36 protein-coding genes and 1 riboswitch are annotated in these 42053 nt (G+C 73.6%); of the genes, 24 read left to right on the top strand and 12 right to left on the bottom strand.

The features are described from left to right. On the bottom strand, window positions 1-457 hold a 457-nt coding region (locus ACFFIA_RS38900), incomplete at its 3' end, for a DUF1622 domain-containing protein (protein WP_377261398.1). Between the two features lie 82 nt (window positions 458-539). Between ACFFIA_RS38900 and ACFFIA_RS38905 the strand changes: the two genes are divergently transcribed. The 5 genes from ACFFIA_RS38905 to ACFFIA_RS38925 all read left to right on the top strand — a co-directional run bounded on the left by ACFFIA_RS38905 (window position 540) and on the right by ACFFIA_RS38925 (window position 7457). Next, a complete protein-coding gene (locus ACFFIA_RS38905) occupies window positions 540-1259 on the top strand; it encodes an ElyC/SanA/YdcF family protein (RefSeq protein ID WP_377261400.1) in 720 nt (239 codons plus the stop codon). Window positions 1260-1362: 103 nt separating this feature from the next. Then, window positions 1363-3450 carry an ArnT family glycosyltransferase gene (locus tag ACFFIA_RS38910; protein WP_377261402.1) on the top strand — a complete coding sequence of 696 codons (2088 nt, stop codon included), beginning with the start codon at window positions 1363-1365 and terminating at the stop codon, window positions 3448-3450. A 34-nt stretch (window positions 3451-3484) separates the two neighbouring features. Continuing rightward, window positions 3485-4534 carry an aldo/keto reductase gene (locus ACFFIA_RS38915; protein WP_377261405.1) on the top strand — a complete coding sequence of 350 codons (1050 nt, stop codon included), beginning with the start codon at window positions 3485-3487 and terminating at the stop codon, window positions 4532-4534. A 112-nt stretch (window positions 4535-4646) separates the two neighbouring features. Next, complete coding sequence (locus tag ACFFIA_RS38920) at window positions 4647-5072, top strand: PRC-barrel domain-containing protein (RefSeq protein ID WP_377261407.1); 426 nt, start codon at window positions 4647-4649, stop codon at window positions 5070-5072. Between the two features lie 90 nt (window positions 5073-5162). Further along, window positions 5163-7457, top strand: coding sequence for a terpene synthase family protein (locus tag ACFFIA_RS38925; RefSeq protein WP_377261409.1), 2295 nt, complete (start codon window positions 5163-5165; stop codon window positions 7455-7457). 62 nt (window positions 7458-7519) lie between these two features. Here ACFFIA_RS38925 and ACFFIA_RS38930 read toward each other — a convergent pair whose 3' ends face one another. Next, window positions 7520-8920 carry a cellulase family glycosylhydrolase gene (locus ACFFIA_RS38930; RefSeq protein WP_377261411.1) on the bottom strand — a complete coding sequence of 467 codons (1401 nt, stop codon included), beginning with the start codon at window positions 8918-8920 and terminating at the stop codon, window positions 7520-7522. 312 nt (window positions 8921-9232) lie between these two features. Between ACFFIA_RS38930 and clsA the strand changes: the two genes are divergently transcribed. From clsA to ACFFIA_RS38975, 9 genes are all read left to right on the top strand, one after another. Continuing rightward, window positions 9233-9820, top strand: a complete 588-nt coding sequence (clsA, locus tag ACFFIA_RS38935) for a cardiolipin synthase ClsA (protein WP_377261414.1) — start codon at window positions 9233-9235, stop codon at window positions 9818-9820. Further along, window positions 9817-10692, top strand: a complete 876-nt coding sequence (locus tag ACFFIA_RS38940; protein WP_377261416.1) for a DUF881 domain-containing protein — start codon at window positions 9817-9819, stop codon at window positions 10690-10692. The genes clsA and ACFFIA_RS38940 overlap by 4 nt, the downstream gene beginning before the upstream one ends. A 52-nt stretch (window positions 10693-10744) precedes the next feature. After that, window positions 10745-11077, top strand: coding sequence for a small basic family protein (locus tag ACFFIA_RS38945; protein ID WP_377261418.1), 333 nt, complete (start codon window positions 10745-10747; stop codon window positions 11075-11077). A gap of 64 nt (window positions 11078-11141) precedes the next feature. Continuing rightward, a complete protein-coding gene (locus ACFFIA_RS38950) occupies window positions 11142-12080 on the top strand; it encodes a DUF881 domain-containing protein (protein WP_377261421.1) in 939 nt (312 codons plus the stop codon). Window positions 12081-12095: 15 nt separating this feature from the next. Continuing rightward, window positions 12096-12476: a glycine cleavage system protein GcvH gene (gene gcvH / locus ACFFIA_RS38955; protein WP_377261424.1), complete on the top strand. Its 381-nt coding sequence runs from the start codon at window positions 12096-12098 to the stop codon at window positions 12474-12476. Window positions 12477-12595: 119 nt separating this feature from the next. Continuing rightward, entirely contained in the window at window positions 12596-13039 is a 444-nt protein-coding gene (odhI, locus tag ACFFIA_RS38960; protein WP_377261426.1) for an oxoglutarate dehydrogenase inhibitor Odhl, read from the top strand. 92 nt (window positions 13040-13131) lie between these two features. Next, on the top strand, window positions 13132-13776 hold the full coding sequence (gene ftsR, locus ACFFIA_RS38965) for a transcriptional regulator FtsR (RefSeq protein ID WP_377261481.1): 645 nt from the start codon (window positions 13132-13134) through the stop codon (window positions 13774-13776). Window positions 13777-13888: 112 nt separating this feature from the next. Beyond that, window positions 13889-14353, top strand: a complete 465-nt coding sequence (locus tag ACFFIA_RS38970; protein ID WP_377261429.1) for a bifunctional nuclease family protein — start codon at window positions 13889-13891, stop codon at window positions 14351-14353. Between the two features lie 142 nt (window positions 14354-14495). Further along, window positions 14496-15071: a MerR family transcriptional regulator gene (locus ACFFIA_RS38975; protein WP_377261432.1), complete on the top strand. Its 576-nt coding sequence runs from the start codon at window positions 14496-14498 to the stop codon at window positions 15069-15071. Window positions 15072-15082: 11 nt separating this feature from the next. Here ACFFIA_RS38975 and ACFFIA_RS38980 read toward each other — a convergent pair whose 3' ends face one another. Continuing rightward, a complete protein-coding gene (locus tag ACFFIA_RS38980) occupies window positions 15083-15331 on the bottom strand; it encodes a LuxR C-terminal-related transcriptional regulator (RefSeq protein WP_377261435.1) in 249 nt (82 codons plus the stop codon). Window positions 15332-15523: 192 nt separating this feature from the next. Further along, a riboswitch (glycine riboswitch) is annotated at window positions 15524-15619 on the top strand. 63 nt (window positions 15620-15682) lie between these two features. Between ACFFIA_RS38980 and gcvP the strand changes: the two genes are divergently transcribed. Further along, window positions 15683-18466, top strand: a complete 2784-nt coding sequence (gene gcvP, locus ACFFIA_RS38985; RefSeq protein WP_377261437.1) for an aminomethyl-transferring glycine dehydrogenase — start codon at window positions 15683-15685, stop codon at window positions 18464-18466. 305 nt (window positions 18467-18771) lie between these two features. Here the strand turns inward: gcvP and ACFFIA_RS38990 are convergent, their stop codons facing one another. After that, complete coding sequence (locus ACFFIA_RS38990) at window positions 18772-18972, bottom strand: DUF5999 family protein (RefSeq protein ID WP_377261483.1); 201 nt, start codon at window positions 18970-18972, stop codon at window positions 18772-18774. A gap of 123 nt (window positions 18973-19095) precedes the next feature. Here ACFFIA_RS38990 and ACFFIA_RS38995 point away from each other — a divergent pair, with 123 nt between their 5' ends. Together ACFFIA_RS38995 and def are read left to right on the top strand one after the other, a co-directional pair. Beyond that, complete coding sequence (locus ACFFIA_RS38995) at window positions 19096-20298, top strand: chorismate-binding protein (RefSeq protein ID WP_377261440.1); 1203 nt, start codon at window positions 19096-19098, stop codon at window positions 20296-20298. Window positions 20299-20479: 181 nt separating this feature from the next. Beyond that, a complete protein-coding gene (gene def, locus ACFFIA_RS39000; protein ID WP_377261442.1) occupies window positions 20480-20977 on the top strand; it encodes a peptide deformylase in 498 nt (165 codons plus the stop codon). A 48-nt stretch (window positions 20978-21025) separates the two neighbouring features. Here the strand turns inward: def and ACFFIA_RS39005 are convergent, their stop codons facing one another. The 4 genes from ACFFIA_RS39005 to ACFFIA_RS39020 form a co-directional block, all read right to left on the bottom strand. Then, on the bottom strand, window positions 21026-21685 hold the full coding sequence (locus tag ACFFIA_RS39005; RefSeq protein WP_377261445.1) for an HNH endonuclease family protein: 660 nt from the start codon (window positions 21683-21685) through the stop codon (window positions 21026-21028). Between the two features lie 49 nt (window positions 21686-21734). Then, window positions 21735-22874, bottom strand: a complete 1140-nt coding sequence (locus tag ACFFIA_RS39010; protein ID WP_377261447.1) for an alanine racemase — start codon at window positions 22872-22874, stop codon at window positions 21735-21737. Window positions 22875-22935: 61 nt separating this feature from the next. Further along, entirely contained in the window at window positions 22936-24549 is a 1614-nt protein-coding gene (locus ACFFIA_RS39015; RefSeq protein ID WP_377261449.1) for an IucA/IucC family protein, read from the bottom strand. Continuing rightward, complete coding sequence (locus ACFFIA_RS39020; RefSeq protein WP_377261450.1) at window positions 24550-26028, bottom strand: IucA/IucC family protein; 1479 nt, start codon at window positions 26026-26028, stop codon at window positions 24550-24552. Between the two features lie 171 nt (window positions 26029-26199). On the opposite strand from ACFFIA_RS39020, the gene ACFFIA_RS39025 reads away from it, so the two are divergent. From ACFFIA_RS39025 to ACFFIA_RS39040, 4 genes are all read left to right on the top strand, one after another. Then, window positions 26200-28953, top strand: a complete 2754-nt coding sequence (locus tag ACFFIA_RS39025) for an Hsp70 family protein (protein ID WP_377261453.1) — start codon at window positions 26200-26202, stop codon at window positions 28951-28953. 243 nt (window positions 28954-29196) lie between these two features. After that, on the top strand, window positions 29197-30069 hold the full coding sequence (locus tag ACFFIA_RS39030) for a phytanoyl-CoA dioxygenase family protein (protein ID WP_377261456.1): 873 nt from the start codon (window positions 29197-29199) through the stop codon (window positions 30067-30069). Between the two features lie 620 nt (window positions 30070-30689). Next, entirely contained in the window at window positions 30690-31406 is a 717-nt protein-coding gene (locus ACFFIA_RS39035) for a hypothetical protein (RefSeq protein WP_377261459.1), read from the top strand. A 204-nt stretch (window positions 31407-31610) separates the two neighbouring features. Next, window positions 31611-32093, top strand: a complete 483-nt coding sequence (locus ACFFIA_RS39040) for a pyridoxamine 5'-phosphate oxidase family protein (protein WP_377261462.1) — start codon at window positions 31611-31613, stop codon at window positions 32091-32093. A gap of 73 nt (window positions 32094-32166) precedes the next feature. On the opposite strand, the gene cydB is transcribed toward ACFFIA_RS39040, so the two are convergent. Continuing rightward, on the bottom strand, window positions 32167-33159 hold the full coding sequence (gene cydB / locus ACFFIA_RS39045) for a cytochrome d ubiquinol oxidase subunit II (protein ID WP_377261464.1): 993 nt from the start codon (window positions 33157-33159) through the stop codon (window positions 32167-32169). After that, window positions 33159-34562, bottom strand: coding sequence for a cytochrome ubiquinol oxidase subunit I (locus ACFFIA_RS39050; RefSeq protein ID WP_377261467.1), 1404 nt, complete (start codon window positions 34560-34562; stop codon window positions 33159-33161). Before ACFFIA_RS39050 ends, cydB begins: the two co-directional genes overlap by 1 nt. Window positions 34563-34607: 45 nt before the next feature. Here ACFFIA_RS39050 and ACFFIA_RS39055 point away from each other — a divergent pair, with 45 nt between their 5' ends. Next, entirely contained in the window at window positions 34608-35315 is a 708-nt protein-coding gene (locus ACFFIA_RS39055; RefSeq protein ID WP_377261486.1) for a lysophospholipid acyltransferase family protein, read from the top strand. A 22-nt stretch (window positions 35316-35337) separates the two neighbouring features. Here the strand turns inward: ACFFIA_RS39055 and ACFFIA_RS39060 are convergent, their stop codons facing one another. Continuing rightward, window positions 35338-35877, bottom strand: a complete 540-nt coding sequence (locus ACFFIA_RS39060; protein WP_377261469.1) for a LuxR family transcriptional regulator — start codon at window positions 35875-35877, stop codon at window positions 35338-35340. Further along, entirely contained in the window at window positions 35874-38324 is a 2451-nt protein-coding gene (locus ACFFIA_RS39065; RefSeq protein ID WP_377261472.1) for a helix-turn-helix transcriptional regulator, read from the bottom strand. Before ACFFIA_RS39065 ends, ACFFIA_RS39060 begins: the two co-directional genes overlap by 4 nt. 156 nt (window positions 38325-38480) lie before the next feature. Here ACFFIA_RS39065 and ACFFIA_RS39070 point away from each other — a divergent pair, with 156 nt between their 5' ends. Together ACFFIA_RS39070 and ACFFIA_RS39075 are read left to right on the top strand one after the other, a co-directional pair. After that, entirely contained in the window at window positions 38481-39983 is a 1503-nt protein-coding gene (locus tag ACFFIA_RS39070; RefSeq protein ID WP_377261474.1) for a dynamin family protein, read from the top strand. Between the two features lie 31 nt (window positions 39984-40014). Beyond that, window positions 40015-41868, top strand: coding sequence for a dynamin family protein (locus ACFFIA_RS39075; RefSeq protein ID WP_377261478.1), 1854 nt, complete (start codon window positions 40015-40017; stop codon window positions 41866-41868). Window positions 41869-42053: the final 185 nt, after the last annotated feature.

Genomic DNA, 42053 nt, shown 5'->3' on the forward strand with positions numbered 1-42053 from the left:
AGCCTGATCGCCTTCGACCACTGAACCAGCCGATAACTCCCCGCATCACTCGTCTAGGTGGCTCCGCGGCCGGGCGGGCGCGGGCGGCGGCCCGGGACATCACGGTCGCGCCGCTGGTCAGGGCGCGTCGCCAGGGCGGCACGCCGTCGATCTCGACCTGCAAGGAGAAGCTGAGGAACGTGCGGATCAGCACGATCAGCCCGAGCACGACCACGCCCTCCAGCGTCGGCTTGATCGCGACCGTGCGGATGAGGTCGGCGGCGACCAGCACCTCCAGCCCCAGCAGCAGCGCGCCGCCGAACAGCTCGCGCATGGACCGGTAGGCCCGCCGCCCGCCGTTGGAGCGCCACAGCCGGAGCGCGACGGCGACCGACCACAGGAGCCCGACCACCAGCACCGCGACGCCGATGACCTCGAAGCCCCGGGCGACCCGCTCGATCAGGTCCGCGAACCCCACGGCCGCACGCTACCAATGAAACGGCCCGGGCTCCGCTACTCTGTGTCATCGCACGAGCACGTCGAGTCGCGAGGATTCCCGCATGCGCATCACACCCGTCGCCGGTCTGCTGACCGCCAGCGAGGCCACCCGCTGTGCCGTCGTCGTCGAGCAGAAAGGGGACGATCCGGTCGAGTACCGCGAACGGGTCATGGCCGGCCTGGTCCTCCACCGGGCCATCGCCCGCGGCGGCCGTTCCTGCGATTTCGTGGTCGTCGGCGGTGCCGGCGGCGACGCGCCGCCGGAGGCGATTCGGGAGTGGTGCGCGGGCAGCGAGGCGGAGCCGGTGATCTGCCACGAGTCGCGCAACACGCGGGACAAGGCCGAGTCGATCGCGCGCTTCGCCACCGAGTGGCGCACCACCGCGGTCATCCAGGTCACCGCGCTGTACCACTCGCTGCGCGCCTACCTGACCACCACCGCGGCGCTGCGCGACACCGGCGCCGCCGTGCCGGTGCTCAACTACGTCAGCGACGCCGACGACGTGGCGAGCATCCACGCCTGCGTACTCGACGAGATGTTCCTGGCGAAGGAGCTCGACGACCGGCTGGGCTTCGTGCTCGAGCCGGACGCGTACGACGCCTATCGGCGCGCGACCCGGGAGATGCGGGCCACCGCCGGGCACCGCACCTACCTGGCCCGACGGCACGGAGAGGCGCGGCGGCTGGTCGCGTACTCCGAGATCGGCAAGGGTCATCTGGTCACCGACCTGCCCACCAAGGAGATCCTGAACAGCTACCTTCCGTGGACCATCGGGCGGTAGCCCGCGCGCGACGCGTCGAACATCGCCGTCCCCTTGGCGTTTCCGCAGATCGGCGCGCTTGATAGCTTGATGTCGTGCGGGCGAGGTATCGAGAGAGCGTGCGGTGACGACCCGTTCGGCCCGGTCGCTACCGCCGCTCGGCTGGATCTTCCTGGCGGTTCTGTACGTGGCGACGGTCTACGTGACGATCGTTACCCGGGTCCAGTGGGGCCCGGACACGGCGTTCCACCTGGCCTGGATCTTCCGGCTGCTGGGCGACACCGAGCCGGAGGCGGTGCGGCGCACGGTCGAGTTCCTCGCCGACAAGGACGGCATCGAGTGCGCCACCTCGAGCCTGCCGTGGTGCCATGCGGAAAACTACCGGATGTACTTCGCCGGCGACTACGCCGCGACCGTGGGCCCGCGGGTGATGACCCGGCTGCTCGCGGCGCCGTTCGTGGCGGTCTTCGGGCCGTGGTCGATGGTGGCGCTCTCCGTCGTCGCGTACGCGGCCGGCGTCGCCTGCCTCGCCGTCCTCGCGACCCGGATGTTCGGGGCGCGGTGGGGGCTGCTGGCCGGCACGCTCGCGATCACCCCGTGGCTCGCCGCCAACTGGGCGGTGCACGCCAACACCGAGGCGCTCGCGATGGCGTTCACCACCGCCGCGCTGCTCGCGCTGCCGCTGCGCCGGCGCACCACCTGGCGCGACGTGGTGTGGTTCGTGGTGCTGCTCGGGCTGGGGCTCTTCACCCGGCAGTTCGCGATCTCGGTCACCGCCGGCACCGCCCTCGCCTGGCTGCTCGTCGCCGTCCGCGACCGGCGGCTGAAAAACGCCTGGGCGCCGTTCGCCCTCGCTGGCGTGCTCGCCAGCGGCGTGATCGTCTGGGCGCAGGGGCAGATGACCGCCTCGTACGCGGGCAGCTTCTCCACGCTCGCCACCTACGAGACGAACACCGGCACGCACGGGCTCGCCGAGGTGGCCGCGTCGGTGCCGGCGACCGCGGGGCGCATCCTGGCCGGCGACTGGAACCACGTCCGCACCGACCTGGTCCTCACCACCGTGCTGCTGACCGTGCTCGTGAGCCTGGTGTGGCGCTTCCGCAGCGAGCTCTCCGCGCTGGTGGTGGGCATGGTCGCCACCACCCTCGCGCTCAACCTGATCGTCAACGACGACTCGATCTTCCGGTACCACACGCCGAACTACCCGACGTACCTGCTCGCCGCGTTGGCCCTCGTCGCCGACCTCGCGGCCGGCCGCCGCCCGGCGCTCGCCACCGAGTCGCCCTCCGCCGGCCCGCCGCCCCCGGCGCCGTCCCGCGTGCCGCCCGCCGCGTGGGTCGCGCTCGCCGCCGCGTACCTGCTGCTGGCCCTCGTGATCCGCGACGTCAACGTGCGCAAGGCGTCGGTCGGCAGCGGCCCCGCGCTGCCCGAGCCGACGGTGGCGACCTGGCCCGACAGCCTCACGCCGATCCTCGGGTACGGCGCCGCGATCGCGCTCGTCGCCTGGCTGGGCAGCCGCCTCTGGGGGCGCTGGGGCCTGGTCGGCGCCGCGCTCATGTTCGTGCCGACGGTGATGGTGCCGCTGGCCCGGCCGGAGTTCCTCGAGCCGTACGCCGCGCTGGCCGTCGCCGCCGGGCTCTGCGCGCTGCCGTGGCACGGCCGGGCGCCGCGCGGCGGGGCGTGGGGCTTCGCCGCGGGCGTACTGCTCGCCACGGCGATGGACCCGTTCGCCGGCGTGGTCGTCGCGGGCGCGGTCGCGGTCTGGGCGACCCGGGTCGACCGGGACGGGCCGCGCAACGCCTGGGCGCCCTACCCGCTCGCCGCGCTCGTCGCCGTCGCCGTCGCGCTGGGCACGCGCCTGGCCGCCGGCCGCGACATCGTCGGCACCGCCGCCGGCGACCCGGCGGTGACCGTCGGCTGGATACCGGTCGGCTCCGACTTCATGCTGGTCGCCATCGTGGCGCTGGTCGCCGTGGTCGGCGTACGGGCCTGGCGGGACGAGCCCGCCGTGCCGTTCGCGGCCGGCGCGGTCGCCGCCGCGCTGGTGCTCTCCGCGACCGTCGACGAGGTGGTCGGGCTGCGCCCGCTGACCGCGCTGATGCCGGTGCTCGCGCTGGCCGGGGCCGCCGCGGTGGCTCGCCCGCTCGTCCGCCGCCGGGCCGCCGCCGAGCAGGTGCCGCGGCCCGAGCCGCAGCCGACCGGCTCGGCTTGACTCCGAGTCCGCTCGAAGTCCTACGCTCGTGATCATGCGTTACCGCGTACTCGGGGGAACCGGTATCCAGGTCAGCGTCCACTGCCTGGGCACGATGATGTTCGGCGCGGTCGGCAACCCCGACCACGACGACTGCGCGCGGATCGTCCACGCCGCGCTCGACCAGGGGATCAACTTCGTGGACACCGCGGACATGTACTCCGCGGGCGAGTCCGAGGAGATCGTCGGCAAGGCGCTGCGAGGGCGGCGCGACGACGTCGTGCTCGCCACGAAGGTGCACTTCCCGATGGGCGAGGGGCCCAACCGGGGCGGCAACTCGCGGCGCTGGATCGTGCGTGAGGTGGAGGAGAGCCTGCGCCGCCTCGGCACCGACTGGATCGACCTGTACCAGATCCACCGCCCCGACCACACCACCGACGTCGAGGAGACGCTGAGCGCGCTCACCGACCTGGTCCGGGCCGGGAAGATCCGGGCGTTCGGCTGCTCCACCTTCCCGGCGGAGGAGATCGTCGAGGCGCACCAGGTGGCCGAGCGGCGCGGGCTGGGCCGCTTCCGCACCGAGCAGCCGCCGTACTCGATCCTGGCCCGGGGCGTGGAGTCGGCCGTGCTGCCGGTCGCCCGGCGGTACGGCATGGGCGTGCTGACCTGGAGCCCGCTCGCCTCCGGCTTCCTCTCCGGCAAGATCCGCAAGGACCGGCCGGTCGACCTGACCACCGGCCGGGCGCGCCTCAACCCCCTGCGCTTCGACCCCGCCATCGCGGAGAACGTCGCCAAGCTCGACGCGGTCGAGCGGCTCGTCGCGCTCGCCGACGAGCTCGGCCACACGCTGCCGCAGCTCGCGGTCGCGTTCGCCGCCGCGCATCCCGCGGTCACCTCGGTGATCATCGGGCCGCGCACGATGGAGCAGCTCGACGGGCTCATCGAGGGCGCGGCGCTCGCGCTCGACGACGCGGCCCTCGACCGGATCGACGAGATCGTGCCGCCGGGCACCGACATGTACCACCCGGACGGCGCGTGGCGCAGTCCGTACCTCGCCGACCCGGCCCAGCGCCGCCGCCCGCTCGGCGACCGCGCCGCCGCCTGACCGCCGCCGCCTGTCCGCTGTGCACTGTCCAGGTTGGACGGCGCTCGACCGGCCGGCGGGGGTTGACCGGGCCCGCCGCGGGGTACGAGGTGGGGGAGGAAAGGAGGCGGACATGCAACCGTTCATCCCCTGGGCCTGGCGTGACCCGGCCATGCTGCTGGGCCGCGACCGGCTCCCCGAGGAGGGGCGCGGCGAGAGCATCCAGGCCGACGAGGAGGCGGGCGCGAGCCTGGCCGGCTTCCACGTCGAGGCGACCGACGGCGGGATCGGCTCGATCGACGAGGCCACCCACGAGGTCGGCGAGGCGTACCTGGTCGTGGACACCGGTCCGTGGATCTTCGGCCGCAAGGTGCTGCTCCCGGCCGGCACGGTGCAGAACGTCGACCACACCGAGCGCAAGGTCTACGTCGACCGCACGAAGGACCAGATCAAGAACTCTCCCGAGTACGACAAGGAGACGTTCGGCACGCCCGAGTACCGGGAGCGGGTCGGCACCTACTACACCGACAGCTACCGCGTCCCGCCGCCGCCCCTGTGAGCCACACAATCGGGTGTTTTCGGATGACTCGGGCGGTAACCGGCTGATCTGATCAGGGGGTCCGGACCTTCGAGAAAGGCTGGCCCCCCCGTGACCCAACCCTTCCGGCTGCCCGATTTCTACGCGCCCCACCCGGCCCGGCTCAACCCCCACCTCGAACAGGCCCGCGCCCACTCCAAGGCGTGGGCCCGCGAGATGGTGATGATCGAGGGCTCGGGGATCTGGGACGAGTCGGACTTCGACCAGCACGACTACGCGCTGCTGTGCGCGTACACGCATCCGGACGCCGGCGCCGCCGACCTGGACCTGGTGACCGACTGGTACGTGTGGGTCTTCTTCTTCGACGACCACTTCCTGGAGGTCTACAAGAAGACGCGGAACATCCCGGGCGCCAGGGCCTACCTGGAACGGCTGCGCGCGTTCATGCCGGTGCGCTCGCCGGACGGGATGCCGGAGCCGACGAACGCGGTCGAGGCGGGCCTGGCCGACCTGTGGCGGCGCACGGTGCCGGCGCGGTCGGAGGCGTGGCGGGAGCGGTTCGCGGAGAGCACGCGGGCGTTGCTGGAGGAGTCGCTGTGGGAGCTGTCCAACATCAGCGAGGCGCGCGTTCCCAACCCCGTGGAGTACGTGGAGATGCGCCGCAAGGTCGGCGGCGCGCCGTGGTCGGCCGACCTGGTGGAGCACGCGGTGCACGCCGAGGTGCCGGCCGTGATCGCGGCGAGCCGGCCCATGCGGGTGCTCAAGGACGCCTTCTCCGACGGCGTCCACCTGCGCAACGACATCTTCTCGTACCAGCGGGAGACCGAGTCCGAGGGCGAGCTCAACAACGGCGTCCTGGTGATGGAACGGTTTCTCGGCTGCGACCCGCAGCGTGCCGCGGACACGGTGAACGACCTGCTCACCTCGCGGCTCCAGCAGTTCGAGAACACGGCGCTGACCGAGGTGCCGCCGCTGCTGGCCGAGCACGGCCTCGACCCGGCCCAGTGCGCCGACGTGCTGCGGTACGTCAAGGGGCTCCAGGACTGGCAGGCCGGCGGGCACGAGTGGCACCTGCGCTCCAGCCGGTACATGAACAAGGGCGCTCCGGTCCACTTCGGACCGACCGGCTTCGGCACCGGCGCGGCGCGGCTGGCCCGGTCCCGCGCGTACACGCCGTACGCGCCGGTGGGGCACCTGCGCGTGCCGGAGACGTACCTGCCGTTCGAGGTGGGGACCAGCCCGCACCTGGACCGCGCCCGCGAGGCCACGGTGGCGTGGTGCCGGCAGATGCGGATGATCGACGCCCCGCCCGGAGTGCCCGGGGCCGGCCTGTGGGACGAGCGGAAGCTGCGCGGCTTCGACTTCGCGCTCTGCTCGGCCGGCCTCGACCCGGACGCCACGCCCGAGGAGCTGGACCGGTCGGCGCAGTGGCTGGCCTGGGGCACGTACGGCGACGACTACTTCCCGCTGGTCTTCAACACCAGCCGGGACGTGGTCGGGGCGCGGCTGTTCCACGAACGGCTGCGGCAGTTCATGCCGGAGGAGGGCCCGGTCACCGCGGCGCCGTCCACGCCCGTGGAGAGCGGGCTGGCCGACCTGTGGACCCGTACGACCGCCGGCCTGGCGCTGGCGGGGCGCCGGCAGCTGCGCGCCGCGATCGAGAGCATGACCGAAAGCTGGCTGTGGGAGCTGGCCAACCACGTCCAGCACCGCATCCCGGACCCGGTCGACTACGTGGAGATGCGCCGCCGCACCTTCGGCTCGGAGCTGACGATGAGCCTGGCCCGGCTCGGGCACGGCCGGCTGCTGCCGCCGGAGGTCTGGCGGACCCGGCCGATCCGCGGCCTGGAGAACTCGGCGATGGACTTCGCCTGCCTCGTCAACGACCTCTACTCGTACCAGAAGGAGGTCGAGTTCGAGGGGGAGACGCACAACGGGGTGCTGGTCGTCCAGCACTTCCTCGACTGCGACCCGGACACGGCGGCGGCGGTGACCAACGACCTGATGACCGCGCGGGTACGCCAGTTCGAGCGGACCGCGGCGACCGAGCTGCCGGTGCTGTACGAGGACTTCGGGCTGGACGGGCCGGCGCGGGCGGCGTTGGAGGCGTACGTCCAGGAGCTGCGCGACTGGATGGCCGGCGTGCTGCGGTGGCACCGGCTGACCCGCCGCTACGACGAGGCGGAGCTGCGGCGGGGCGGGCCGGGCCCCGGTGGCGGCTTCGCGGGTCCGCTCGCCGCGGGCGGACTCCCGCCGGTACTCGGTGGCCCGTGGTCCGTGCCCGGCGGTCGCCCGCCCGCCACGGTGGCCGCGCCGGGCGGAGCCGGGGTCACCGTCCCGCGGGGACCGACCGGCCTGGGCACCTCGGCGGCGCGGCTGTTCGTCCGGCCGGCCAGCCGGGTCTGAGCCGGGCGCGTACGCGACGGGGCCCCGCCGCGTGTGCGGCGGGGCCCCGTGGCGCGGAACCCTCAGCTGGCGGTGCAGGTGGGGGTCGGGTTGGTGTTGGCGCCGTTCCAGGAGCCGATGAAGCCGAACGTCGTGCTCGCGCCGGCGCCCAGGCTGCCGTTGTAGGCGACGTTGCGGGCGGTGACGGCGGAGCCGCTGGAGGTGATGTTCGCGTTCCAGGACTGGTTGACGGTCTGGCCGGAGCCGAACGTCCAGTTGACGGTCCAGCCGCTGATCGCGGAGCCGCCGGCGGTGACCCGCACCTCGCCCTGGAAGCCGCCCGGCCACTGGCCGATCACCGAGTACGTCACGGCGCAGGTGCGCCCGCCCGGCGGGGGCGTGGTCGGCTGCGTCGTGGGCGGGGTGGTGGGCGGCGTGGTCGGTGGCGTCGTCGGTGGGCGGGTGGTGGGGCTGCTGGTCGGCGGGGTGGTCGGGTTGCCGCCGAACCAGCTGAGCTCCCGCGAGGTCTGCCGGATGCCGTTGGCGCCGTTGAAGATGCGCTGGCCCCACGAGGTGAGCTGGGCGGGGTTGAAGTTGGTGACCATGTCGAGGTACTCGACGCCGCCGCCGTTGCCGCTCCACGACCAGCCGATGTACCCGATGCCGTTGGTCTGCGTGTACGACATGATCGTGTCCTCGTCGGGGTTGCCGTCCGAGTGGTTGTGGCCGAACTCGCCGACCACGATCGGCAGGCCCGCCGTGCGGAAGCGGCCCAGGTAGTCCTGGATCTCCGCGGCGGTGTCGAAGACGCCGTACATGTGGATCGAGAAGACGGTGTTGCGCTGCGGGTCGGAGTTGAAGACCGCCTGCGCGTTGTCCCGCATGATGAAGCGCCAGTCCTGGCCCCACATGGGCGCGTCCACCATGATCAGGTGCTCGAAGCCGGCGTTGCGCAGCCGGCCGATCGCGTTGGACGTGGCGGTGGGCCAGGTGGCCGAGACGCTCTCGTTGTTGCCGAACGGCTCGTTGCCGATGTTGATGACGATGAAGTTCTCGGTGCCGGCGAGCACGCTGCGCTGGCCGATCCAGTAGCTGGCCGCCTGGTCGAGCGTGGCGGCCGCGCCCTCCTCGCCGTAGCCGGTGGTGTCGTGCACCTCGAGCACGCAGAGCAGGCGGTTGGTGCGGCACAGGTTGACGACGGTGGCGAGGTCGTTGCTCGGGCCCCACCGCTGGCCGCTGCCGAGCACCACGCGCACGGTGTTGGCGCCGAGCGCCTTGATGTTGGCGAACGAGCTGGTCTGGCCGGTGTACCAGACGTGCGGGTGGCTGACCCCGCGCATCACCACGTTGGTGCCGTTGGCCTCGACGATGCGGCCGTTGTTGACCCGCAGGCCCACGGCGGCGTCGGCCGGCTTGACGAAGAAGATGACCGAGGCGACGAGGGCGAGTGCCGCCGCGCCGACGATCGCGATCTTTCTTTTCATGGATCACCTCGAAAAGGAGCCCGAAGGGGACGGCGAACCTTCCCGGAGGGTCGCGGCGCGCCAGCGCCACGCCGATCCGGCTGCGAAAGGTCCGGTGGAGGGGCTGTGCCCAAAGCCCCACGACGACCACCCGGCTCCCGGGGGACCGCATCAGCGTAGATGAATGCCCCATTCAAATCAACCGGTTAAGTTGCGCCCGGCCACGAGGTCAGACCCAACGTCCTAGGACGCTCTACGGGGTGTGCCGCACACCTCCCGAAGGTGAGGTGGATATAGTTCAACCGCTGCAAGGGGGGAGCGGAGGGAGGCTCGGTGTCGTACGGGGGCGCCCATACTTCCCGGGTCCTCACGGTTCCCAACGCGATCAGCTTCGTGCGCCTGCTCGGCGTGCCCCTGTTCCTCTATCTTCTGTTGGGGCCGGAGGCCGACGTGGCCGCGGTCGTGGTCCTCGCGGTGGGGGGCACCACCGACTGGGTCGACGGATACGTCGCCCGCCGTCTCGGCCAGGTGAGCCGCCTCGGCGAGCTGCTCGACCCCGCCGTCGACCGCCTCTACATCCTGGCCACGCTGGTCGCCTTCACGGTGCGCGAGGTGGTGCCGTGGCAGTTCACCGCCGCGCTGCTGGCCCGCGAGGCGGTGCTGGTCGCGAGCCTGGCGGTGCTGCGCCGGCACGGGTACGGTCCGCCGCCGGTGCACTACGTCGGCAAGACCGCCACCTTCATCATCCTGGCGGCGTTCCCGGTGCTGCTGCTCGCGCACGCGTCGGAGGGGGCGGCCGGCGTGGCGTTCCCGATCGGCTGGGGGCTGGCCTGGTGGGGGCTGGTCCTCTACTGGGTCGCCGCGGCGTTGTACGTGGTGCAGACCGTCAAGCTGGTGCGTGCCCAGGCGGGCGAGCGGTGACCGACAAAAGCGACAAGGGCCGCGAGTACGCGCCGGACTTCCTCACCGAGCTGTTCCGCAACCCGCTCGACGAGGGATACTCCGACGCGGCCCGGCGCAAGGCGATCGCCGGCGAGCCGACCGGCTGGCGGGCCGCCGCGGTGCGCCTGGTGAGCGCGCTCACGCTGGTCGCGGTCGGCTTCCTGCTGGTGGTGGCCTACCGGCAGACGGTCGCTGACGAGCCCTCCCGCAGCCAGGCGCGGGCCGGGCTGGTCGGCCAGATCGAGCAGCGCCAGGCGGCCACCGACGAGCTCCAGCGCGAGGCCGACGCGCTCCGCGCCGAGGTGACCCGGCAGCGTGACGCGGCGCTCGACGACCGCGACGCGGCCCGGCTGCGCGACCAGGAGGCGGCCGCCGGGCTGGCCCGGGTGAGCGGCGACGGCGTCGAGGTGCGGCTGGACGACGCGCCGGACGCGGTCGACGCGGTCACCGGCGCCGGCAAGCCCGACCTCGGCCGGGTCCTCGACCGCGACCTGCAGGACGTGGCCAACGCGCTGTGGAGCGCCGGCGCCGAGGCGATCGCCGTCAACGACCAGCGGCTGACCGCCACGTCGACGATCCGTGCGGCAGGTTCGGCTATCCTGGTCGACTTCCGGCCGGTCACCCGCCCGTACGTGGTGCGCGCGATCGGCCCCGGCGACATGGCGGACGACTTCAAGGCCAGTGCCACCGCGCGGCTGTTCCGGGCGCTGGTGGAGGACGAGGGGATGTCGTTCTCGGTGCGCGAGGTCGACGACCTCACGCTCCCGGCGGCGTCCGATCCGCAGCTGCGCTTCGCGACGCCGTCACCGACCGCCACGCCCACCCCTCGCACCACGGAAGGCGGAGGATGAAGCACCCCACGAAGACGGTCCGCTTCGCTCGACGTTTCCCCGGAGGGCCCGCATGATCGCGGTGATAGCCCTGGCGGTCGGCGTCGTGCTCGGCGTGCTGCTCGACCCGACCGTGCCGGCGGCGCTCCAGCCGTACCTGCCGATCGCGGTGGTGGCCGCGCTCGACGCGGTGTTCGGCGGTGTGCGCGCCCGGCTCGACGGGATCTTCGACGACAAGCAGTTCGTGATCTCCTTCATCTCGAACGTGCTGGTCGCCGCGCTCATCGTCTACCTCGGCGACCAGCTCGGCGTGGGCGGGCAGCTCTCCACCGGCGTGGTGGTCGTGCTCGGGGTGCGGATCTTCGGCAACGTCGCGGCGATCCGCCGGCGGCTCTTCAAGGCGTGACGGGCATGAGGGGGCACACGATCTGGTACGCCGCGCGTCCGGCCGAGGTCAGGTGGGGACGGGCGTGAGCGACGAGCACAAGCCATCCGGTACCGGCTGGCCGGCACCGGAGCCGGGCGGCGAGCCGGAGCCGCGGGAGGCCGCCGAGCCGGCCGCCGAAGGTGAGGCGCGGCGGCCGGAGGCGCCGCCGCCCGCGTCCCGGGTCGCGCCCGAGCCGGACGCCGAGCCCGAGTCGCCGGAGGCGGCCAGGGACACGGCGCCCGTACCCGATGAGGAGCGCGCGGAGGAGGCGCGGCCGGCGGCGGCCAGGCGGTCGGTGACCTCGGCCGGTGTGGTCATCGCGGTGCTGCTGGCGCTGCTCGGCTTCACGCTGGTGGTGCAGCTCAAGAGCAACTCGGCCGACCAGGGGCTGGCGTCGGCGCGGCAGGACGACCTGGTGCGCATCCTCTTCGACCTGGAGTCGCGGGAGGAGCGGCTGCGCGACGAGATCGCCGACCTGGAAGACAGCCAGCGGCAGCTCAGCTCGGGCGCGGCGGGCCGCCAGGCGGCGCTCGACGAGGCCACGCGGCGCGCCGACGAGCTGGGCGTGCTGGCCGGGACGCTGCCGGCGCGGGGGCCGGGGCTGACGGTCGAGTTCCGGCAGGGCTCGGAGCGGCTGAAGGCGTCGGCGATCCTCGACGCGGTGCAGGAGCTGCGCGGCGCGGGCGCGGAGGCGATGCAGATCGCCGGGGCCGACGGCACCGCGGTGCGGATCGTGGCCTCCACCTGGTTTCTCGACCAGGAGGGCGGCGTGGGCGTGGACGGGCGGAGGCTCTCCGCGCCGTACACGATCACGGTGATCGGCGAGCCCCGGACCATGGAGACCGCGCTGAAGATTCCCGGCGGGGTGGTGGAGTCGGTGGGGAACGACAACGGTACGGTGATCGTGCAGGAGCACGAGGTGGTCGACGTGTCGGCGCTTCGCGCTCCCACCAGCCTGCAGCACGCGCGTCCCACCTCCTGATGTGAAGGATCGTCTGTGATTCCCGAGGATCTGCGTTACACGGCCGAGCACGAGTGGGTGGCCGCTGCGGGTGGCGGGCCGGTGCGGGTGGGCATCACCCATTTCGCCCAGGACGCGCTCGGTGACATCGTCTACGTGCAGCTGCCCGAGCCGGGCGCGGCGGTGGCGGCGGGCGAGGCGTTCGGCGAGGTGGAGTCGACCAAGAGCGTGTCGGAGATCTACGCGCCGCTGGCGGGCACCGTGGTCGCCCGAAACGACAAGCTGGCCGAGGAGCCCGAGGTCATCAACACCGACCCGTACGGCGAGGGATGGCTGGTCGAGATCGAGCCGGCCGATCCGGCGGCTGTCGAAGGGCTGTTGACCGCCTCGGCGTACCGTGAACTGACGGCGAGCTGACCTCGCGCGGCATCTGCCCGCGCGTCCGGTTGACCCTGTATTTCGGCGCTGGCTAGGCTCGCCCAGTCGAGCCAGACCCGTGCTCAGCGCTGCCCGAATGAGATCCGTGAGGTGGTCAGATGACTCGCCCAGACGACGAGTTTCCCCCACTCGACGTCACGTCCACGCTCAACCTCGGCTCGCTCGACGAGGTGCTCGAGGGGCCTGACACGGACGTGGTGCCGAGCCGCATGTCAGGCTCGCTGCCGCCCGGCATGGCGTTGCTCGTCGTACGGCGGGGGCCCAACGCGGGCGCGCGGTTCCTGCTCGACCACGACGTGACGACCAGTGGCCGCCATCCGGACAGCGACATCTTCCTCGACGACGTGACGGTTTCCCGGCGGCACGCGGAGTTCCATCGCGACGGCGGCACGTTCACGGTGCGTGACGTGGGGAGCCTCAACGGCACGTACGTCAACCGCGAGCGGGTCGAGGCGGCCACGCTCAGCAACGGCGACGAGGTGCAGATCGGCAAGTTCCGCCTCGTCTTCATCGCCGGCCCCCGGCCGGACGACGCCCGATGACCGCGCCCGGTGGCGCCACGCACGAGCACCAGGGGGCTGGGTAGAGGGTGACGGCGGAGCGGGCCGAGGCGGGAGCGCCGCCGCCAGCGCTGATGAGCATTGGCGAGGTGCTCGCCGAACTGCGCGCGGAGTTTCCCGACACCACCATCTCCAAGCTGCGCTTTCTCGAGGCGGAGGGGCTCGTCGAGCCGCGGCGGACCCCGGCCGGCTACCGCAAGTACAGCTGGGACGACATCGCCCGGCTGCGCTTCGTGCTGAGCGCGCAGCGCGACCAGTACCTCCCGCTGCGGGTGATCCGTGAGCAGCTCGCCTCGCGCGACGCGGCCCCGGTGCGCCTGGTGGCGGTCGGCTCCGCGCCCGAGGGTGACTCGCGGCTGACCCGCGACGAGCTGGTCGCCCGTTCGGGGCTGGACGTGACGACGCTCGGCGAGGTGGAGCGGCTGGGGCTGCTCGCGCCGATCGCCCCCGGGCGGTACGACGCCGACGCGCTCGCCGTCGCCACCGCGGTGGCCGGGCTGGCCGCGTTCGGGCTGGAGCCCCGGCACCTGCGCGCGTACCGGGCCGCGGCCGACCGCGAGGTGGGGCTTTTCACCCAGCTGCTGGCCCCGCTGGCGCGGCAGAACGACCCGGCGGCCCGGGCCCGCGCCGACCAGACCGCGGCTGACCTGGCGCGCCTCTCGCAGCAGTTGCACGCGGCGCTGGTACGCGCGGGGCTGCGCGATGCGCTGGGGCGCTGAGGCGGCCGTGTCAACGGCTCGGTGGCGTTGACACAAACCGCAGGGGACGGGCCACCGGCGGTCCGTGTACCGTGACGGTGAGGCGGGAAGACACAACCACACGGAGGCGGCGGTGCGCGAGCTGAGCGTGGTCGGGGTGCGGGTGGAGCTGCCCAGCAACCAGCCGATCGTGCTGCTCAGAGAGGTCGAGGGCGACCGTTACCTGCCGATCTGGATCGGTGCGGTCGAGGCCACCGCGATCGCGTACGAGCAGCAGGGCGTCAAACCGGCCCGGCCACTCACCCACGACCTGCTGCGCGACATCCTGGCGGCCCTGAAGGCCCCGTTGCGCGCGGTCGAGATCACCGAGCTGAAGGAAAACGTGTTCTACGCCGACCTGCTGATCGGCGACGGGCTGCGGGTCTCGGCCCGGCCGAGCGACTCGATCGCGCTGGCGCTGCGTGTCGGCGCCCCGATCCGCTGCGCCGAGCAGGTGCTGAGCGAGGCCGGGATCGTGATCCCGGACGAGCAGGAAGACGAGGTGGAGAAGTTCCGGGAGTTCCTGGAGCAGGTGCGCCCGGAGGACTTCGCCGGCTAGGGGTGAACCATCCCTCGGGCGCGGCGTGTCGGGCCAAACCTTCCCCGGCAACCCTCCACATGCGCTATAGGGTTGGCCCGGCGGCCGGCGCGGGCCTTCTTTGCGAGCGCCAGCCGGCACAGCCCCGTTGGGAGGTTGCCACATGGATGAGGGTTCCTCCTCAGTAGCCGCCGTGGGCGGCGAAGAGGTCGACACCGTCGGATATCGCGGTGTGACCGCCTGCCACGCGGTCGGGATCAGCTACCGACAGCTGGACTACTGGGCGCGCACGGCGCTGGTGGTGCCGAGCATCCGGGACGCCTCGGGCTCGGGCACGCAGCGGCTGTACTCGTTTCGCGACCTGGTCGTGCTCAAGGTGGTCAAGCGGCTGCTCGACGCCGGCGTCTCCCTGCAGAACATCCGGAAGGCGATCGAGACCCTCCGCTCGCGCGGTGTCGACGACCTGGCCGGCATCACGCTGATCTCCGACGGCACGACGGTTTACGAGTGCCGTTCGCCGGAGGAGGTCGTCGACCTGCTCCAGGGTGGCCAGGGCGTGTTCGGCATCGCCATCGGCGGCGCCTTCAAGGAGATCCAGGGCTCGCTGTCGCACCTGCCGGCGGAGCCGGCCGCGGGCGCGCCGGTGACGACCGAGGTGGCCGCCGCCGACGCCGACGACACCGACGCGATGGTGGGCGACGAGCTGGCCGCCCGGCGGGCGCGCCGCCGGGCGGGCTGAGGCTCCCCCGGTCACCGGTCCTCTCCGGGCGGATCGCCCGGAGGCCGTGGGTCGGCGGGCTGGGCGGCGCGCAGGGCGCCGAGCGCGAGGCCGAGCTGGAAGCGGTTGTCCACACCGAGGCGGTCCATCAGCCCGCGCAGGATGTAGGAGACCGAGCGGGCGCTGATGCGCAGCTCGCGGGCCGCGCTGGCGTCGGTGTGCCCGCGGGCGAGCAGCTCGATGAGGGCGCGTTCGCGTGGTTCGAGCGCGATGTCGTGCAAGGCGTACTCCTGACCTTCCTTGTGCGGCGCCCATGCAACCAGCCCGCGCCGGACCCGGCGGTCGCCGTGATCCCTTCGTGACCGGACCTTGCGAGATCGCGCAACGTCCCTCGGCCGCCCAGGTGGTGGATCTTGTGGGGGACCAGGACATCCGGGCGAAACACGCGTCCTGGTAGGTTTGACCTCGCCGGTACCACCCGCGCGGGAGAGACCGCCAGCATCGACTGGCGGCGCCGAAGGGGCAAATCCTCCCCGGAACCTCTCAGGCAAAAGGACCGCGAGGGCAGGCGACTCTGGAGCGCTGGCGCGACAGAGGGGGAGGTTGCTGAGCCGACCTTCCAGGAGCCGCCCATGAGTTTCGCCGCCCGCCACATCGGACCCTCCGGCGCCGAGCAGCGCCGCATGCTGGAGACCGTCGGATACGGCTCGCTCGACGAGCTGATGGACGCCGCGATACCCGAGGTGATCCGCTGGCACGAGGGGCTCGACCTGCCGCCGGCCGCCACCGAGGAGGAGGCGCTCGCCGAGCTGCGCGCGCTCGCCTCGCGCAACACCGTGGCGGTCTCGATGATCGGCCTCGGCTACCACGGCACACACACGCCGGCGGTGATCCGCCGCAACGTGCTGGAGAACCCGGCCTGGTACACCGCGTACACGCCGTACCAGCCGGAGATCAGCCAGGGGCGGCTGGAGGCGCTGCTCAACTTCCAGACCATGGTGGCCGACCTCACCGGCCTCACCACCGCCAACGCCTCCATGCTCGACGAGGCGACCGCCGCGGCCGAGGCGATGACCCTCGCCCGCCGCGCGAGCAAGAGCACCAGCATGGTGTACGTGGTGGACGCCGACGCGCTGCCGCAGACGCTTTCGGTCATCCGCACGCGGGCCGAGCCGCTCGGCATCACGGTGCGGGTGGTCGACCTGGCCTCCGAGCCGCTGCCCGGCGAGTTCTTCGGGCTGCACCTCCAGTACCCCGGCGCGTCCGGCGTGGTGCGCGACCACGCCGCGCTGGTCGAGGCGGCGCACGGGGTCGGCGCGCTGGTCACCGTCGCCGCCGACCTGCTGGCGCTCACGCTGCTGCGCCCGCCGGGGGAGATCGGCGCCGACATCGCGGCCGGCACCACGCAGCGGTTCGGCGTACCGATGGGGTTCGGCGGCCCGCACGCCGGCTACCTCGTGGTCCGCGCGGGGCTGGAGCGGATGCTGCCCGGCCGCCTGGTGGGCGTCTCCCGCGACGCGGACGGCGCGCCGGCGTACCGGCTGGCGTTGCAGACCCGCGAGCAGCACATCCGCCGGGAGAAGGCGACCAGCAACATCTGCACCGCCCAGGTGCTGCTCGCCGTGATGGCCGGCATGTACGCCGTCTACCACGGCCCGGCCGGGCTGCGCGCGATCGCGTCCCGGGTCGCCGACCGAGCGGCGACGCTCGCGGCGGGGCTGCGGGCTGGCGGGGTGCCGCTGGTCAGCGACGACTTCTTCGACACGGTGACCGCGGTGGTGCCGGGGCGGGCCGCCGAGGTCGTCGAGGCCGCCGCGGCGCGCGGGGTCAACCTGCGGCTCGCCTCGCCCGACGCGGTGGGGATCGCCTGCGACGAGACGACCACGCCCGCGCACCTGGCCGAGGTGTGGGCCGCCTTCGGGGTCGCCCCGGTCGAGCCGGTCACCGCGTCGGTGCCGCTGGCGCGCGCGTCCGAGTACCTCACGCATCCGGTCTTCCACAGCCACCACTCCGAGACGGCCATGCTGCGCTACCTGCGGCGCCTCGCCGACAAGGACTACGCGCTCGACCGCGGCATGATCCCGCTCGGCTCCTGCACGATGAAGCTCAACGCCACCACCGAGATGGAGCCGGTCACCTGGCCGGAGTTCGCCGACGTGCACCCGTTCGCGCCGGCGTCGCAGGCGGCCGGCTACCGGGAGCTGATCGGCCAGTTGGAGGGGTGGCTCGCCGAGGTCACCGGGTACGACGCGGTGAGCGTGCAGCCCAACGCCGGCTCCCAGGGCGAGCTGGCCGGGCTGCTGGCGATCCGGGCGTACCACCTGTCCCGCGGCGACACCGGCCGCGACGTGTGCCTGATCCCGTCCAGCGCGCACGGCACCAACGCGGCCAGCGCGGTGATGGCCGGGATGCGCGTGGTCGTGGTGGCCTGCGACCCGGACGGCAACGTCGACCTGGTCGACCTCGACCGCCAGATCGCCGCGCACCGCGACACGCTCGCGGCGGTGATGGTGACGTACCCCTCGACCCACGGCGTGTACGAGACCGGCATCGCCTCGCTCTGCGCCAAGGTGCACGACGCGGGCGGCCAGGTGTACGTCGACGGCGCCAACCTCAACGCGCTCGTCGGCTACGCCAAGCCGGGCCGCTTCGGCGCCGACGTGTCGCACCTCAACCTGCACAAGACGTTCTGCATCCCGCACGGCGGTGGCGGGCCGGGGGTCGGGCCGGTGGCGGTGCGTGCCCACCTGGCGCCGTACCTGCCGTCCGCGGGCGGTGGCGAGGCGGCGGGGGCGGTGTCCGCGGCGCCGTTCGGGTCCGCGGGGATCCTGCCGATCCCGTGGGCGTACCTGCGGATGATGGGCGCCGACGGCCTGACCCGGGCGACCGGCGCGGCGGTGCTGGCGGCCAATTACGTGGCGGCGCGGCTGCGCGAGCACTACCCGGTGCTGTACGCGGGCAACAAGGGCCTGGTCGCCCACGAATGCATCCTCGACCTGCGGCCGCTGACCAAGGCGACCGGCGTGAGCGTCGACGACGTGGCCAAGCGCCTGATCGACTACGGCTTCCACGCGCCGACGATGTCGTTTCCGGTGGCCGGCACGCTGATGGTGGAGCCGACCGAGTCCGAGGACCTGGCCGAGCTCGACCGCTTCTGCGACGCGATGGTGGCCATCCGTGCCGAGATCGACGCGGCGGCGACCTGGGGCGCGGACAACCCGCTCGCCAACGCGCCGCACACCGCGTCGATGGTCACCGCCGACGAGTGGACCCATCCGTACCCGCGCTCGGTGGCCGCCTACCCCGACGGGGTCTCCCGCGAGGGGAAGTACTGGCCGCCGGTACGCCGGATCGACGGTGCCTTCGGTGACCGCAACCTGGTGTGCGCCTGCCCGCCGGTCGACTCCTACGCCTGACCGGCCGGCCCGCCGGGCCTCGGCGTCCGGGGAGTGTTTTCCGGCCGTGGCCCGGCGTGTGAGGCCAAGAGGCGGGCCAGCGGCGCACAGGGCCGCCCTGGGAGCCGCGTCACGGCGGCGGGCGCGCTCGTGGGGGCCGGGTCGGGTCCGCGCCGTGCGGGGCGTCCCCTCGCGGGCACGCTCGCATGGCCGCGCGAGCCGGCGGCCTTACCGATGAGGGACGACGGTGTCCGTCGAGTGCCTCAGCCCGACGACGATGGGGGCGAGGCGGGTGGCATGCTCACTCAGATGGAGCGTGCGCTTTCTCAGGCGGCGAGGGCGTGGCGTGCCGGGCCGCGGTGCGGGGCGATGGTCCTGCCGTCGGGCAGGAGCTCGCCGGTGTCCTCGAAGAGGATGACGCCGTTGCAGAGCAGGCTCCAGCCTTGCTCCGGGAAACACGCGACGACGCGTGCGGCGTCCCGGTCGGTGGCTTCAGCTGAGGGGCAGGGTGTTTGGTGCGAACACATCGGGTTCTCCGGGCTGTGGGGGTGCTGTGTCACGGTTCACATGACCAGTGACGCACGCTACCAAGCAGAACGACACTCTTTCGAACAGGTAATGGCACTAACACGGGAGAATCCACCCTTCGGATGAGGCACTTCGAACCGGTCGTACTGGGAACGCTCCCAAACCTGTCCAACATTGTCGGCGGGGCGCAGCCTTCCCGTCACGGTGCGTTCAGGGAGCGTTGCCGCGTCGAGTGGCGGATCGGCGACGGCGGCGATCCCTTCCATGTTCTCCAAGAGTTCCTCGTTCGCCACGGACTGCCGGTGCGGGATCTGGGTCGGATGGGTGACACGCCGCCCAGTACCGGTGCCGCGGTCGGCGCGTCGGTCTTCGTGTCGGCCGCCGCCGGGGCGTGGGCGGTGGGCGCCCCGACCGGCCCGCCGAGCCCGGCGCCGGCCGTCCCGGACCTGGTGGCGGTCGCCTACGACGCGTCGCGGCCGGTCCCGCCCGCCCCGGAGGAGGAGCGGGCCGGCTGGCACCTGGGCGGCTGGCGGGCGAGCTGGACGCCACGGGCGCACGCCGGCGCGGTGCGCGCGGTGCGGGCGGCGATCTCCCGGGGTGACGTCTACCAGGTGAACGTGGTCGGCCACGCCGCCGCCCCCTACCTGGGCGACCCGCTGCCGGCGCTGCGGCGGCTGGCGGGGGTGCGCGGAGCCCGGTACGCGGGGGTGCTGACCGGTACGGGCTGGGCGATCGGCTGCGCGTCGCCGGAGACGCTGGTCGAGGTGGCCGGCGGGCGGGTGGTGACCCGGCCGATCAAGGGGACCCGCCCGGCGACCGAGGTGGGGCGGCGGGAGCTGCTCGCGTCGGCGAAGGAGCGGGCCGAGCACGTCATGATCGTCGACCTGGAGCGAAACGACCTGGCGCGGGTCGCGCGTACCGGCTCGGTGCGGGTCGACGAGCTGTTCGCGATCCGGCGCTGGTGCGACCTGTGGCAGGCCGAGTCGGTGGTCTCCGCCGAGCCGGTCGCCGGCCTGGGCCTGGCCGACCTGCTGCGGGCGGTGTGCCCGGGCGGTTCGGTGACCGGGGCGCCGAAGCTGGCCGCGCTGGCCGAGATCGCGGCGCTGGAGCCGGTCGGGCGGGGGCCGAGCATGGGCGCGCTGGGCTGGGTGGGGCACGACCGGATCGACCTGGGGCTGACCATCCGCACCGCCGCCGCCGACGGGGAGCGGCTGCACCTGTGGGCGGGCGGCGGCATCACCTGGGGCAGCGACCCGGAGGCCGAGGTCGCGGAGGCGGCGGCCAAGGCCGCGCCACTGCGCGCCGCGCTGGCCGGACCCGCCTGAAGAGCCCGCCGCGGCCCGAGCCGTGCGCCGTCCTCACAGGGGCTCGCCGGATGGCCACAGGGGGCATCCCAAGGTCGCCGACCAAAAGACTAGCTTCCTAGGACGCCCTAGGGGGAGTGCGTAGGGACACGCGCACAGCGGGGGAGCGCCGAGCGGTAAGGAACCGGCTAGCCTGGCGGCCATGACGATGCGGCCCATCCGGCTGCTCGGCGACGCGGTGCTGCGTACGCCGGCCGAACCGGTCACCTCCTTCGACGCCGAGCTGCGGTCACTGGTCACCGACCTCATGGACACGCTGCTCGGCGCGCCTGGCCGGGCCGGGGTCGCGGCGCCGCAGATCGGGGTGAGCGCGCGCGTGTTCGTCTACGACGCCGACGGCGAGGTGGGCCACGTGGTCAACCCGACGATCGAGCTGTCCGAGGAGCTCCAGGAGGGCGACGAGGGCTGCCTGTCGATCCCGGAGCTGTACTTCTCGACGCCCCGCGCCATGTACGCGACGGTGGAGGGCTTCGACCAGTACGGCACGCCGCTGACGGTGCGCGGCGGCGGGTTCCTGGCGCGGGCGTTGCAGCACGAGACCGACCACCTGGACGGCAAGCTCTACATCGACACGCTGCGCGGCGACACGCGCCGGCAGGCGTTGCGGGAGATCCGCGCCGCCGCCTGGTCGCGGCGCTGAGGCGGCCGGCCCCCGATTGGCGGAGGCCGGCCGCGAGGTGTGCGGGGGTCAGGCGGTCGTGACCGTCACGGTGACGTTGGAGCACGACGCGGCGTAGCTGGTGAGCGCGCTCTTCTCGGCCGAGTCGACGGTGAGTCCCCAGCGGGTCTTCACCGCGGCCCACTCCGTGACGTACCGGCAGCGCACGCTGCTCACCGAGGGCATCCACTGTGCCGGGTCCTGGTCGCCTTTGGATTGGTTGACGTTGTCGGTGACCGCGGCCAGGCTGCGGGCGTCGCCGAGGTCGTTGGCGAAGGAGCGGCGCTTGGTGGTGGTCCAGTTGCGGGCGCCGGAGTCCCACGCCTCGGCCAGCGGTACGACGTGGTCGATGTCGACGTCGGAGGGGTTGGTCCAGGCGGCGCCGTCGTAGTAGGAGAACCAGCGGCCGCCGGAGAGGGAGCATCCGGAGCCGACGCTGGGGGTGGTGGTGGACTCGGCGATGAGCACCTCGTACCGCGTGTTGCAGCCGTCGCCGTCGGCGTCGATCCAGTGCGGGAAGAGGTCGCGGTTGTAGCCGGTGCGGATCTCGGTGGCCACGGGCAGGTCGGCGATGAGGGTGCGCAGCGGCTTGGAGATCGTGGCGGCCTGGGCCGGCGCGGGGGCCACGAGCAGGCCCGCGGCCACCCCAACGACAGCGGTGACGAGGAGCGAGAACCGGGGGGTACGCATGCGCGTACGTTAACCCGAAACATCTAAATATATGACGATCCCAGGATGGTTATACCACGAACATCTGGGGTCGCGGATGCTTCAGGTAGTCGTGGTGGGAGATGTCCCAGCCGTACGCGCCGGCGTGCCCGAAGACCAGCACGTCGCCGACCCGCAGCCGGGTCACGCGCTGGCCCCGGGTGAGGATGTCGCGGGGCGTGCACAGCTCGCCGGCGGCGTCCACCTCGACGTCGCGGACCTCGGGGCGGGCGAAGTCGTACGGCCACTGCTCGCGGGGCAGCACGGTGAAGGGGTGGCTGTACCCCCAGGCGGCGGGGAGCCGGAAGTGGTGCGTGCCGCCGCGCAGCACGGCGAACCACCGGCCGTGGTTGTGCTTGAGGTCGAGCACCTCGGCGGCGTACCAGCCGGCGGCGGCAGTGAGGTAGCGGCCGGGTTCGAACGCGAGCCGCACGCCGGACGGGGGCGGCTGGGGGCGCAGGCGGGGCAGCGGGAGCGCCTCCCCGGTGAGGTAGTCGACGCCGAGACCGCCGCCGACGTTCACATAGGACAGTTTGATGCCGAGCCGGGCGGCGGTCGCCACCGACCAGCGCACGGCCTCGTCGACGAAGGCGGTGTGCGCGTCCGCGTCCAGGTTGTTGGAGACGGCGTGCAGGTGGAAGCCGACCACGCGCAGGTGCGGGAGGTCCGCGGCGAGCGCGGCGGCCGCGGGCAGCTGGGCTTCCTCGATGCCGAACGGGGTGGGCGCGCCGGCCATCCGGTGCGTTCCGCCGAGCGTGCCGCCGGCGCGGTTGACCCGCAGGGCGATGTCGAGGGGGCCGGTGGCCAGGGCGGCGAGGCGGCGCAGCTCCAGCGGGCTCTCGGCATGGACGAGCGCGCCGGCGGCGAGCGCGGAGCGCAGCTCGGCGTCGGTCTTGGCGGGGCCGCCGAAGGCGATCGTGCGGGCGCCGGCGGCGACGGCCAGCTCCAGCTCGCCCCCGGAGGCGACCTCGAGCCCGTCGCACACCTCGGCGAGGGCGGCGGCGACGGCGGGGTGGCCGTTGGCCTTGACCGCGTACAGCAGGGTCGTGCCGTCCGGCAGGGCCGCGCGGAGGGCGGCGGCGGTGGCCCGCAGGGTCGCGGTGTCGTAGACGTACGCGCAGACCGGGGCGGTGGCGCCGGCGAGGGCGGCGCGGACTGGCTCAGGGAGCATGACGCGCTCAGGGAGCATGACGGGTTCAGGGAGCATGACGGGTTCAGGGAGCATGACGGGTTCAGGGAGCATGCAGCGGGTTCCGTACCGGGAGGTAGACGTCGCCGTCGCCGGCGAGGCGCATCCGTACGAGTGCCTTGTGCGGCACGCGGGGGGCGGTGAAGGCGGCGTGGTCGGCCGTGGCGGCGCAGGCGGTGGCCGGGTCGGCGCGCAGCTCGTCGTACGTGGTGTCGACGACCTCGCGGACGGCCCGCCAGGCGGCCGCCTCGTCGAGGCCGTGCGCGCCGAGCGCGATCACCAGCTCGCCGAGGTGGGCCTGGAGGGCGGTGTAGCCGAGCTTGGCGCGCATGGTGTCGAGGTCGTCGGTGCCGATGACCGAGCCGGGCCACAGCTCCAGGGGTACGCCGGCGGCGGCGAGGCGGGGCCGGTGCACGCGCAGCCCGGCCAGGTCGCGCAGGACGAGCCGGTGCGGGGTGCCGGCGGTGAAGGTGGGCAGGCAGTTCTGCAGGTGGGCCTCGAGCGCGATGCCGTAGCGGGTGGCCAGGCGCAGCAGCGGCGGGAGCACCAGCCGGGCGTACGCGGTGAGGAAGGCGAGCGGCCCCCGGCCGTACTCGCGCAGCAGCTCCCCGGCGACGGCGGGCAGCGCGCTGCCGGGGACGACCCGCTCGGTGGGGGCGAGGCGGCCGTCGAGTCCGGCGCGGAGGATGGCGCCGGCGTCGCGGCTGTCCGGGAGGGCGGCGCCGGCGGTCTCGGCGAGCAGCAGGACGCGTTCCTCGGTGGCGAGCAGGCGGTGCAGCAGCGCGGACAGGGCCGGGCCGTTGCGGGTGCTGGCGACGGAGATGCTGCGGCGGCTGGAGGTGACCTGGATGTCGAGGGAGAGCTTCAGGTAGCCGCCGCGCGGCAGCAGCAGCGTGCGGAGAGCCGCGGTGGGCACGGCGGGGACGGTGCCGTCGAGGATCCGCAGGGTGCCGTCGCGGAGCAGGTCGGGGTAGCGGCGGGCGAGGACGGCGTCGCGCTGCCAGGCGTGGACGGGCTGCACGACGTACCCGGGCGGGGCGGCGGGCACGTCGAGGCCGGCGGCGGCGAGCGCGGCGCCGACGTCGTCGCCGAGGTGGGCGGCGCGGCGCAGGGCGACGAAGCCGATCCGGGTGGTGCCGGCCTCCAGGTCGTGGGCGAGCACGTCGTCGACGTCCCAGCCGATGCGGGTGCGGCCGCAGGGGTGGAGGTTGTGGCCGTCGATGGCGAGGCGTTCCAGCGTGACCGCGTCGGCGTCGGGTCCGGTGGTGGGAGGTGGGGGTGTGGCGTCGCGGCGGGCGTACGCGATGGCGAGGTTGACGACCGCGTTGGCGAGCTCGGCGGCGAGCGTCCACCGGCGACTCTCCACGATGGAGGGCGGGAGCAGGTCGACCGGGTCGGCGGCCGGCACCGCCGCGAACTCGACCCGGTCGAAGGCGTGCGGGCGACCCCGCCGTTCGTACCGGATGCGGGTGTCGGCGATGTCCTCACGCCACAGCGCGCCCAGGAGCCGGCGCCCGACGGCGGCCGCGGCTCTTGGCAGTGCGGCCTGGAAGGGGTCGCGGAGGTGCGGCGCGAGCACCGCGAGGTGGTTTTCGGCGTGTGCGGCCGCGTCGTGGACGGTGCCGGGCGCGAACGCACACACAGTCAGCTCGCTCAACTAGCCTGCCATCGGGTTGGGAAGCGTAGCCCACACGTCGGTGAGCGGGTCGGTGGCCAGGCGCATCGCGGTGGTCGCCTTGACCGGCAGCGGGCCCCCGCGCAGCTCCGGGCGGGCGGCCCGGGTCCACAGTAGTCGGGGCGTGATCCCGTACGCACCGGAGAAGGCGGCCACCTGCTCGGCCAGCGCGCCGCTGACGGCGGCGGCGAGGAGCTTGTCGCGCAGCGCGTCCGGGTCGTCGGTGGCGACGTCACCGTGCAGCGGCGGCGGCTCGACCCCGGCGCGGCGCAGGGCGGCGGGGCTGATCCGGACGCCGCCGAAGTCGCGGTACAGCAGCCGTGTGGGGTGGCCGTCGCGGAGCACGAGGAGCGTGTTCTGGCCGTGTGCCTCCAGGGCGACGCCGTGGCGCAGCAGGTGCAGCAGCGGGGTGAGCAGCACGCCGGCGAGGGCGGTGAAGAAGCCGGGCGGGTCGGGCAGGCGCAGGCCGCCGCGGACGGCGGCGGCGAGCGCGGCGAACGGGACGGCGACCTCGCCGGGGGCCAGCCGGGGTACGCGCCGCCTGACGTGGGCGAGGCTGCGGGACGGTTCGCCGTCGACGAGGACCGCGCCGGCCCGCTCCTCGGCCATCACCGTGAGGCCCGGTGGGGCGAGGGCTTCGAGCAGGGCGGAGAGCGCCGGCCCGTTGCGGATGGCGGCTTCGGAGACGGTACGGACGGCGGAGGTCATCTGCACGTCGACGGCGGTCTTGACGTGGTGTGTGGCGCCCGCGGGGGCCAGGGTGCGCAGGGACATGAGTGGCCGCGCGGGCACGCGGCCCACGGGCACGAGCCAGGGGTACGCGTCGAGCAGGTGCTCGCGCTGCCAGGGGTGGACCAGCAGCAGGGGCGGGGCGGTGCCGTACCAGCGGGCGGGCGGGACCCGGACCAGGTGGAGGCGGACGACGGGGCGGTGCTCGGGGGCGTACCGGAGCACGTCCAGAGTGGACATGCCCAGGCGGGTGCGGCAGCCGGGGTGCAGGGGGTGTCCGTCCACCACGGACTGTTCGAGCTGGGGCAGCGTGCCGGTGAGCGTGGGCCGGGGCGGCGGGGCGGTGCGGGCGAGGGCGAGGTTGGCGACGCTGTTGTCCAGCTCGGTGGCGAACGCGGTGTGCCCGAGCGCGCGGGCGAGCGTGCCCGGGTCGGTGTGCGGGGTCTCGCCGAGGTGGACGGTGAGCCCGTCGGGTGCGGGGGCGTACGGCTCGGCCGCGTCGGCGGGGCCGGTCAGCGCGCCGAGGTCGAGGTGGACGGTGAGGCGGCCGGCGGCGTGCGTGCGGCCGCGTAGGCCCGGGATGGGCTCGCGGGCGTACGCGCCCCAGAGCCGCGCGAGGATCGCGGCCCGCGCGCCGGGCAGCGCCCGCTCGAACGGCGCCACGAGGTCCGGCCGGTGGTGGCCGAGCGCGGCCAGGGTCGCGGCCGGGTCGGGGGCGTGCACGCGCCCCATTCTCGACGTCCGGGCTGGCCGGTCACCGTCCGGGGCTGCGGTGACCCTGACTAGCGTCCTAGGACGTTCTACGGGATGTGCCCGAGGTCACGGGCGGGGGAGAGGCTGATCGCCGACGACTGGCGGAGCGCGGGTAGCATCCGGCGACGCGACAGGGGAGGGGGCGTCGGCGTGGACGGTTCGGTACGCCTCGCGGTGGATCTCGGTACGACGCACACGGTGGCGGTCGTGCGCCGGGGCGGTCAGGAGCCGCGAGCGCTGCTGTTCGACGGCACGCCGCTGCTGTCGTCCGGGGTTTTCGTGGACGAGTCAGGCGGGTTGCACACCGGCCGGGACGGCGCGCGGCTGGGCGGCGCGTCGCCGGAGCGGTTCGAGCCGCATCCCAAGCGCCGGGTCGACGAGGGCACGGTGCTGCTCGGCGAGCACGAGGTGCCGGTGGAGCAGTTGCTGGCGGCGAGCCTGCGGCGGGTCGCTGACGAGGCCCGTACGGCCGGGGTTTCGCCGGACGGCGCGACGGTGCTGACCTGTCCGGCGGACTGGGGGCAGCCGCGACGCAACGTGCTGCGCGCGGCGGCGTGGCGGGCCGGTCTGGGTCAGGTGACGCTGCTGGACGAGCCGATCGCGGCGGCGACGTACTGCGTGCAGGTGTTGGGGCAGCAGGTGCCGCCGGGCGGCTGTCTGGGGGTGTTCGACTTCGGCGGCGGCACGTTCGACGTGGCGGTGGTGCGGCGGGAGCCGGCCGGGTTGCGGGTGCTGGCGACCGGTGGCCTGGACGACCTGGGCGGGTTGGACGTGGACAGCGCGCTGGTCGCGCATCTGGGTCATCTGGTGGCGGTGCGTGACCCGGAGCTGTGGCGGCGGCTGGAGCAGCCGGCCGACGCGGAGCAGCGGCGGGAGCGGCAGGCGTTCTGGTCGGAGGTGCGCGCGGCCAAAGAGATGCTGTCGCGGACGTCGAGCGCGCCGGTGCACGTGCCGGGGCGGGCGGAGCCGATGCACCTGACCCGGGAGGAGCTGGAGCGGGTCGGTGGCCCGCTGGTGGCGCGGGCGGTGGACGAGACGCGGCGGGTTCTGCAGCGGGCGGGCGTGGAGCCGGAGCGGTTGGCGGGGCTGCTGCTGGTGGGCGGTGCGAGCCGGATGCCGCTGGTGGCGAGCCGGTTGCACGGCCGGTTGGGGGTGGCGCCGTCGGTGCCGGAGCAGCCGGAGCTGCCGGTGGCGTACGGGGCGCTGGTGTACGCGATGGCGGCGCCGGGAGCGGTGGCGACCGGTGGTGTGGCGGGTCCGGCGTTTCCGGTGTCGGGTCCGTTCGGTTCGCCGGCCGGGCCGTACCCGGTGTCGTCGTCGTTTCCGGCTGGTGTGGTGTCGGCGCCGATTCCGGGGTCGCCGGGGTTGCCGGGCGCGGGGCTGCCTCCGCCACCGCCGCCCGCGGTGGGTCCGGGGGTTCCGCCGCCGCGGCCACCGATGGTGGCGCCGGTACCGCGCAAGCGGCGCCCGGTGCGGCGGGCGTTGCTGACCGGCACGGTGTTCGTGCTGGTGGGCGGCTTGGTGGCGGGCGTGGTGCAGGGCGGCCGGTGGTTGAGCCGCACGCTGGACGGTGCGGGTAAGGAGCTGGATTCGGGGCTCCAGTTCGGGCAGCAGGACGGGAACGGCGCCGGCAAGGGGGAGCTGGCTTCGGCGGAGGCGGTGCCGCTGTCGCAGCCGGGCGCGGCGGCGGTGGCGGTGTCGGGGCAGGACGTCGTGGTGGCCGCGGTGGGCAGCGGCATCACGGAGGTGAAGGCGCTGCCGAGCGGCGGTGGTCCGGCGCGGTGGACGACGCAGGTGCCGATCGAGCCGGAGGGCGTGAAGCTGACGGCGGTCGGTGACCTGGTGGTGCTGGATGGCGACAACTCGGTGACGGACGGCGGCAACGACATGCGGGCGGTGCTGTCGGCGGGCAGCGGGAAGCTGTTGTGGCGCAACACGTGGGAGCGGCGCACGGATGTGGCGTTCCTGGGTACGGACGTGCTGGTGGATGTGGACGACTCGCATGACGGGCACGCGGTGCTGCGGGTGGACCTGCGGACGGGTCGGCAGAAGTGGCGGCTGCCGGGCGGCGAGGACACTCTGACGATCGACGAGCACCGGATCGAGCCGGTGCGGCAGTGGGTGGGCGTCAAGGGTGGTGTGCTGCCGGCGTTCGACGGGGTGCTGCACGACGCGTTGACGGCGGGCAACGCGCTGGTGGAGCTGGAGGCGGAGGAGAGCCGGGGGCGGCTGGTCGACGCGGCGACGGGGAAGGTGACCTCGACCGGGACGCTGCCGCTGGAGAACGAGTACTGGACCGTGTTCGGCGGTGTGGTGGTCGGGGTGCAGAACGACGAGGTGGGCAAGGGCCGGGAGGTGCTGGCGGCGTACAAGGTGCCGGGGTTCGGGCGCGCCTGGACGCTGGGGCTGCCGGCGGGGCAGACGGTGGAGCGGGTCAAGCCGTGCGGGGAGTTCCTGGTGTGCGCGGCGGTGGAGGCGGACGCGCAGAGCCGGGTGGTGGCGGTGGACGTGCGTTCGGGCAAGGAGGCGTGGAGCGCGCCGGTGGAGTCGGGGGACGACGCGGGCTGGTACGTGACGTCGGCGGGGTTGCTGGTCGGTGAGGCGACGTTCGGGCCGATCAGTGACGCGCGGGCGCTGGGGCCGGACGGCAAGGAGTTGGGGCGGTTCGAGGACACGTCGGCGCAGGCGGTCCAGGGTGGGCGGGCGGTGCTGCGGGTGACCCGGTTGGCCGGTACCGAGGTGATGTGGCAGGTGTTCGTGGCGGAGGTGGCGGGCGGTAAGGCGACGAAGGGTGTGGACGTGGGGGCGGACGTGCCGGAGCAGATCGTGTTGGCCGGTGACGTGGTGGCTGTGCTCACGAAGGACCGCGAGGTGATGGTGTTACGGGTAATGAGCGTTGCGTGACAGATGCTGTCCGCTTCGCCTGGCTTGCGGTGGTTGGTCCTTGGGACTTCTCGCTAGATCGTTGCCTGGGGTCACCGGTGTTTGGAGGATGCGAGTACTCTTCCGGATCGTTACCTGACCCTCCAGGTAACGAGGCTTCCGTTCATCGGGGCAACGCTCCGTCAATCCGGGGCAACGCGACGGCGGGGACCACCCGTCGTACGTGCAGCAGAAGTCTGTCCCACGGGAGGAAAGGACCCCTTCGTGACCACCCCTGTCTCGGCCCGTCCCCATCCGGGCACCGCAATGACCGACGAGCAGCGCGCCAACTTCGAGCGGGACGGTTACATCGTCGTGCCCGGCGTGCTCTCCGAGGACGAGGTCGCCCACTACGCGGCCGCCGTTGACCGGGTCTACGAGGAGCACGCCGCCGCCGGCAAGCTCGCCGCCGACCGGTCGCTGCACAAGCTCAACGCGGTCGACAGCTGCCACGACCTGGCCCCGCTGCTCGACCACCCGAAGGTGTTCGGCCTGGTGTGGTCGATGCTCGGCTGGAACGTGCACGTGTACCACTCGCACCTGGACGTGCACCCGCCGCTGACGGAGAAGAAGCCGTTCCGGTTCGAGTGGCACCAGGACGGCGGCCGGCAAAACCGCGAGATCGAGTCGGACCCGCGCCCGCGCCTCTCCGTGAAGATCGCGTACTGGCTGTCGGACGTCTCCCAGCCGGGCCGCGGCAACTTCCAGGTCGTACCGGGCAGCCACACCACCAACTGGATCGACGGGCCGCCGCGCCGCGACATCGAGTGGCCCAACCCGGAGGGCGCGGTCGAGGTGACCGCCAACCCCGGTGACGCGGTCTTCTTCGACCGCCGCATCTGGCACGCCCGCTCCAACAACTACTCGCAGGTGACCCGCAAGGGCGTCTTCTTCGGGTACACGTACCGGTGGGTCCACACGCGCGAGACGATGGCCGAGGACCTGGCGAGCCTCACGCCGGTGCAGCGGCAGCTCGTCGGGCTGCACACCGGCGACGGCGACCACGCCTGGGGTCACTACCCGAGCGACGTGCCGCTGTACGGGCTGCTCAAGGAGCACGACCTGCTCGACCCGAAGTACCCGCCGCTGATCCCGTAGGCGCGCACCGCGTCCGCCGGCCCGGTCTCCCACCTGTTGGGGGCCGGGCCGTTTCGCTGGGTACGGTGCGGTCTGTGGACGAGCTGTCGGTGCGGTTGCGGCCCGTGGAGGAGGCGGATCTGGCGATGTTCCGCCGGTTCGCGCCTGTACAGCCGCGCCTGCGCGACGATCCCGGGCCGCTCTAGGCGCGCGGGCTCGGCGAACCAGCGCACCGGTCAGGGCAAGGGGCACGGGTGCTCCACGCGTTCCCGCCCGTTCAAGTTGACATAATGTGCATTATCGAACAGTTGGATAACGCGGTGGGACAGGAGGACCGGCTTCCTCGCCTCTCCTGAGTGGACGGACCGGCTTTCGGGGGTTTGTCAGGCCCCGACGGCGTGCGTGTGTCGTGCTGGCGCGGACGCCGGTCGGATTCTTACGACGGCTCGCCCCGTTTGCCAGCCGATCACCTGCGCGTCCGCGACGCCGGCGCCGGCGTCCATCGAGGCGCGACCGCGACAGCGCGCGACAACGGCGCGCGACCAAGGACGGCTGGCTGCCAGCGCCCGCGTGTCGGTGGACGTTGTCGTACCCGGCTGGTAGGAAGCTGTCATCAAACACGTGTACGGAAGAGGTTTGTGATGGCCGCCGCGCGATCCGGTGTTCGAGGACTGTCCACCGACGACTTGAAGGCGATGCGTGACACGCTCGCCGCGGGCCGCAAGCCGCGGGTGATGTTCACCGAGACGGCTGGGCAGATCGCCGGCCAGATCGGGCAGGTCGTGGAGTTGACCGACCCGGAGCTGTCGGAGGAGTGGGTGGTGGTGCGGTTCGGCAAGGACGAGTTGCCCTTCTCCCCCACCGATCTGACGATCCCGCCGAAGGGGGCGAAGGCGGCCCCGGCGAAGAAGGCGGCGCCGGCGAGTGAGCCCGCCGCTCCCCAGCCAGAGCTGAAGATCACGAGGTCGCCGGTGCCGGCGCCACGCGAGGAGGCGAAAGTGACCACTGTGGACGCACCCGCGGCTGCCGACAAGGCCGTGGAGAAGCCGGCGGCGCGCAAGGTCGCCAAGGCGGCCAAGCCGAAGCCGCCGCCCGGGCTCACGGTGACGCTGGCCTACACCGAGGGTGAATGGACGGTGGCGGCGACGCAGGGGGCGAAGGCGCTGGCCAAGCCCTACGTGATCCGGCCGTCCGAGGCGCTGAAGATGGTGGCGCTGGTCGACGTTCCGGGCGTGCAGGAGGCGGTGGAGCAGATCCTGGCGGTGGAGCGCAGCGAGGCCGAGCAGCAGGCGGAGAAGCTGCGGGCCGAGCTGGCCGAGATCGAGGCGCGGCTGGCCGAGCTCCGCGACGTCGGCTGAGCGTGACCTCCCTGCCTCGCGATGCCGGGCGCGGCCGCGGAGCACATCGGCGACGCGACTGACAACGAGCGCACGCGGGCCGCGGGGCACCAGAGGCACCACACGAGCGGGCGGCACGAGACGCCGAGGCGGCAGGAGACAGACCCGCCGCCTCGGCACCATGAGCACGGCACACACAGCACGAGGCGGAGGGCACGATCGGGTATGGCCAGGTGGGAAGAGGTCGAGGCGGACGCACCGGAGTTCGCGGCGGCGGTGCGGCGGTTGTTCGACGCGTTCAAGCACAAGACGCTCGCGACGCTGCGGCGGGACGGGTCGCCGCGGATCAGTGGCACGGAGGCGCAGTTCCGCGACGGCGACATCTGGCTCGGCAGCATGTGGATGGCACGCAAGGCGGTCGACCTGCGGCGGGATCCGCGGTTCGCGCTGCACAGCGCCAGTGAGGACCCGTCCGACGACAACCCGTCGTCGTGGCCGGGCGACGCGAAGCTCTCCGGCCGGGTCGAGGAGGTCACCGACCCGGAGCAGCTGGCCAAGGCCATGGGCGGCGAGGCCCCGTCGGAGCAGTCCCACCTCTTCCGGCTCGACATCGAGGAGGTGGTCTGGACGCGGGTGGGGACCCCGGCCGACCACCTGGTGATCGAGCTGTGGCGGGCCGGCGAAGGGCTGCGCCGCTTCCAACGCTGACCCGTCCCGCCGGCGAAGCAGCGCCAAGCGCGGTGAGCACCGCCCCAGCCTCCGCCCCAGCCTCCGCACCGGCTCAGTAGCCGGCGTCGCCGACCGAGACGCGCTTGCGGAAGACCCAGTACGTCCAGCCCTGGTAGAGCAGCACGAGCGGCGTGAAGATGGCCGCGACCCAGGTCATGAGCCGCAGCGTGTACGGGGACGAGGCGGCATTGTCGACGGTCAGCCCGCCGGCGCCGAGGGTGGACGGGAGCACGTGCGGGAAGAGCGTGGCGAAGAGGGTCACCACGAGCAGGCCGATCGTGAGTGCCGTACCGAGGAAGGCCCATCCCTCGCGGTGTGCCCGGTTGGCGGCGAGCGCCGCGACGAGGGTGAGTGCCGCGGCGGCGGCGGTGGCCACGGCGGCGGGCGACGAGCGGACGGTGAGCGTCCACACGGCGAAGGCGGCCAGGGCGGTGAGCGCGACCGGGCCGACCCGGGCGGCGGTGCGCAGCGCGCGGGCGCGCAGCTCCCCCATGGTCTTGAGGGCGAGGAAGACGGCGCCGTGCGTGACGAAGAGCGTGAGGGTGACCAGGCCGCCGAGGAGCGCGTACGGGTGCAGGAGGTCGGCCGGTCCCCCGGCGTAGTCGCCGTCCGGGGTGAGTGGCAGGCCGCGGGTGAGGTTGGCGAAGGCGACGCCCCACAGGAAGGCGGGCGCGGTGGAGCCGAAGACGATGGCGGCGTCCCAGCGGGCCCGCCAGCGGGGGTCGTCGCGCATGCCGCGGTACTCGAACGCGACGCCGCGCAGGATCAGCGCCACCAGGATGAGCAGCAGCGGCAGGTAGAGGGCGGAGAAGAGGGTGGCGTACCAGGCGGGGAAGGCGGCGAACATGGCCCCGCCGGCGGTGATGACCCATACCTCGTTGCCGTCCCAGACGGGGCCGATGGTGCCGAGCAGGGCGCGGCGTTCGCGGTCGTCTCGGCCGATGGCGGGCAGGAGCGCGCCGACGCCGAAGTCGAAGCCCTCGAGGATGAAGTAGCCGGTGAAGAGGGCGGCGATGAGGACGAACCAGACGGTGGTGAGTTCCATCAGTGCTCCTTCAATGCGCCCGAAAGGTCCGAACCGGAAGCCCCAGGAGCCCCAGGAGCCGCCGTGGTGGGGGTCAGGCCGGCGCGGGCGAAGCGGAGCAGCAGCTTGACCTCGATGGTGGCGAGCGCGGCGTACACGAGGGTGAAGGCGGTGAACGACGTGAGGACCTCGGTGAGCGAGACGCTGCGGGAGACGCCGTCGCGGGTGAGCATCTCGCCGAAGACGAGCCAGGGTTGGCGGCCCATCTCGGTGAAGATCCAGCCGAAGATGTTGGCGGCGAGTGGGAGCAGCGGCAGGACGAGGCAGGCGCGGGTCAGCCACCGGGAGGTGGGTATGCGGCCGCGGCGCTGGGCCCAGAGCGCGACGAGCGCGATGAGGGCGCCGAGCATGCCGAGCCCGATCATGAGGCGGAAGCTCCAGTAGGTGACCGGGATGATCGGGTTGTAGGTGCCGGGGCCGAACTGGGCGGCGTACTGGGTCTGGAGGTCGTTGATGCCCTCGACGCGGCCGTTGTGGTCGCCGGTGCCGAGCCACGACAGCAGGTACGGGATCCTGATGGCGAACACCTCCTGCCCGCCGTCGAGGGTGCCGATGGTCAGGACGGAGAACGCGGCCGGCTGCTCGGTGTCGTAGAGGGCTTCGGCGGCGGCCATCTTCATCGGCTGCACCTCGGTCATGATCTTGCCTTGGAAGTCGCCGCTGATCGCGACGGTGGCGGCCGCGACGAGGGTGACCCAGGCGCCGAGGCGCAGCGCCGGGCGAAACTCCTCGGAGCGGTGCTTCATCAGGTGCCACAGGGCGATGGCGGTCATGAGCGAGCCGGCGACGAGGAAGCAGCCGGCGATGGTGTGCGGGAAGGTGGCGAGGGTGACCTTGTTGGTGAGTACCGCCCCGAAGTCGGTCAGCTCGGCGCGTCCGGTGTCGGGGTCGACGCGGTAGCCGACCGGGTTCTGCATCCAGGAGTTGGCGGCGAGGATGAAGTAGGCGGAGGCGGTGGAGCCGGCGGCGGCGATCCAGATGCAGGCGAGGTGGACGCGTTTGGGTAGCCGTTCCCAGCCGAATATCCACAGGCCGAGGAAGGTGGATTCGAGGAAGAAGGCGAAGAGGGCCTCGATGGCGAGGGGGACGCCGAAGACGTCGCCGACGAAGCGGGAGTAGTCGCTCCAGTTCATGCCGAACTGGAACTCCTGCACGATGCCGGTCACCACGCCCATCGCGAAGTTGACCAGGAAGAGCTTGCCGTAGAACTTGGTGAGGCGCAGGTAGCGTTCGTCTCCGGTGCGTACCCAGATGGTCTGGAGCACGGCGACCAGCACGGACAGGCCGATGGTGAGGGGGACGAAGAGGAAGTGGTAGACGGTGGTGACACCGAACTGCCAGCGGGCGACGTCGAGCGCGTCCATGCGGGACCTCCATCATTACTACGGCCCGTAGTAGATCCTAGTGCGCTGTGGACCCTCGCCGTGGGGCTGGCGCGAGTGGCGCTCGTCCCATTCGCCCGGCTGCGCGTCTCCGGCGACGTGCCGGACGCGTTACGGGACGGGCCGCTGATCCTGGCCGCCAACCACATCTCCCCGGTCGACCCGGTGGTGCTGATGGCCGCCTGCCACCAGCGCGGGCTGCGGCCGAGGTTCCTGGCCGACGCGGGACTGTTCCGGCTGCGCACGCTCGGCTGGCTCATGCGGCGCACCGGGCACATCCCGGTCGCCCGCGGCACCGCCACCGTCACCGAGGCGCTGCGCCTGGCCACCGCCGCGGTCAAGGACGGCGCGGTCGTGCTGGTCTACCCGGAGGGGCGGATCAGCCTCGACCCCGGCCTCTGGCCGGAGAAGGGCAAGACCGGCACCGCACGGCTCGCGCTCGCCACCGGCGCCGTCGTGGTCCCGGTCGCCCAATGGGGTACGCACGAGCTGGTCCCCTGGTCCGCGCCGAAGGGAGCCCCACGCGGGCTCCTGCGCGCGCTGGCGCGGCGCCCGCTGATCCGCGTGCACTTCGGCCCGCCGCTGCGCGCGACCGGCCCGGCCCGCGAGGCGACCGAGCAGATCATCGCCGCGATCACGCGTGAGCTGGAGCCGCTGCGCGCCGACGAGCCCGACCTGCCCCGCCACACCGACCCGACCCGCCCGGTGACCACCGCCCGCTCCCGCCCCCGCTGACCGGGCGGCGGGGGCGACCGGATCAGCTGGGCTGGCCCCGCTGGCGCAGGTAGGCCAGGACGGCCTCGCGGGTGGTGCGGACGCCGAGCGTCTCCCGGGCCTGGGCGATGCGGCGGTTGGCGGTGCGCAGCGACAGGAACTCGGCGGCCGCCGCCGCGGCGATCGTCTCCCCGTTGGCCAGCCGCTCCAGCAGGGCCCGCTGCTCCGGCACGAGCTGGCCGACCCCGTCGTCGCCGTCCGGCTCGGGCTCGGCGTCCGGGTCGGCGTACACCGGGCCGAGGCGGCCCAGGTCGGCCACCAATGCCCGGCCCAGCTCCCCCTGCGGGTCGGCGATCGCCACGATGCCGGTGCCCCGGGCGGCGGCCATCACGGCCAGGTGGGCGGTGTCGGTGTCGGGTATCCGGCCGAACAGCACCAGCCGCGCGTCGGCCATGTCCCACACCGCCTCGGCCAGCGCGAAGCCCTCCCGGGTCTGCCAGCCGCCGCGGGCCAGGCGGCGCAGCACGGTGGTGGCGTCGGCCGAGGTCGGCACGACGTAGCGGGGCGCTTCGGGGGCGGTCATGTCAGCTGGCCCAGCCGTGCGGCCGCCTCGGTGCGGGTGCGGGCGCCGAGCTTGCGCATCCCGGAGCGGATGTGCGTCTCCACGGTCTCGCCGGAGATGCCGAGCTGGCCGGCGATGCGGCGGGTCGGTTCGCCGGCGGCGACCAGGCGCAGCACGTCCCGCTCCCGGTCGGTCAGCTCGGTGCCGGCGCGGGGGCCGCGGTGGTCGCGGCGTACGGCGTGGCGGCGCAGCGCCCGCCGGGCCCGGCCGAGCAGCACTACCAGTCCGGCCTCCTCGGCGAGGCGTTCGGCGGCCAGCAGCGGCGGCACCGCCAGCGCCGGGTCGGTCTCGTGCAGCCCCTGGGCGAGCAGGCAGCGGACCTCCTCCCGGACGGCGAGGTCGTGCCAGGCGGCGGCGGCCCGGTCGAAGCCGCCGGCGGCCCTCCACGCCTGCAGGGTCGCGGCGACCGCGGCGGCCCGGTCGACGGCGGCCTTGCCGGGCGGCGGGGCCAGCCCCAGGTCGGACGAGGCCCACCGGGCGGTGATCTCGTGCAGCCCGGCGACCAGCGCGCCGGCCCGGGACAGGTCGCCGCCGGCGGGGCGCAGCGCCAGGTCGGGCTGCCCGTCGAGCCAGGCCGCCTCGCGCCCGACCCAGTCCAGCAGCGCGCTCGGCGCGGCCACTTCGGCCAGCCGGGAACGGGCCGGGGCCAGCAGCCCGCCGTCCGCCTCGACCAGGCTGGCCGCCGCGGTCGCGTACCCCCGGGCGAGGGCCGGCAGGGTGCGGTCGGTGAGGTCGCCGGCGCGCCGGACCACGTCGTCGGTCGCGGCGCCGCGCAGCGCGGTGCACCACAGCTCGGCGGCGAGGAACCGGGTCTGCCAGCTGTACGCCAGGTCGGCCGCGCACGCCTGGGCGGCGCTCCCGGCGGCCTGGGCGGCCTCGGCGAGGCGGCCGTCGGCGGCCAGCGTCTCCACCAGCAGCCAGGCGCTCCACCGGGCGGCGAGCAGGTCACCGGCGGCGCCCGCGGCGGTGGTGGCCGAGGCCAGCCCGTACTCCCAGCCGTCGGCGCGGCCGTGGGCCCGGACGGCGGCGATGGCCGCGCGGAGCCCGGCGTGCGGTGGCGGATCGCCGTGCCGCTCGGCGATCCGGGCCGCGGCGGCGCTCGCCCCGGCCGGGTCGTCGGCGAGGCGGGCCAGCAGCAGCACCCGGTCGCGGGCGGCCACGATGTCGCGGGCGGCGCCGTCGGGCACCGGCGCGGCCGCCTCCCGGGCGGCGGTCACGTCACCGACCTGGAGCAGCGCCTCGGCCCGCAGCACGGCCGCGTCGACGCCGAGCGGGGCCGCGCCCGGACCGGCCGTCAGCACGCGGACGGCCGCGCGGGGGCGTCCGCAGGCCAGGGCGGCGGTCGCGGCGGCCGTGCGCACCGGCGGCTCCGGGTCGACGCCTGGCAGGTCGCAGGCGAGCAGCAACAGCTCCGCGCGTTCGCCCGCCGTCGCCATCCGGGCGGCCGCCGCGACGGCCACCTGGTACGCGGCCGGGCCGTCACCGGCGGCCGCGAGGTGCCGGGCTGCCTCCCGGGGCGGGACCAGGCTGGCCAGGCGCCGGTGCAGCGCCTGCCGGCCGGGCGGGTCGAGCAGGCCGGCGGCGACCTCGGCCAGGTACGGCGAGACCGGGGCCAGATCCTCCCCGGAGGGCGCGACCAGCCCGGACTCCACCAGCTCCTCGACGCCGGCGCCGAGCACCGACGCGGTCGCGGGGCGGCCGAGCAGGCCCAGCGCCGCCATCGCCGTGCGGGCCGGGCGGGTCAGGTCGGCCAGGGCGGCCGCCACCGCGTACTCCACCTGGGCGGCGTCGCCGGCCACGTCGGCCGTACCCCGGGAGGCGGTGTGTCTGGCCAGTGTCTCGACGGCCAGCGGCACGCCGCCGGCACGGGTGACCACGGCGTCGACCGCGGCCGGGTCGAGGCCGGGCGCGACGCGGCGGGCCAGGTCGGCGGCGTCGTCGGCGTGCAGCGGCGGCACCGGCAGCCAGCCCGCGGCGGCGGCGCGCAGCGCGGCGACCGCGCCGGCGGGGAGCCGGTGCGGGGTGCGCAACGCGACCGCGACGCGGCAGTGGGCGGCGATCGCGGGCAGGGCCGACAGGGTGGCCGGGTCGGCCCACTGCAGGTCGTCCAGGAGCAGCAGCCCGGCGCGCACGCGGGAGCGGACCGCCTCGGCCAGCAGCGCCGGGTCGGCGGCCGGCAGCCGCACCCGCACCGCGCGGGCCAGCGCGAAGGCCGGCACGGCCTGGAGCATCGCCAGCCCGCCACCGGCGAACACCGGCCCGCGGAACGCGGCGCCCAGCCGGCCGAGCACGGTGGAGCGCCCGCTGCCCGGACCGCCGGTGAGGACCACCAGTGCGGGCGCGGCCAGCAGCGCGGTCGCCTCCTCGACGAGGGCGCCGGGCCGCGTGGCGGCGGGCGCGTGACGCAACTGGGCCTCCCGCGTCAGAGCGTGGCACGAACATGGGATCCTGCGCCGGCAGGATATTCATAGTGTGGATCCGGCAGGAGGGACACCAACACGATGAGCGAGCACGACCGCTGGAACCACGCCATTGTCGCCGACCGTACCGCCGGCTGACGAGTCATGGGACCAGGTCCGCTCAGTGCCCGGGTGGCCGCGCTCTGTGACGATGTCGGCCCTCGGGTCGGCCCCGCCGCCCAGACGCAGGTGCTCGGCGTGCGCAGACGGCTGGACGAGCCGCTCCGCGTGGCCATCGCCGGCCGCCTGAAAGCCGGAAAGTCGACACTTGTGAACGCGCTCATAGGACGGCGCGTGGCCCCCACCGAAGTGGGAGAATGCACGCGAATCGTGACCCAGTTCCGATACGGCACCGCCGACCGGGTCGACGTGATCCGGCGCGACGGCACCCGCGCCAGCCTCCCGCTCGACGAGTCCGGCATGATCCCGCAGCGGCTCGGCGTGCCCCGCCACGACATCTCGTACGTCGATGTCACCCTCACCAGCGACCACCTGCGTGAGCTGACCGTCGTCGACACCCCCGGCCTCTCCTCCACCAACACGTCGGTGAGCGCGGGGGCCAGGCGCTTCCTGTTCAACGAGGCACCGATCGACGACGACATCGACGACGACTCGGTCGGGGCCATCTCCGGCGCCGAGGCGATCATCTACGTGTTCACCCAGTCGGTCCGCGACGACGACCTGCAGGCCCTGGAGGCGTTCCGGTCCATCTCGGCCCGGCTGGCCAGCAACCCCATCAACTCGCTCGGCCTGTTCAACAAGGTGGACAAACTGGTCGCCGGCGTCGCCGACCCCTGGCCGGTCGCCGGGCCGCTGGCCGCCGACCAGACCAAGGTGCTGCGCCGGGTCGTCTCCGACGTCGTACCGGTGGTCGGGCTGCTCGCCGAGACCACCGAGGCCGGCCGCCTCACCGCCGCCGACTGCGAGGCGCTGCGCGTGCTCGCCCAGCTCCCCGAGACCGAGCGGCTGGTCCTGATGGCCTCGGTCGACCTGTTCACCTCCCGCGAGTGCAAGGTCCCCCGCGAGCAGCGGGAGCGGCTGCTGCGCCTGCTCGACCTGTACGGCATCGGCTTCGCCATGGCCCAGCTCGCCGCCCGACCCCAGCTGGCCAGCGGCGATCTCGTCCGGATGCTGTTCCAGGCCTCCGGCTTCCCCCGGCTGCGGCACACGCTCGACCAGGCGTTCCGGTGGCGCACCGACGCCATCAAGGCCGGCTGGGCACTGTCCAGCCTGGAGAAGATCGCCAGCCACACCGAGCGCCCCAACGACCGCGAGCTGCTGCGCGACGCCATCGAACGGGTCCTGCAACAGCCCGACTACCACCGGCTGCGGCTGCTCGAGGTCGCCCAGCTCGTCTCCACCGGCTCCGTCGAGCTGCCCGAGCCGATGGAGCAGGAGCTGACGCGGCTGGCCCTGTCCCACGATCCCCAGTGGATCCTCAACCTGCCCACCGCCGGCACCGAGCAGCTCGTCAAGGCCGCCCTCGACGCCGCGACGCGGTGGCGCGTGTACGCGGTCGCCGGGGCCAGCCCGTCCCAGTCGCGGGTCGCCCTGGTCGCGCACCGCGGCTTCTACCTGCTCAGCCAGCGAGTGCGGGGTACGGCATGAGCCCTCGGCCGGCGGCCGCGGAGGGCCGGCGATGAACGCGCCCAACACCGACGCGATGCGCAAGCTGCTGACCGGTGCGGTCGACACGTCGCTGGCGTTCCTGCGCAAAACCGACCCGGACGCCGCCGCCGACCTCGACGCGGTCCGCCGCCGCGACCTGTCCCGCCCCGCCATCGTGGTCGTCGGCGAGACCAAGCGCGGCAAGAGCTCGCTGGTCAACGCGCTCATCGGCGTACCCGGACTGTCGCCGGTGGACGCCGCGGTCGCCACCGCCTCCTACCTGGAGTTCACCCACGGCACCGAGCACCGGGCGCGGGCCTGGCTGCCCGGCCGTGAGGACCCGGTGCCGCTCGACCAGGCCGAGCTGCGCGACTGGGCCACCCCCTTCGGCCGGCTGCCGGAGGGCGCCCGCCCGCCGCGCCGGATCGAGGTGACCCACTCGGCGCCGCTGCTGCAGTACCTGTCGCTGCTGGACACCCCCGGCACCGGCGGCCTCGACCCGGCCCACGCCGAGGTGGCGCTGGACGCGGTGGAGAAGGCGACCGCGCTGCTGTTCGTGGTCGACGCGGCCGCCCCGTTCGCCAAGCCGGAGCTGGAGTTCCTCATCGAGGCCAGCAAGCGGGTCAACTTCGTGGTGTTCGCGCTGACCAAGGTGGACGCGTACCCCGGCTGGCGCACCATCTGGGAGGACGACCGCGCCCAGCTCCAGGCGCACGCCCCCCGGTTCGGCTCGGCCCCCTGGTACCCGGTGTCGGCGCGGCTGGCCGAGCTGGCGATGACGATGCCCCGCGAGGCCGCGCCCGAACTCATCAAGGAGTCCCGGATCGCCGAGCTGCAGCACGCGCTCATCGACCTGGCCGGCAAGGGCCACCTGCTCGGCCAGGCCAATGTGCTGCGCGCGATCCGCAGCGAGTACATCCGCTTGGACCTGCAGGTCGGCGGCCGGATGAAGGCCACCGACCCCGACCCGGAGGACATGGCCAAGGCCAAGGCCGACCGGGCCGCGCTGGCCGCCCGCAAGCGCACCGAGTCACGGCAGTGGAGCCTCGCGCTCAACACCGAGACGCAGCGGGCCCGCGTCGAGGCGACCGGGCGGCTGCGCAACTACGTCACCGCCCTCCAGGAAGACTTCCTCAACAAGATCGAGAAGGCTCGCGGGGACGACATCAAGGCGCTGCCGCAGGAGGTCGACCGCGCGCTGCACGCCCTGTCCGTACGCCTCTCGCACGACCTGGAGTTCCGTTTCCGCAAGGTCGCCGAGCGCACGCTCACGCAGGTGTTCGGGCCGCAGGAGCTCCAGCTCGTACTCCGCCGGCTCAACGCCACCCTCCGCCACGCCCTCGCCACCCGCCCCCGCCGCGAGGGCGGCGGCCCCGACAACGTGATGATCGCGATGTCGGCCGGCGGCATGGCGTTCATGGCCGGCCGGGGCGCCGTGGCGGGCGCCTCCGCGCTCGGCGCTGGCGCCATCGTCGGCGGCGGGCTGCTGCTGCCGGTCGCCGGGCTTGGCCTGGGGCTGGCGGCCGGCGCCTTCATCCTGTACCGGCGGCGCGTGCAGACCGACCGCCAGCAGGCCCGGATCTGGCTCCGCGAGGTGCTCGGCGAGGCCCGCGCCGCCCTCTCCGACGAGATCATGCACCGCTTCACCGATTTGCAGTACGCCCTCACGCTGGCCCTCGACGACGCCATCGAACGCCGCCTCCAGCAGCTCGACGCGCACATCGCCGAGATCGACAAGGCACTGGCGGAAGACAAGGCCAGCCGCGCCCGCCGCAAGGCAGCCCTGCAAACCGAACGCGACGGGCTCCGCGCCCGCGTCAAGCAGGTCGACGAGGTCCTGGCGAGGGCGCGTTCCCTCGCCCCGGCACGGCCCACGGAGGAGTAGCGATGAGCGAGCGCATCATCACCTCGTGCCCGCCCGCAGCGAGGACGGGCACGAGCGAGCGCAGCGAGCGAATCAGCACACTCAGCGCGTGTGGAGCCTCGTGCCCGCCCGCGGCGAAGCGAGGACGGGCATGAGTTGCCCTGTGTCAAGCCATAGCTTGTTGATCTTGGTTGAGGAGGCGTTGG

The sequence above is a fragment of the Phytohabitans kaempferiae genome, from assembly GCF_042433955.1.
Classification (GTDB): domain Bacteria; phylum Actinomycetota; class Actinomycetes; order Mycobacteriales; family Micromonosporaceae; genus Phytohabitans; species Phytohabitans kaempferiae.

What these genes read in the sequence shown, in the direction of transcription:
- ACFFIA_RS38905 (WP_377261400.1), top strand. Translation starts at nt 540, where the DNA reads ATGCGCATCACACCCGTCGCCGGTCTGCTGACCGCCAGCGAGGCCACC.
- ACFFIA_RS38915 (WP_377261405.1), top strand. Translation starts at nt 3,485, where the DNA reads ATGCGTTACCGCGTACTCGGGGGAACCGGTATCCAGGTCAGCGTCCAC.
- ACFFIA_RS38920 (WP_377261407.1), top strand. Translation starts at nt 4,647, where the DNA reads ATGCAACCGTTCATCCCCTGGGCCTGGCGTGACCCGGCCATGCTGCTG.
- ACFFIA_RS38930 (WP_377261411.1), bottom strand. Translation starts at nt 8,920, where the DNA reads ATGAAAAGAAAGATCGCGATCGTCGGCGCGGCGGCACTCGCCCTCGTC.
- ACFFIA_RS38945 (WP_377261418.1), top strand. Translation starts at nt 10,745, where the DNA reads ATGATCGCGGTGATAGCCCTGGCGGTCGGCGTCGTGCTCGGCGTGCTG.
- odhI (WP_377261426.1), top strand. Translation starts at nt 12,596, where the DNA reads ATGACTCGCCCAGACGACGAGTTTCCCCCACTCGACGTCACGTCCACG.
- ftsR (WP_377261481.1), top strand. Translation starts at nt 13,132, where the DNA reads ATGAGCATTGGCGAGGTGCTCGCCGAACTGCGCGCGGAGTTTCCCGAC.
- ACFFIA_RS38975 (WP_377261432.1), top strand. Translation starts at nt 14,496, where the DNA reads ATGGATGAGGGTTCCTCCTCAGTAGCCGCCGTGGGCGGCGAAGAGGTC.
- gcvP (WP_377261437.1), top strand. Translation starts at nt 15,683, where the DNA reads ATGAGTTTCGCCGCCCGCCACATCGGACCCTCCGGCGCCGAGCAGCGC.
- ACFFIA_RS38990 (WP_377261483.1), bottom strand. Translation starts at nt 18,972, where the DNA reads ATGTGTTCGCACCAAACACCCTGCCCCTCAGCTGAAGCCACCGACCGG.
- ACFFIA_RS38995 (WP_377261440.1), top strand. Translation starts at nt 19,096, where the DNA reads ATGAGGCACTTCGAACCGGTCGTACTGGGAACGCTCCCAAACCTGTCC.
- def (WP_377261442.1), top strand. Translation starts at nt 20,480, where the DNA reads ATGACGATGCGGCCCATCCGGCTGCTCGGCGACGCGGTGCTGCGTACG.
- ACFFIA_RS39005 (WP_377261445.1), bottom strand. Translation starts at nt 21,685, where the DNA reads ATGCGTACCCCCCGGTTCTCGCTCCTCGTCACCGCTGTCGTTGGGGTG.
- ACFFIA_RS39010 (WP_377261447.1), bottom strand. Translation starts at nt 22,874, where the DNA reads ATGCTCCCTGAGCCAGTCCGCGCCGCCCTCGCCGGCGCCACCGCCCCG.
- ACFFIA_RS39020 (WP_377261450.1), bottom strand. Translation starts at nt 26,028, where the DNA reads ATGGGGCGCGTGCACGCCCCCGACCCGGCCGCGACCCTGGCCGCGCTC.
- ACFFIA_RS39035 (WP_377261459.1), top strand. Translation starts at nt 30,690, where the DNA reads ATGGCCGCCGCGCGATCCGGTGTTCGAGGACTGTCCACCGACGACTTG.
- ACFFIA_RS39040 (WP_377261462.1), top strand. Translation starts at nt 31,611, where the DNA reads ATGGCCAGGTGGGAAGAGGTCGAGGCGGACGCACCGGAGTTCGCGGCG.
- cydB (WP_377261464.1), bottom strand. Translation starts at nt 33,159, where the DNA reads ATGGAACTCACCACCGTCTGGTTCGTCCTCATCGCCGCCCTCTTCACC.
- ACFFIA_RS39050 (WP_377261467.1), bottom strand. Translation starts at nt 34,562, where the DNA reads ATGGACGCGCTCGACGTCGCCCGCTGGCAGTTCGGTGTCACCACCGTC.
- ACFFIA_RS39060 (WP_377261469.1), bottom strand. Translation starts at nt 35,877, where the DNA reads ATGACCGCCCCCGAAGCGCCCCGCTACGTCGTGCCGACCTCGGCCGAC.
- ACFFIA_RS39070 (WP_377261474.1), top strand. Translation starts at nt 38,481, where the DNA reads ATGGGACCAGGTCCGCTCAGTGCCCGGGTGGCCGCGCTCTGTGACGAT.
- ACFFIA_RS39075 (WP_377261478.1), top strand. Translation starts at nt 40,015, where the DNA reads ATGAACGCGCCCAACACCGACGCGATGCGCAAGCTGCTGACCGGTGCG.